46 protein-coding genes and 4 pseudogenes (2 of these 50 running past the window's edge) are annotated in these 57671 nt (G+C 43.8%); 34 read left to right on the forward strand and 16 right to left on the reverse strand.

All coding sequences use genetic code 11. From position 1 onward, the window contains the following. The 8 genes and pseudogenes from ACGE0T_RS07890 to ACGE0T_RS07925 form a co-directional block, all read left to right on the forward strand. Positions 1 to 979: the 3' portion of a fimbrillin family protein gene (locus tag ACGE0T_RS07890; RefSeq protein WP_459189985.1), read on the forward strand. Its footprint begins 740 nt before the window's first position; 979 of the gene's 1719 nt are visible here — the last part of the coding sequence; its start codon lies beyond the left edge, outside the window; its stop codon occupies positions 977 to 979. 30 nt (positions 980 to 1009) lie between these two features. Further along, a complete protein-coding gene (locus ACGE0T_RS07895) occupies positions 1010 to 2791 on the forward strand; it encodes a DUF4906 domain-containing protein (RefSeq protein ID WP_459189986.1) in 1782 nt (593 codons plus the stop codon). Positions 2792 to 2821: 30 nt separating this feature from the next. After that, positions 2822 to 3478: an Lcl domain-containing protein gene (locus ACGE0T_RS07900; protein WP_459189987.1), complete on the forward strand. Its 657-nt coding sequence runs from the start codon at positions 2822 to 2824 to the stop codon at positions 3476 to 3478. Between the two features lie 18 nt (positions 3479 to 3496). Next, positions 3497 to 3823 carry a hypothetical protein gene (locus ACGE0T_RS07905; protein WP_459189988.1) on the forward strand — a complete coding sequence of 109 codons (327 nt, stop codon included), beginning with the start codon at positions 3497 to 3499 and terminating at the stop codon, positions 3821 to 3823. Positions 3824 to 3849: 26 nt separating this feature from the next. Then, a pseudogene (locus tag ACGE0T_RS07910) lies at positions 3850 to 4406 on the forward strand (DUF3575 domain-containing protein). Between the two features lie 30 nt (positions 4407 to 4436). Then, the gene (locus tag ACGE0T_RS07915) at positions 4437 to 7052 is read left to right on the forward strand and encodes a tetratricopeptide repeat protein (protein ID WP_459189989.1); all 2616 of its coding nucleotides are present in this window, start codon (positions 4437 to 4439) and stop codon (positions 7050 to 7052) included. 109 nt (positions 7053 to 7161) lie between these two features. After that, the gene (locus ACGE0T_RS07920; RefSeq protein WP_459189990.1) at positions 7162 to 8547 is read left to right on the forward strand and encodes a DUF3863 domain-containing protein; all 1386 of its coding nucleotides are present in this window, start codon (positions 7162 to 7164) and stop codon (positions 8545 to 8547) included. 41 nt (positions 8548 to 8588) lie between these two features. After that, positions 8589 to 11705 carry a glycosyl hydrolase gene (locus tag ACGE0T_RS07925; RefSeq protein ID WP_459189991.1) on the forward strand — a complete coding sequence of 1039 codons (3117 nt, stop codon included), beginning with the start codon at positions 8589 to 8591 and terminating at the stop codon, positions 11703 to 11705. A gap of 45 nt (positions 11706 to 11750) precedes the next feature. On the opposite strand, the pseudogene ACGE0T_RS07930 reads toward ACGE0T_RS07925, so the two are convergent. The 4 genes and pseudogenes from ACGE0T_RS07930 to ACGE0T_RS07945 form a co-directional block, all read right to left on the reverse strand. Then, positions 11751 to 11951 (reverse strand): annotated as a pseudogene (locus ACGE0T_RS07930) (MmcQ/YjbR family DNA-binding protein); the annotation flags it as partial. Further along, entirely contained in the window at positions 11923 to 12687 is a 765-nt protein-coding gene (locus ACGE0T_RS07935) for a hypothetical protein (RefSeq protein WP_459190439.1), read from the reverse strand. The pseudogene ACGE0T_RS07930 and the gene ACGE0T_RS07935, both read right to left, overlap by 29 nt. A gap of 143 nt (positions 12688 to 12830) precedes the next feature. Then, positions 12831 to 13655 (reverse strand): arsenite methyltransferase, encoded by an 825-nt coding sequence (arsM, locus tag ACGE0T_RS07940; RefSeq protein WP_459189992.1) that lies wholly within the window; start codon positions 13653 to 13655, stop codon positions 12831 to 12833. A 132-nt stretch (positions 13656 to 13787) separates the two neighbouring features. After that, positions 13788 to 14114: an ArsR/SmtB family transcription factor gene (locus ACGE0T_RS07945; RefSeq protein ID WP_459189993.1), complete on the reverse strand. Its 327-nt coding sequence runs from the start codon at positions 14112 to 14114 to the stop codon at positions 13788 to 13790. Positions 14115 to 14550: 436 nt separating this feature from the next. Here ACGE0T_RS07945 and ACGE0T_RS07950 point away from each other — a divergent pair, with 436 nt between their 5' ends. From ACGE0T_RS07950 to ACGE0T_RS07960, 3 genes are all read left to right on the forward strand, one after another. Then, positions 14551 to 17460 carry a glycosyl hydrolase gene (locus tag ACGE0T_RS07950; RefSeq protein ID WP_459189994.1) on the forward strand — a complete coding sequence of 970 codons (2910 nt, stop codon included), beginning with the start codon at positions 14551 to 14553 and terminating at the stop codon, positions 17458 to 17460. Positions 17461 to 17681: 221 nt separating this feature from the next. Next, the gene (locus tag ACGE0T_RS07955) at positions 17682 to 19430 is read left to right on the forward strand and encodes a glycoside hydrolase family 2 protein (protein WP_459189995.1); all 1749 of its coding nucleotides are present in this window, start codon (positions 17682 to 17684) and stop codon (positions 19428 to 19430) included. A 90-nt stretch (positions 19431 to 19520) separates the two neighbouring features. Continuing rightward, complete coding sequence (locus tag ACGE0T_RS07960) at positions 19521 to 20417, forward strand: DMT family transporter (protein ID WP_459189996.1); 897 nt, start codon at positions 19521 to 19523, stop codon at positions 20415 to 20417. Positions 20418 to 20442: 25 nt separating this feature from the next. Here ACGE0T_RS07960 and ACGE0T_RS07965 read toward each other — a convergent pair whose 3' ends face one another. Further along, entirely contained in the window at positions 20443 to 21243 is an 801-nt protein-coding gene (locus ACGE0T_RS07965) for an EFR1 family ferrodoxin (RefSeq protein ID WP_459189997.1), read from the reverse strand. Between the two features lie 509 nt (positions 21244 to 21752). On the opposite strand from ACGE0T_RS07965, the gene ACGE0T_RS07970 reads away from it, so the two are divergent. The 13 genes from ACGE0T_RS07970 to ACGE0T_RS08030 all read left to right on the forward strand — a co-directional run bounded on the left by ACGE0T_RS07970 (position 21753) and on the right by ACGE0T_RS08030 (position 35566). Continuing rightward, on the forward strand, positions 21753 to 21893 hold the full coding sequence (locus ACGE0T_RS07970; protein WP_459189998.1) for a hypothetical protein: 141 nt from the start codon (positions 21753 to 21755) through the stop codon (positions 21891 to 21893). A gap of 32 nt (positions 21894 to 21925) precedes the next feature. Beyond that, positions 21926 to 23800 (forward strand): fimbrillin family protein, encoded by a 1875-nt coding sequence (locus ACGE0T_RS07975; RefSeq protein ID WP_459189999.1) that lies wholly within the window; start codon positions 21926 to 21928, stop codon positions 23798 to 23800. Positions 23801 to 24048: 248 nt separating this feature from the next. Then, on the forward strand, positions 24049 to 24501 hold the full coding sequence (locus ACGE0T_RS07980) for an HU family DNA-binding protein (protein WP_459190000.1): 453 nt from the start codon (positions 24049 to 24051) through the stop codon (positions 24499 to 24501). Between the two features lie 201 nt (positions 24502 to 24702). Beyond that, entirely contained in the window at positions 24703 to 25548 is an 846-nt protein-coding gene (locus ACGE0T_RS07985) for an ROK family protein (RefSeq protein ID WP_459190001.1), read from the forward strand. A gap of 236 nt (positions 25549 to 25784) precedes the next feature. Further along, complete coding sequence (locus ACGE0T_RS07990; RefSeq protein ID WP_459190002.1) at positions 25785 to 26240, forward strand: DUF4268 domain-containing protein; 456 nt, start codon at positions 25785 to 25787, stop codon at positions 26238 to 26240. A 15-nt stretch (positions 26241 to 26255) separates the two neighbouring features. Beyond that, positions 26256 to 28799: a M1 family metallopeptidase gene (locus ACGE0T_RS07995; protein WP_459190003.1), complete on the forward strand. Its 2544-nt coding sequence runs from the start codon at positions 26256 to 26258 to the stop codon at positions 28797 to 28799. A 3-nt stretch (positions 28800 to 28802) separates the two neighbouring features. Next, a complete protein-coding gene (locus ACGE0T_RS08000) occupies positions 28803 to 29120 on the forward strand; it encodes a DMT family transporter (protein WP_459190004.1) in 318 nt (105 codons plus the stop codon). A 271-nt stretch (positions 29121 to 29391) separates the two neighbouring features. Continuing rightward, the gene (hisG, locus tag ACGE0T_RS08005; RefSeq protein ID WP_459190005.1) at positions 29392 to 30243 is read left to right on the forward strand and encodes an ATP phosphoribosyltransferase; all 852 of its coding nucleotides are present in this window, start codon (positions 29392 to 29394) and stop codon (positions 30241 to 30243) included. A 115-nt stretch (positions 30244 to 30358) separates the two neighbouring features. After that, positions 30359 to 31648, forward strand: a complete 1290-nt coding sequence (gene hisD, locus ACGE0T_RS08010) for a histidinol dehydrogenase (RefSeq protein WP_459190006.1) — start codon at positions 30359 to 30361, stop codon at positions 31646 to 31648. Next, positions 31645 to 32676 (forward strand): histidinol-phosphate transaminase, encoded by a 1032-nt coding sequence (gene hisC / locus ACGE0T_RS08015; protein ID WP_459190007.1) that lies wholly within the window; start codon positions 31645 to 31647, stop codon positions 32674 to 32676. The genes hisD and hisC overlap by 4 nt, the downstream gene beginning before the upstream one ends. 3 nt (positions 32677 to 32679) lie before the next feature. Next, positions 32680 to 33807 (forward strand): bifunctional histidinol-phosphatase/imidazoleglycerol-phosphate dehydratase HisB, encoded by a 1128-nt coding sequence (hisB, locus tag ACGE0T_RS08020; protein WP_459190008.1) that lies wholly within the window; start codon positions 32680 to 32682, stop codon positions 33805 to 33807. Positions 33808 to 33901: 94 nt separating this feature from the next. Then, positions 33902 to 34291, forward strand: a complete 390-nt coding sequence (locus tag ACGE0T_RS08025; protein ID WP_459190009.1) for a lipocalin-like domain-containing protein — start codon at positions 33902 to 33904, stop codon at positions 34289 to 34291. Between the two features lie 171 nt (positions 34292 to 34462). Beyond that, positions 34463 to 35566, forward strand: a complete 1104-nt coding sequence (locus ACGE0T_RS08030) for a Fic family protein (RefSeq protein WP_459190440.1) — start codon at positions 34463 to 34465, stop codon at positions 35564 to 35566. Positions 35567 to 35720: 154 nt separating this feature from the next. Here the strand turns inward: ACGE0T_RS08030 and ybaK are convergent, their stop codons facing one another. After that, on the reverse strand, positions 35721 to 36200 hold the full coding sequence (gene ybaK / locus ACGE0T_RS08035) for a Cys-tRNA(Pro) deacylase (protein WP_459190010.1): 480 nt from the start codon (positions 36198 to 36200) through the stop codon (positions 35721 to 35723). A gap of 2 nt (positions 36201 to 36202) precedes the next feature. After that, complete coding sequence (locus ACGE0T_RS08040; protein ID WP_459190011.1) at positions 36203 to 38329, reverse strand: Tex family protein; 2127 nt, start codon at positions 38327 to 38329, stop codon at positions 36203 to 36205. 137 nt (positions 38330 to 38466) lie between these two features. Here ACGE0T_RS08040 and ACGE0T_RS08045 point away from each other — a divergent pair, with 137 nt between their 5' ends. After that, on the forward strand, positions 38467 to 39975 hold the full coding sequence (locus tag ACGE0T_RS08045; RefSeq protein WP_459190012.1) for a PAS domain-containing sensor histidine kinase: 1509 nt from the start codon (positions 38467 to 38469) through the stop codon (positions 39973 to 39975). Here ACGE0T_RS08045 and ACGE0T_RS08050 read toward each other — a convergent pair. Both ACGE0T_RS08050 and ACGE0T_RS08055 read right to left on the reverse strand, forming a co-directional pair. Further along, positions 39972 to 41348, reverse strand: a complete 1377-nt coding sequence (locus ACGE0T_RS08050) for an ATP-binding cassette domain-containing protein (RefSeq protein WP_459190013.1) — start codon at positions 41346 to 41348, stop codon at positions 39972 to 39974. The genes ACGE0T_RS08045 and ACGE0T_RS08050 overlap by 4 nt on opposite strands. A 7-nt stretch (positions 41349 to 41355) precedes the next feature. Then, positions 41356 to 42264, reverse strand: a complete 909-nt coding sequence (locus ACGE0T_RS08055; RefSeq protein WP_459190441.1) for an ABC transporter substrate-binding protein — start codon at positions 42262 to 42264, stop codon at positions 41356 to 41358. Positions 42265 to 42691: 427 nt separating this feature from the next. Here ACGE0T_RS08055 and ACGE0T_RS08060 point away from each other — a divergent pair, with 427 nt between their 5' ends. From ACGE0T_RS08060 to ACGE0T_RS08080, 5 genes are all read left to right on the forward strand, one after another. After that, positions 42692 to 43552 carry a peptidoglycan-binding domain-containing protein gene (locus tag ACGE0T_RS08060; protein WP_459190014.1) on the forward strand — a complete coding sequence of 287 codons (861 nt, stop codon included), beginning with the start codon at positions 42692 to 42694 and terminating at the stop codon, positions 43550 to 43552. Between the two features lie 9 nt (positions 43553 to 43561). After that, on the forward strand, positions 43562 to 43909 hold the full coding sequence (gene hxsD, locus ACGE0T_RS08065) for a His-Xaa-Ser system protein HxsD (RefSeq protein WP_459190015.1): 348 nt from the start codon (positions 43562 to 43564) through the stop codon (positions 43907 to 43909). Further along, positions 43906 to 45330 carry a His-Xaa-Ser system radical SAM maturase HxsB gene (gene hxsB / locus ACGE0T_RS08070; RefSeq protein WP_459190016.1) on the forward strand — a complete coding sequence of 475 codons (1425 nt, stop codon included), beginning with the start codon at positions 43906 to 43908 and terminating at the stop codon, positions 45328 to 45330. The genes hxsD and hxsB overlap by 4 nt, the downstream gene beginning before the upstream one ends. Further along, positions 45320 to 46174: a His-Xaa-Ser system radical SAM maturase HxsC gene (hxsC, locus tag ACGE0T_RS08075; protein ID WP_459190017.1), complete on the forward strand. Its 855-nt coding sequence runs from the start codon at positions 45320 to 45322 to the stop codon at positions 46172 to 46174. The genes hxsB and hxsC overlap by 11 nt, the downstream gene beginning before the upstream one ends. Before the next feature lie 280 nt (positions 46175 to 46454). Then, complete coding sequence (locus ACGE0T_RS08080) at positions 46455 to 47075, forward strand: DUF1062 domain-containing protein (RefSeq protein ID WP_459190018.1); 621 nt, start codon at positions 46455 to 46457, stop codon at positions 47073 to 47075. A gap of 190 nt (positions 47076 to 47265) precedes the next feature. On the opposite strand, the gene ACGE0T_RS08085 is transcribed toward ACGE0T_RS08080, so the two are convergent. The 5 genes from ACGE0T_RS08085 to ACGE0T_RS08105 all read right to left on the reverse strand — a co-directional run bounded on the left by ACGE0T_RS08085 (position 47266) and on the right by ACGE0T_RS08105 (position 52061). Next, positions 47266 to 48816, reverse strand: a complete 1551-nt coding sequence (locus ACGE0T_RS08085; protein ID WP_459190019.1) for a sodium:solute symporter family protein — start codon at positions 48814 to 48816, stop codon at positions 47266 to 47268. After that, on the reverse strand, positions 48813 to 48953 hold the full coding sequence (locus tag ACGE0T_RS08090; RefSeq protein ID WP_459190020.1) for a symporter small accessory protein: 141 nt from the start codon (positions 48951 to 48953) through the stop codon (positions 48813 to 48815). Before ACGE0T_RS08090 ends, ACGE0T_RS08085 begins: the two co-directional genes overlap by 4 nt. Positions 48954 to 48964: 11 nt before the next feature. Beyond that, positions 48965 to 49390, reverse strand: a complete 426-nt coding sequence (locus tag ACGE0T_RS08095; protein WP_459190021.1) for an acetolactate synthase — start codon at positions 49388 to 49390, stop codon at positions 48965 to 48967. Positions 49391 to 49424: 34 nt separating this feature from the next. After that, the gene (locus ACGE0T_RS08100; RefSeq protein WP_459190022.1) at positions 49425 to 50726 is read right to left on the reverse strand and encodes a phenylacetate--CoA ligase family protein; all 1302 of its coding nucleotides are present in this window, start codon (positions 50724 to 50726) and stop codon (positions 49425 to 49427) included. Between the two features lie 357 nt (positions 50727 to 51083). After that, positions 51084 to 52061, reverse strand: a complete 978-nt coding sequence (locus ACGE0T_RS08105; RefSeq protein WP_459190023.1) for a GntR family transcriptional regulator — start codon at positions 52059 to 52061, stop codon at positions 51084 to 51086. A gap of 294 nt (positions 52062 to 52355) precedes the next feature. On the opposite strand from ACGE0T_RS08105, the pseudogene ACGE0T_RS08110 reads away from it, so the two are divergent. Both ACGE0T_RS08110 and ACGE0T_RS08115 read left to right on the forward strand, forming a co-directional pair. Next, positions 52356 to 52490, forward strand: a pseudogene (locus ACGE0T_RS08110) (aldose epimerase family protein); the annotation flags it as partial. Positions 52491 to 52505: 15 nt separating this feature from the next. Then, entirely contained in the window at positions 52506 to 54593 is a 2088-nt protein-coding gene (locus ACGE0T_RS08115) for a glycoside hydrolase family 127 protein (protein WP_459190024.1), read from the forward strand. Between the two features lie 68 nt (positions 54594 to 54661). Here the strand turns inward: ACGE0T_RS08115 and ACGE0T_RS08120 are convergent. Then, positions 54662 to 54736, reverse strand: a pseudogene (locus ACGE0T_RS08120) (IS3 family transposase); the annotation flags it as partial. 45 nt (positions 54737 to 54781) lie between these two features. Then, the gene (locus ACGE0T_RS08125) at positions 54782 to 55321 is read right to left on the reverse strand and encodes a flavodoxin family protein (protein WP_459190025.1); all 540 of its coding nucleotides are present in this window, start codon (positions 55319 to 55321) and stop codon (positions 54782 to 54784) included. 169 nt (positions 55322 to 55490) lie between these two features. Between ACGE0T_RS08125 and ACGE0T_RS08130 the strand changes: the two genes are divergently transcribed. Next, entirely contained in the window at positions 55491 to 56387 is an 897-nt protein-coding gene (locus ACGE0T_RS08130; protein WP_459190026.1) for a cation diffusion facilitator family transporter, read from the forward strand. A gap of 2 nt (positions 56388 to 56389) precedes the next feature. Then, positions 56390 to 57671, forward strand: the 5' portion of a protein-coding gene (gene guaD / locus ACGE0T_RS08135; protein WP_459190027.1) for a guanine deaminase. The gene runs 32 nt beyond the window's last position; 1282 of the gene's 1314 nt are visible here — the first part of the coding sequence; the start codon lies at positions 56390 to 56392; its stop codon lies beyond the right edge, outside the window.

The raw sequence follows: 57671 nt of genomic DNA on the forward strand, positions 1-57671 counted from the left end.
CCCGATAGGAGTAACCATAGACCCTGCTGTGGCATTGTCCACTACGGAAGTTTACACCTGCGAGTTTCTGGTTCCTTCGTTCATGGATACCAAAGTCGGCAATGGCGAAATAACCCTCGTATTGAATATCAATGGAATTAATGAGATATTCAGCCTGGACAAAATTTATCTGAACCAAAGTGACGATCGTAAATCATTTGGTTTCAGGCAGGGATATAAAAACACGTATGACCTGGTCTTTAACAACTCTGCCCTGGGCCTGAATATACAGAACTGGAACGCAGAGGTGATTAACGGTGAGTTTGGAGGTGATATAACGCCTCCCGGAGACCAAGATTCTAAGTGGATGAATTTGAATAACGGTTCTTTGTATTGGCCGACGGCTACCTATCCGGGTGCTTCGTATGCAACTACATATCCTCCAAAATCCGGCTATTTAACTGCCGGTGAGCATCCGTATGAAGCCTACCTGACCACTGTGGCCTATGGTGGTAACGGAGCCTATGTGCGTGTTAATACACCGGACCCCGCAACACTGCCCAAGGACGGCCTGAAAATTACGGATGATATAAACGTGTACACGGAGGAAAAAGCTTATCCGGCGCTTCAGATGACCAAAAACGATGTCTCCATTGCGCCTGTCCCGTGGGAAGACGGAAACGGGCTGTTGCTTGCAAAAGAACTGTGCCGGAAATATAACGGGGGCGGTTTTCATAACTGGAGACTTCCGAGAGCCTCCGAGTTGCGGGCAGTATTAGTATTGGTATCGGCTAATGGGAATTCACTTTCCGATTTGGGCTTTAGTCTGGATGATAATCGAAATAAACCCTATTGGACCGGTACGGAAGTAAACGAAAACGAGGCGTGGGGGCTGTATATTGATAATAAAGGTGCGGTTAAAGAAAGTACGGTAGTATTGTCTCCGTATGACAAGAAAACAATCTCGTGTTCCGTGCGCTGCGTCCGTGATTCTAATTAATGATATGATTATAATATGCAAATGAACGATATGAGCAGGATAAAAAAAATAACGGCTTCGATATGTATCGCCTGCCTGACTTTGGGAGGATGTACGGAGGACCGCCTGTTGCCCGGTTCCGGGACGTCTTCAACCATAGAGCCGGTTACTGTGAAGTTAGCTTTCGGCATAGACGATTATAATACTTCGTCTGATGCGGAAACACGGGCGGAAGGAATGCCTCCTGTCCTCAGGATGTCCTCGCCGGAAATGGATGTGGAAGTGGTGGCGACACCTGCCGCCACAAGGACAGCTGTGTCGCCGGCTGCGTCCATCACCGAAGATAATGCCATTTATTCGTATATGGGCTTCCAGTTTGACGGAACGAAACCGGATGGCAAACTGGTAGAAAAGAAATTTTTTACTTCTCCGGATGGTTCCATCAGGACAGATGAGGTGGAGATCATGCCTACGCCGCCAGGGCAAAAAAACATGGTTGTGATTTTAACCAACGTCAATGAGAGTGAGTTTGAGGGTATAACGGTGGGCAATTCCACCTATGCGGATTTGCAGGACTTATGTATGACATTGGCGACGGGTGACGAAACTTTTCCCAGAAACAAGGTGATTCTGCCGAATAGCGGAGGAGAGAAAACAGGAATCGTCATGTGCGGCCAGATCGCCGCTGAAATCGTTACAGGCAAACTGTTATATGTCTCTTTGAAGCGTACCGTGGCAAGAGTGACATTCCATATAAAAACGACTTATCCGCATTTTGTAGAGGTAGAACATGACTGGGCGGTGACTTTGATGAATATCCCTACGCAGAACTACTATAATGTAATCGGAAGAAAACCCGTTTTCCCTTCAGAGAGTTCGTTTGACAAATCCGGCCTTTTCTGGACTAAACTGCTTGCTACGGCAAAGGCCGCAAATCCAGTGATTGATACGCCCCCTTTATATATCCCGGTCAATCTCCAGCAGACGGTGCCAACCTCTACACAGAGCACCCGTCGCGATAACGCGCCGACGGGCGGCACTTACCTCCAGATCATAGGGATGGAGAAGGTATCGGTCTCTGGCACTGAGGATTTGAATGTTATAAAAGATTTCTCTATCTATCAATTCTTTTTGGGAAAAAACTTCACGACCGATTACAGTGTGTACGCCAATTACGACCTGACCTACAACATTACCCTGAAAGGAAACAGTCCGGATGATACCAATGTCATCCGGTTGATACCGGGCTATTTCTCGGGAGAACTTACGGGATACAATGCCGGTGGCACTGCTTTACCGGCAGTAGATGATGCGAGTGCCGTTAAATGGAAATACCCGAACAGGATAGAGCTTCATTTTTCGGATGGGTACTATCCGATGGGAAGCTCATCCGGTACCACAACGCCGGGAGAGAAGGCTTTGAAATGGTATGCAGGGGCAGCAGCATTCGACAAATTGGGAGCCACTTCATTGACGGACGGACGTGAGAATACCGCACTGTTGCAAGCGACCGGTGTTCCTTGGGAAGACTATGCGGCTGCTTACACCTGCTATCGGGGAACGAATGGATACGAACAGGGAAAACCGGCAGAGGATATTCTGTGGTATCTCCCTTCTGTCAGCGAACTGATAGGAACTTGGATTTCTTCTTCGAGCACGCGGGAACAGTTGGCGGAGAGTTACTGGTCGTCTACCGCCGATCCGGGTGCCGATAAAGCCTTTGTGGTTACGAATGAAGGGAAAGTGTTCTCCGATGCTGTTGGCAACACACATGCTGTCAGAGCTTCGCAGGATCCTGATAAAGCCAATCATGCGGGCGAAGGCACTAAGTAAACGAAATGTAACCTAATAAGAAATATAAAGATGATGAGTTTCAAAATCTATCCTATTCTATGGAGCGTTTTATTCTGCTTCGGCTTTTCTTCGGGAGTATTCGGGCAGTATATTCAGAAAGAGACTGTCGGAGGAAAAACATATGCCGTTATTTATTCGGAGGGATTGGCCGGAGCCGCCCAATGGGGGAACGGGGTAAAGATGATGAGGAACGGCACTACCATCCGGCATCAGGTTTCCAAGGGAAACGGTGGAAATTTGAGCGTCAATGACAGAATACCGTTCCGCTTTATCGTGGCAACCGAAGATGTGGGGAACAACAATAAAAACTGGATGACAATGCAAGGGGTAGATGATGGCGGGCTGAATGATTCCCCGGATTTTGGCACCACTGCAAATACAGGGTGCCGTTGGTATGGCACTGAAGGTGCACCGGGTGCAGGGCGCAAATGGCGTGTTCCCACTCAACGCGAGTTGCAACTGATGTGGATGTTTCGTAAACCCATCGGCTTGATATACAAGAGCACACCGATGGAAGAACCCGGCAAGACGAAAAGATACTGGGCTTCCACCGAAAAGGGTGCGGACCAAGCCTGGTTTTTTGACTTTGCGCAGGGTATGCCTTACTGTGATACCCAGGCTAAAAGTACGGCGAACGGTATGGTGAGATGTGTGAGTGATTATTAACCCATAATAAAAATAAATATGGAAATTCCGAAATTAGCAATAGATAAAGAAAGCAAAAACCGGTATCATATCTACCTGTTTTATGTAGCAGGTAAATGGTGGGCTTTTGGATATTCCGCCTATTACGTGAACCTCATGTATCCGGAATTGGAAGCTACCGCTGCCTCTCCGGAGCATAAAGCGCGTATACCCTATGTACACGTGACCGACAACTTTTTGCTCAGGCTTTCTGCATTTTACAACACATTAGTCGGAGACGAGTACATACAGGTCGAAACGCTGCCTGCCGTTTATTGCCTCCGGGATAAGTATGACGAATGGCATGAGAAATTAACAGTAAACTAATATAAATATTCTATATTGAAATATCCATGAAACAATTCGTACGATATTGCTTATTATCCTTTTTCCTGCTGTTTGCGGGTGGCCTGTCGACTCCTTTGCGCGCCCAGTTTTACTCCGTGCAGTCCAATGCGCTGAAGCTCGCCACCACCACGTTCAACGTGGAGGGGAGCATGCTTCTGGATAAACACTGGACGCTGAATATGAGTGTTTCTTATAATCCGTGGAACTTCAGCGATACCAAAAAGATAAAACATTTCCTGATAGAACCCGGAGCCCGCTACTGGTTCTGGCAACCCTACGCCGGAGACTTCATCAGCATGTATGCCATGGGTGCACGCTTCAACGTGGCATGGGACAAGCTGCTCGATTTCCGTTACCAGGGATGGGGCTACGGCGCGGGAATGACCTACGGCCGTTCCTGGCTGCTGAGCAAGCGCTGGAACATGAAGTGGAGGGAGGGCTGGGGCTGCTGGTCGCCCCTTACACAAAATATCGTTGCGGGCATTGCGGTGATAAGGTGAAATCGGGCACTTATTTCCTTCCCATACCGAAACTGGCATTTAATCTTGTTTATTTGTTCTAAAAACCGGCCTTTCAGCCGGCGCGCGGGTGTATGAAAAATTCCAAAAGTTTCTATATTCTGTTTCTGATAATGGTCGTCACTGCATGTTCGCCGTTCGGCAAACTCTATAAGGAGCAGTCGAGGGTGACATTGGCTTTGCCTGCCGACCGCCGGACCGAGCCGGTGGAGGTGGCGAAACGCGATTCCGTCAATCAGCCTCCGGTCCTGAACTTTATCTTTGTCAGCGCCAAAGGCGACAGTGTCCCTGTGGGCATGTCCGTCGAATGGGACAGCATCCATAAAGAGAACCTGACCACGATGGCTCTGGATGAAGTGGTGGTGTCGGCCAGTTCCACGCGCAACACGGCTGAGCGGAACGGAATGATTAACGTGGAGTTTGTGGTGACGGTGCCCAAAGCACTGCAGCGGGAAGACTGGATGGTCAACGTCCGTCCCGTGCTGATGAGGGGGAACGTGCTCGACTCGCTGAAGGAACTCCGCTTTACAGGCCGGCGTTTCCGCGAATTGCAGGAATGGGATTACCGGCGTTACGACCGTTATCTAAAGAAAATCATTCCGGACTCCGCTAATTTTTACCGGACTTACGTAAACTACCGTTCTTTTGAACGCTATCTGGAACGCCAGAAATGGTATAAACGCAGGCTGGAAAAACTATGGGCCATACAGGACGTCAAAAAACGCTGTCCGGATCCGCTGTTACTGCGTTTCGAGATGTTCAACCGGCAGGTCGCCCGGAGAGACAGCCTGCTGAAAGAAGATATGCAGAAGAACTCCCGGCTGATGATAGAGCGGCAACAGTGGCGGTACGACCGTGCGCTGGCGCGTGTGAACGATACTTTGCAACCTCAGTGGCCCGGTTTGCGGGAGCGTTTCCGTTACTTCAACCGCAAATGGGATCTCCACACCAACTACCTGGCGGGAGAACTGGTAGCCCGTAAAACCTATTTTTATGACAGGGCATCGTGGAAGTCATTGGCTGGCTTTTCGGAAGAGGGCATATCCGCATACTATGGCCTGGGTGGCGGACAGGCAGGATTTTCCCGGAGCAAGTTGGCATTGTACACCTATCGCCGCGACTTGTCCGACTCGTTGCGGGTACCCGGTTGTAAAGCATCCAGGGAACTCGGACTCAGCCGGTTCGACTCAGCGGCAACGGTAAAGCATTATATCGGCCGTTACGAGCATTTTCGGTCGGTCTACCCGCAATACCACCTGATACGTGAACTGTATAACATACATCCTCCTGCCCGGCGGCATGCTGCCCGGCAGGCAAAGTACGGCGAATGGATAGCGCATATCAATTCGCTCGACTCCACCGGCCTGGTGCAAAAGTTTTATAACACGCAGAAGATAGCCCGCAACGAGGCGCGTAAAACGATGAAAGACGAGAAATACCATGACATCGTGCGTTTCCCGTTCAATCCGGAGGCGGAGCTCGACACGGTGATCTATGCCGCCGGCCAGGTGAAGTTTATCTATTCGCAGAAGGTGCCCGCAGATGAAAACTCGGCGCGTATGAAAGTGTATGTGGTGGGCAATGTGTTGAGTGGAAGGGGAGGCAAATATTCGCTCCCGAAGTCGGATACGCTGACTTATCTGGTGAGCTCTATGACCAAATTCATAGACAAGACTCCGCGCTATGTGCGAAAAATCATCACCCGGGACGCTGAGGCCAATACAAGCGTGAATTTTTACTTCCCGAGAAACGGCTTCAACCTGGACGAAACCATTGACGTGAACCGGCAGGGAGTAAAGAAAGTGAAAGACCTTACTCTGACGCTGATGACCGATCCTGTGTACAGGATAGACAGCCTGACGCTTTTCGCCTCCTCGTCGCCCGAAGGCAGTTGGCTCCTCAACGGAGAAATAGCGCGGAAGCGTGCAAAATCCATCCGTGACGTGCTGGCAAAGGAATTTACAGTATTGTATGATTCATTGTCTGTCGGTAGCGCCGTCGAGATGGACGAGGCGGGCAACCTTATTCACCGTGAAGTGAAAGATGAAATTCCGGATTTGCCGGACCTGATAAAGGTACGCACCGTCCCCGAGGACTGGGACAAGCTGCGCCGCCTGATTGTGAGTGACCCGGACTTCAAGGGCCATAAAGACGCCATACTGAGGATTATCGACCGTGAACAGGACCCCGACCGGCGCGAATGGCTGATAAAAAGCCAATATAAGCCGGAATATGCTTATATGTTAGACAAACTTTATCCGGTAATACGTGCGGTAGATTTCCGTTTCAGCCTCTCGCGCAGGGGAATGAAGCAGGATACAATCTATACGAACGAACCGGATACGGCGTATGTCCGGGCTGTGGAATATCTGGAGAAACGTAAATACGCACAGGCCTTGGAAATACTTCGACCGTATGATGATGTGAATACGGCCATCGCCTACATGTCTTTGGGTTATGACAAGGCTGCTTTGCGGATATTTGAGAAATCACCCCAGACAGCCGAAAACAAGTACATGCAAGCCATCCTTCAGGCACGCCTGGGGAATGAAGAAAAAGCGGTACGGCTCTTGCTCACTGCGGCAGAGATGGACGGGCAAATGAAATTCAGGGCGAACCTTGACCCGGAACTCTCGGAACTGGTAAAGAAATACGGGCTCTTTAAAGAAGAGGAAGATGACTGGAATTGAACGCGACGCACCTCTTTTTTGTCAAATACCGAAAATCATCTGCCATAATTGACAACAGTGTTGTATTTAGGTTTTATATTTTTGTACCTACGGACTTAAATATAAAACCATGAATAGAAAAAGTATTATTGGAATTTTATCAGCTCTACTTTTTACATCTACGAGCCTGTTTGCCGCAGACAGGACAGGGCAGGAAGGCGGTCGTGCCGATAAGTTGATGGGGAACCGGTTTCTTACGTTGAATACGATTATCCGGGTGAACCAGATTGAAGTGGCACGTGACAGGAATGAGGGAAGGGATGAACGGGCCTTGCATACGCCCGAAAAAGTGAGGCAGTTCAGGGAAGCCGTCGCAGCGGAATTTCCGGAAGGAAAAATCACCTGGGCTTTCAGTTGGCTGGCACTGCACGATCAGACGGAAAACTACAAAAAGATACGCGAACAGGTGGTGGCCTACCACCATCAATATGGGGATGATATCACCTTCATTCCGGGAGCTTATTTTGCAAATGCCTACAATACCCGGGAACAGGTAAATAAAGATTTGCATGACGGATTGGCAAAGGTAAGCGAGATTGTGGGCAACGGATTCCGTCCCAAAAGTGTTGTGGCAGGATTCCTTTCGGCTGAAAACCAACAATATCTGGCAGAAAAGGAAGGCATACATGTTTGCCAAGGCAATATATTCAGCCAGTTTTCTATCGACAATCAGGATGGTGACGGGGCGCCTTGCTATCCGTTCTATCCTTCCAAAGAGCATTTCTGCAAGCCGGCACAGGGCAAAAGCGATTTTATCGATTGTGTAAACCTCGATGGCTGGAGTGTCGATTTCCTTGCCGCACGGCGGGCAGGTTTTGATGGTGGCTTCAATAGCCGTATGGGAGTGGGACCGATAGAGACTATTTTTGCTTACGGGAAACTGACCGGATTGACCGAGATGATGCACACGACAGCTTTGCACTTTGACCGGGGCTTGGAACTGAACGGTTTTGCATGGGTGACCAACTGTTGGGAACAAAGCCTTCCGAACGACGGGCTGAAAGACTGGCTGAACGAGATAAAAAGGAACTGGCCGGATGTGAAAGTCGTTACACAAGGGGAATTTGGATTGTTGTGGCGCGAACATTACAAAGATAATTCTTTCAACTACCGTTTTGAAGAAAAAGGATCGGGTATCGGCGGCTCGGACAGTAACCTGAAAATGTATTGGTTTATGAACAAGGATTTCCGTCTGGCACTGACCAAGGACTGGCAGAAAAACTGGGGACGGGAAGAGGTGATAGACTTCACCAACTATACCCTGAAAGCAGAGGAACCGAAAGATATGACTCGCCGTTGGAGCCTGATGGGGGAAATGAACCAGAAGCAGACTCGTCCGCAGGATAAACCGAAACCTATTCAGGAACTTTCGCCTGAAGCGGTATCATTAATCAAAAGATATTATCCGTACCTGTTTGACAAAAACAGGGCGCATGGGGTGTATATCAGTTACTGATCGTATAAGTTGCAGGACGTTGATGTTAAAATAAATACCAGATGAAGAAAAATATAAGAATCGGCAGAAGCCTTCTCCTTCTTGCTTTGCTTTGCTGTTGCAAGGCGGGGTATCCGTCGGCAGACCAACAGAAGGAAATGCGGTTTGAAAAGCTGAAAAAGGAATTGAAAAATCCTGATAAGGAGTTCCGTTCCGCACCTTTGTGGGTATGGAATACCAAAGTGACGCATGCGGATATCGACCGGATGCTGAAAGAATTGAAAGAGCAGGGATTCGGAGGCGCTTTCGTGCATCCCCGGCCGGGAATGATTACGGATTATCTTTCCGACGACTGGTTCGAGTTGTACCAATACAGTGTGAAAACCGGAAAAGAACTGGGATTGGATATTTGGATTTATGATGAAAACTCTTATCCCAGCGGATTTGCCGGCGGGCATGTGCCGGCCCTGATGCCTGAATCGTATAACCAGGGACAGGGGCTTGCTTATGAGAAAGTGGAGATGTTGCCCGAAAATGTAGGGGATTTTTATTTCTGCCTGAAAAAAGAGCAGGATACTTTTGTGGATATTACTTCGGATTTGGCCGCTTACAAGAACCGGAAGGGTGAATATTATCTCTACAAAAAGACTTATTATGGCAAAGCGGACTGGCATGGCGGTTTCTCCTATGTCGATTTGCTGTACCCCGGCGTTACGCAGAAGTTTATCGATGTAACGATGAGCGGGTATGAGAAGCATTTCGGGAAAGCGCTCGGTACCGAAATCAAAGGTATCTTTACGGACGAGCCGAATGTGGCAAGCCCCGGCGGTGTAAGGTGGACTCCCGATTTGTTTGAGGTTTTCCAAAAACAATGGGGATACGATTTGAAAAGCGTATTGCCGTTGCTGGTGGAAGAAACCGGCAATTGGAAACAGGTTCGCCATAATTATATGGAGACGCTTACGCAGTTGTTTATCGACCGCTGGTCGAAACCGTGGTCTGCTTATTGCGACAAAAAGAATATGTATTGGACCGGGCATTACTGGGAACACGGCTGGCCTGATATGTCACATGGGGGAGATAATATGGCGATGTATGCCTGGCATCAAATGCCGGCAATCGATATGCTGTTCAACCAGTTTAATGATGCCCATCCTCAGGCTCAGTTCGGTAACGTGAGAGCCGTTAAGGAGCTGCGGAGTGTTGCCAATCAAATGGGATATACCCGTACCTTGAGTGAAACCTATGGCGGCGGAGGCTGGAATGTTACATTCGAGGACCTGAAGCGGCTGGGTGACTGGGAGTATGTGCTGGGCGTTAATTTCCTGAACCAGCATTTATCGCATATGACCATTGTAGGGGCACGTAAATACGATTATCCTCCGGTGTTCAATTCGATTTCTCCCTGGTGGTCCGATTATAAAACGCAGAACGATTATTTTGCCCGCCTGTCGATGCTGTTGAGCCAGGGCGAGCAGGAAAATGAAATTCTTGTGCTGGAACCGACTACCACCGCCTGGCTGTATTTTTCCTATATCAGAGGACATGCGAAAACGATGGAGGTCGGAATAAATTTCCAGGAGTTCGTTACCCGCTTGGAAAAAAGCCAGGTGGAATATGACCTGGGTTCGGAAAATATTATCAAAGACCGGGGAACGGTAAAGAACGGTTTGTTCGTCGTAGGTAAAAGAGGGTATAAACAGGTGGTCGTTCCGCCTATGATGGAGAACCTGAATGCCGTAACCTTTGCCTTGCTGCGGAAGTTTGTTGCTTCGGGAGGCGAGCTGGTTCTTTTCTCAAAACCTGTATTGGTGGAAGGGAAGGAAAGTATGGAACTGAAGAACTGGCTGGACGAAAATGCCGGGCGTATCCGGACGTATGCGGAAAGCGATTTGAACCGGGTCATCCAAGAGAGGTTGCAAAATGACAAGATACGTTTTGCCGGGATTACAGGAAATGACCTGTATCATCAACGCAGGACGTATAAGGATGGTGAACTGGTATTTCAGGTAAACTCATCTTTGACTGAGACGGCCAAGGGCAAACTGTCGGTTGCCGGAAAGGGGTTGATAGAAGTGGATGGCATGTCCGGAGAGTTATTCGAATATCCTAACAGGCAGGAGGGAGGCATGGCAGAGGCTACATTCGAGTTACCGCCTGCCGGAAGCCTTATCTTATTCTGCCCCCAATCGAATACGGGAAAATATGCTACCCGGCCGGCTCTTGCCAATGGAAAAGTAATGGCTTCGGCGGGACCGGTGGAAGTGAAGCGGATGAAAGAGAATGTGCTTACACTCGATTTCTGCGATTTGATAATAGACGGGAAAGCGGAACGGAATTTGTATACTCCAGAGGCATGCAGGCGTTTGTTTAAGCATTTCGGCATGAATGACCCTTGGGAGTCTGCTATCCAATATCGCCAGACAATCGTGGAAAAGGATACGTTTAAAACAGGGGATATACAGGTGCAATATCATTTTATTGTTGCAGGGACGCCTGATAAAAGCCGGATGAAGCTGGTAGCCGAACAACCGGATATCTGGAAGGTCCGGATAAACGGGAACCCGGTATCATCCCTCGAAGGAGAATCCTGGCTCGACAGCCGTTTCGGGGTATATCCTGTCGGCGATTTTATCAAACCGGGTGTGAATGTGGTTGAATTGAGTGTTTCTCCGATGCGTATTTATGCTGAGGTTGCCCCGGCCTATCTGTTGGGTGATTTCGACTTGGAACCGGCATCATATGGTTGGGTGGTCCGGGAACCGGCCGGTCATTTGAAACCGGGAAGCTGGAAGGAACAGGGACTGCCTTATTATTCATGGGATGTGTCTTATGCCAAAGACTATCCGGTAAAAGATACTTCGTTGCGCTATGCTCTCCGCCTGAATAAATGGGAAGGGACATTGGCTGAAGTTTATGTGAATACGGAGAAGGTGGGAGTCATTGCCTATAAACCTTATCATTTTGACCTGACTCCTTATCTGAAACAGGGGAATAACCGGATTGAAGTCCGGGTAATCGGCAGTTTGAAGAACCTGCTGGGACCTCATTATAACACGGAAAAAGGCATTTCCGGCCCCTGGCACTGGAACGGGGTATCCAAACAGGCGCCTGGCTGTGACTATGAGTTACATGATTACGGGCTGATGGATGATTTCTCCGTAGTTTCCTCGGAATAATGGCATAATCCTGTATTCAAACGGATTTGCCATACTATAGATTAGTTAACGGGAAGTGTTGCTTTCATTTGATTGCAGCATTTCCCTTTCTTTTTTGGTCAGGCTTTTGACTACTATCTCGTAGGAATTTCTTACAAGTTCGCGTATTTTCCCGTCGGGTACGTCTTGGTTGAAATAGACGCTGATCCAATATTTTTTATTCATATGTCAACCGGGTTTAATACCAGTGTAGTTGGCTTGCAGCTCTTCCTGTATTGCGTGGTGGGGTTTTATCTACCCACCATTTTTGTTCTTCTATTGCACGGGCTTTCTGTATCTCGTCCGTTGCCAGAGAGTCATTGTAATAGGCATTATATAGATTCTCCCAACCCTTCTTACGATATTGCGGCGATACCAACCACTCGCCCGCATCATTGAACTCGCAGAAGTTTTTGGGGGTATCGGGTATGACTTCATCTGCCCACGAACAAACTTTTGTCGTTCCATTTGCAGATTTCCATTTGCCCGTATATTCGGACATGTTCAGTTTCAGTTCCGGTATTTCATTCCATCCTTTATCTGCCTGCTTCCCGATTATCCGATATGCTTGCTTAAAAGAACCGGAAAACACGCCGCTATATCGTTTATCTCCATGCTCTGTAAACCAATAATGTCCATATATGAAACCATCAATTTCCGTACACTCACTTTTTATTTGAGGATTGGAAGAAATACTATCGATAGAAATTTTTCCTTCAAACGGACAGATAATAGATAATCGGGTACGGCTGATACCTTTAATCTTATAATCTTTGTCACTCGTTTTCCGTGCTTCATAAAAATGAATATCTATCCGGCTACAATCCTTACCCAATATACCAATCATGCTTAAACTGTCAAACAAGCATGCAAGGTCTTGTTTTAAAATCATAGATTCTTGGTCTTGTGCATGAGCGAATAATACACTCCATAATATGCTAATGATTATTACAACCTGTTTCATGTTTTCCTTTAGTTCCGTATCACGAATCGATTTTACTAATGAGGCAATAACCACACCCTGATTTATGAGTGTGGTTATTGATTTATACTGTCTCTTCGCTTTCAAATATACGAAAAGTGTAGTTTGTTATATCTTTTAAGCTGTTATTCTTTCTGTCCTGTCACAGTAATCGAGTAGATTCCGACGTTTCCCGATTTATATTTCCGGATTGTATCTTTATCCAAATGCTCATATAACACGTCATCAGGAATAAGAATTGTCTTTGTTCTTTCGATGCGGATATTTATAAAATCAGCTTTTTCTATTTCCTTCAGGTACTCTTCTTTTTGGATGGCGCTTGCGATGCATCCGGCATACATGGCAGCGTTATCTGTAAATTCTTTTGGGAAAACGCCATTGAGAACGACATCCGATATGCAGAAATGTCCTCCTGGTTTTAAAACACGGTAAATCTCTTTGAAAATAAGATTTTTTTGAGGGAGCAGATTGAGGACACAGTTACTTACTACTACATCTGCCGTATTATCAGGTAATGGCATATTTTCAATGTCCCCTTCCAGAAATTCAACATTTGTATATCCTCGTTTAATCGCATTATTACGGGCTTTTGAAATCATCTGGGGTGAAAAATCAATACCAATGATCCTTCCGTTTTCTCCGGCTTCCGCACGGGCGATGAAACAATCGTTTCCTGCTCCTGAACCTAAATCGATAACGGTATCGCCTTTATTGATATTTGCATATTGGGTAGGTAATCCACAACCTACCCCTAAATCTGCATCAGGTTCGTATCCTTTTAGATTTTTATAATCTTCACTCATTATAGTAAAGACCTTTTTCGAAGGGCTTGCCGGTTTTTTGCCGCAACAGCAACCTTTTAGTTCGTCCGAATTTAATGCAAGCTCACTATAACGTTGCTTTACTAACTCTTTCAACTCCTGGTTTTTCTTCATTTCTATTTTTTCCATACTGTCTTTTATTTTAATTAATACATTGTTTGCTTTCTTGTTCTTGGGGGTCTGTTTTCTCTTTTATATACGAATTGATATAATAATCGTAATTCGTAAAACTACGAACGTTTGTTTTAAAAAAAGGTGCTGTTATTCACAGCACGATGTATCGGTATGTTGTATGTTGTTCCAGAAAGTTGCAAATAACTTCCGGGCGAGTTCCCAATTTTCCCTGTTAATGCAATATCGGACTTTAGGTGTTTCTATTTCTCCCTGAATCAGACCTGCGTCCTTTAATTCCTTTAAATGTTGCGAAACGGTTGCTTTGGCAATAGGTAGCTCTTCGTGAATATCGCCGAAGAAACAACTTTCCTGTTTTGCCAGGAAGGTTAGAATAGCCATTCGTGCCGGATGTCCCATCGCTTTAGCAAAACGGGCTATTTGTTCTTGCTCTGTTGTATATTGCTTTGTACTCATTTTAAATTCTTTCTTTATTTGTTGTTCGCAAAACAACGAATAATATTTTGATTGGCAAAATGAAAGGTATTCTTTAACGGTTTTATACTATTCTGAGTTTGTTTTCTCTTTTTTATACCGGGTAGAGTATAATTGTGCTCTCGGTAGTGTTACAAGTAATGAGAGTGTTCTTCTGGCTTAGCTGCGTTATTTACGATTTCCAATAAAAGAGTGGGGAAGGCATATCCGGCAAGTACTACGGATATGAATGCTCATCAGACAGGTATCGAATAAAACAGAGTCGAAAATACTTTTTAGACAGCTTCTTTTTATCAAATACCGGAAATTATCTGCCATAATTGATAACTGTGTTGAATTTATACATTATATTTTTGTATCTACAGACTGAAATATAAAACCATGAATGGAAAAAATAATTCTATAAAAAACAAATACAATGGTAAAGAACCTATTAAAACAATTATTTTTCTTTGTCTTTCTTCTGGGCTGCGTTTCCGCATGTAATACAAAGCCCGATGTTTTAAGAGAATCTTTTATCTCTCCACCCGACGAAGCGAAGCCAATCACCTATTGGTGGTGGCTTTTTAACAGGGTGGATAAAGAAGGAATTACCCGGGATTTGGAGGAATTTAAGGCAAAAGGCATCCATGGGGTCAATCTGATGTGTAATGGTGGGTATGCCGGCGTTGCCCCGCTTCCCGGCGTGAAATTTCAAAGTCCTGAATGGTGGGAACTTTTTCGGCATGCAGTAAAGGAAGCCAAGAGGTTAAATCTTGAATTTGGATATAACTTATCTGCCGGTGGATGGACGATGCAGGGACCGTGGGTTACTCCTGATTATGCCATGAAAAAGGTGGTCCAGACTGAACTGAAATTAACAGGCCCTAAAAAGGTAAATGAAAAACTGAAACAGCCGGAAATTGTCGACAATTACTATCATGATATTTGTGTACAGGCAATCAGGGTGGAAGCTGGCAGTAAAAAAACAGATTTGCAAAATGTAATCGATGTAACAGGCTTCATGAAACCGGATGGTTCGTTCGATTGGCAGGTACCTGAAGGGGAATGGGTAATCCTGCGGACAGGCTACACGCTGACTGGGCATTTATGGAGTAGATGGTTTGCCTATCCCGGACCTCCTCAGGCAGATACCTATGAAGGTGGCGACGGATACGAAATCGATTATTTGAGCAAGGCTGCGTTAGATGACCATTTCAATCATTTAGGAAAACCACTTATCGAAGAAGCGCAAAAGGCAGGAGGTAAGATCGATTATTTCTGGTCGGACAGCTGGGAATGTGGAAAATTAACCTGGACACAGGATTTTCCTGACCAGTTCCAAAGATTCCGGGGGTATGATTTAATGAAATATCTTCCCGTACTTGCCGGTTATACGGTTGTCGATTCTATTGTCTCGGCCCGTTTTCTTACGGATTTCGATCGCACGATCCAGGATTGCATTGCCGAAAACTTTTACGGCCATTTTGCCGAACTTTGCCATCAAAACGGTATGGCTATGGGGAGCGAAGCCGGTGGTCCTAATGATATACCTCCGATTGATGCGTTAAAAAACTTTGGCCGGTGCGATTTTACCGCCGGGGAGTTTTGGGTAAACGGCCATTATCGTTCAGCAGATGGCTATAATCAAGACAGATGGTTACGGATGAACCTGAAACAGACTGCCACAGCAGCCCATGTGTATGGCAAACGCATAGCGATGGCCGAAGCATTCACGCAACAGGAAGCCCATTATACCCATTGGTCTTTAGGTCCTGCCGAAATGAAACCTTATGCCAATGACGCTTTCTGTGAAGGTATTAATAAGTTGATGTTGCATCAGTCTACCTGCCAGCCTCCTTCAGACGGTAAACCGGGATATGAGTTTTGTGCCGGACAGCATTTCACACCGAACATCACCTGGTGGGAGCAGTCTGCAGAGTTTTTCTCATATCTTTCCCGTTGCCAGTATCTGTTACAGGAAGGCAACTTTGTAGGTGATGTTTGTTTTTATCTGGGAGAACGTCCACCGACGCTGGCACCTCCCAAATACTTGGTTCCCGGTCTTGGTGCAGGTTACGATTGCGATTATGTCAATGCGGAAGTGCTGTTAACAAGAATGTCTGCCGGGAACGGCAAGGTTATACTTCCTGATGGAACGAGTTACCGGTTGTTGGTATTGCAAAACTGTACTTCGCCTTCTGAGGATATATCCCGCTTGGTGGGTGGCTTTCAGCGTTTAGATGTTTCTCCGGTTCCATCCACAGAGATGTCAGTAGCGGTGATTCAGAAAATCCGTGAACTGGTTCGCAATGGCGTTACGCTTGTCGGAGCACCGCCCAAAACATCCGGTGATGTGACCAATGCCGGGGAATCGGATCGTCAGGTACAGGAAATTGTAGCAGAAATATGGGGCGACCTGGACGGTAAGACCCGCACGGAACGTAATTTTGGGAAAGGGCGTGTTATCTGGGGCAAGACACCGCGCGAAATTCTTTTAGCAGATGGCATTCAGCCGGATTTCAAGTTTAACGGCCAGGATACGGATCCTGAGAAGTTCGACTATATTCACCGTACAACCCCTGATGCGGAAATCTATTTTGTGATAAATCGCAGGAATCAGACGGAACGGGCTGATTTCACATTCCGTATTACCGGTAAGCAGCCTGAAATATGGAATCCGGTTAACGGTGAAATGTGGGATGCAAAAGCTTTCCGCCAGGCTGATGGCTGCACTACATTGCCGTTGGAACTGGACCGGTTCGGATCTTATTTCATTGTATTCCGTAAATCAATAACACAAACAACCGCAGGAAAAGCGGAAGAGAACTTCTCCAGGCCCATTACAGTACAATCTCTTTCAGGTCCCTGGAATGTGGCATTTGATTCGGCTTGGGGCGGTCCTGCTCATACTGAATTTTCCGAATTAGTAAGCTGGACGCAACATCCTGACGATGGAGTGAAGTTCTATTCAGGTAAAGCAACCTATTCTAAAACCTTCGATCTGACGGATGAATCCATAGATAAAAACCACCCTCTGTTTTTGGATCTGGGAGATGTCCGCAATGTAGCTGAAGTACGCCTCAACGGGAAGGATATCGGTACTCTCTGGTGCTACCCATGGCGTGTGGAGATTACGGATGCCATAAAGGCAAAAGGAAACAAGTTGGAAATAGACGTTGTTAATTTATGGACGAACCGGGTAATCGGTGATCTTAACCTACCGGAGGAAAAACGTCTTACGAGAACCCATGATAGATTCCGTTTTGACATGACCACGGGTATGACGCCTCTACTTGACTCCGGATTATTAGGACCGGTACAATTAGTATCCATTAGCTGTCCATAAATATTCTATCGTTTGAACGCTATCAATACGGACCTTTAGCTCACCGTAAGAAATCAAAATGGGTGAGCTAAAGGTTCTTAAATCAAAATAAGCAAATGAAATCTACCAGACAATTTATTTTATGCATTGCAGCAAGCCTTTTTTGTTGTAGTCTTTTGACAAGGGCGCAAGATAAGAAAAATTTCACCCTGCCTACTCTATGGACGGAAAAAGCTTTCCAGATGGAAATACCACTCCCTGAATATCCCCGTCCGCAGATGGAACGTTCTGAATGGCTCAACCTTAACGGAAAATGGGATTACATGGGAGGCAAAGACAAAGCTAATCCGTTAATAGTGCCGGCACCTCCGAAATTTCCGGCAACACCCGAGAAAATATTGGTACCATTCGTTCCCGAGGCTGAACTTTCAGGTATAGCTCGAAACGGTGAGACCTGCCTGTGGTACCGGCGTTCCGTAACCGTGCCCGACAAGTGGAAAGGCAAACGTATCCTACTGCACTTTGGTGCCGTAGACCGTATTGCCACTGTATTCATCAACGACAAGAAAGTGGGTAGCCACACAGGCGGGTACGGCAGTTTCTCATTCGATATAACCGACTATCTCGAATCCGGTGTCAATACGCTTGTCGTGGGCGCCTACGATCCGAACGACGGACTGGCTCCATCGGGTAAGAACGGCCCGCGGGGCGATTACACTTTTTCTTCGGGTATCTGGCAGACTGTATGGATGGAACCAGTGGAAAAAGAATATATATCGGGTATAAAACTTATTCCGGATTTGAAAAATAACCGTCTGGAAGTGGTTGCTACATCGTCTGTCGGCGGATTGAAAGTAACCGCGACTACTATGGCGGCTGGTTCACAGGTTGCTAAAACGGAAGGTGTTGCGGGTGAAAAATTCTATATCCCGGTTAAAAATCCGCGTGTCTGGTGTCCCGAAGACCCTTTCCTTTATGACCTGAAACTGGAATTGCGCAACAAGCGCGGGCAGATAGTGGATGTGGTCGACAGCTACTTTGGAATGCGTTCCGTGGGACTGGGTAAAGTGGGAGGAGTAACACGCACATTGTTAAATGGACAATTTGTATTTCATCTCGGCCTGCTCGACCAAGGTTACTGGCCGGATGGCATCTTCACCGCTCCTACGGAAGAAGCGTTGCTCTACGACATCGAGCTGGCACAGAGGACAGGCTTCAATGTGATCCGTAAGCATATCAAGGTAGAGCCGCAACGTTGGTACTACCATTGCGACCGTCTCGGAGTGATCGTATGGCAGGATATGCCCAACATCTGGGAACCTGATCTTCCTGATTCCGTCGCTCTCAGGGCACAATTCCGTGCAGAACTTAAAGAGATGATCGACCAGCATGTCAGTTCGCCCTCGATTGTGACGTGGGTGCCGTTTAATGAAAACTGGGGCGCTTTTGAAGTAACTGATATTACAGACTGGATCGGGAAGTATGACCCGTCGCGGCTCGTGAATGGCAACTCAGGATATAATTATGCTCCCGGATACCGCAAAGCCTATGGAGACCCCGGTAACGGTGACTTTGTAGATCTGCACAATTATGGTCCCATCAATGAACAGCATACACCTGCCCCTGAAGACCGACGCGCTGCTTCTATCGGCGAATTTGGCGGCAAGGGGCTTTTCGTACGTGGTCATATGTGGCCTGTAAGAAATAATGCTTACGAAATACTGGTCAATAAAGACATACTCTCTGATACCTATGTTCAGCTGATTAATGAAGTGGAGCAAATGATGGTCTACCGTGGTGTGAGTGCGGCTATTTATACGCAGACCACCGATGTGGAACATGAAATAAACGGTTTGGTAACCTATGACCGCCGAGTGGAAAAGATGGACTTCAATAAGGTTAAAGCAATAAACGAAGCAATGCTGGAAACAGCCCGTAAGTTGAATGAACAGGGCAACACGCTTTCCGAATCCCGGACATATCCGCAATAGGCGAATTAACAGAGCACTTTTGAATGAAGGATAATAAAATGATTGAAAAATAGCGTACTTTTGATGCTCTTTTTAATGGAATTTTTTAAGATGAGAGAAGCATTTATAAAACTGCATGTGTCTATTCTTCTTGCAGGGGCAACGGGGATATTCGGGAAGTTGATAACTCTGAATGAGGCATTGCTCGTATGGTACCGTATGTTGTTTGCAACTGTGCTGTTTTTCTGTTTACTGTATGTAAGGAAGAGATTGCAGCGGGTTCCGCTCCGGGAGATGCTGAAGATTGCCGGGGTGGGGTTCCTGTTGGGGCTTCATTGGATATTCTTTTATGGAAGTATTAAGGCCTCGAATGTTTCTGTCGGAGTGGTTTGCTTTTCGTTGGTAGGTTTTTTTACTGCATTTCTGGAACCGCTGATTAACCGGAGGAGAATCTCACTGGTAGAGGTCTTGTTCAGTTTGCTTACTTTATCCGGAATTGTCTTGATTTTCCATTTTGATACGCGATACCGTCTGGGGATAGGATTAGGGGTGATTTCTTCTGCATTGGCTGCATTATTTACGATTTCCAATAAAAGAGTGGGGAAGGCGCATTCGGCAAGTACGATGTTATTATACGAAATGGGAGGCGGCTTTATCGGACTATCGTGTATCTTGCCTTTTTATTTATACTTCTTTCCTGTACAGGGGATGCTTCCCGGAATATCCGATTTTATTTACCTGTTGTTGCTGGCTTCTGCCTGTACTATCGGATTGTACCTGCTACAGATACAGGTGTTGCAGAAAGTTTCCGCTTTTACGGTGAATCTAAGTTATAACCTGGAACCTGTTTACAGCATTATATTAGCGATGTTGCTGTTTAATGAAGCAAAAGACCTGGATATTTCTTTTTATGCCGGCCTGGGGATTATTATATTGTCGGTGGTGTTACAGACAGTGAGTGTTATCTACCAGTCAAGGCATAGGAATAAGTTGTTGTCACAAGATTAGGTAATCTGATTAAGACTTTAGTTCTTTATTCTATTATTTTGATTTCAGCGAAAAAGCATTCCGGCGCTTTGGGCTTGGAATATTTCTTTATAAATTTCTTTCCTGCAAACCGGTAAAGCCATCCTCCATAATTCCGTGCTTTCTGTGGACATATCAGGGTACAACGTCCGCAGGAAATACATTTCTTTTTGTTTGGCTTTTGCGGATTTTCTGCAGAAATAGCCTGGGTAGGGCATAGCCGGGCGCATTTTCCGCATTTGTTGCATTGATCATTTGTTTTAGGGTGGATAGGAATCCGTTTAATGGCTTTATAAGGATAGTTTCCTTTTACTTTAATACCTGAAAGAATTTCCGTATTTGTCAAATCTTCCAGCAGTTCTTTAACCGTCTCTCCGAATTTGGAGATATAGGCACAATCCCATTCGTCCGGGCGATTGGTGGCTATTTGAGGGAAAATGGAATGACGTGCAACAAAAGCAGCTGCTGCAAGGATGCTAAAACCCTGCTTTTCTGTTATATCCCTCAATTCAATCAAGGCATCATCATAATCCCGGTTTCCGTATACACAAATGATGATAGCAGGTGTACCATTGCCTTTTATTTTAGTAAATGCCTGAGCAGCCTGTGGCGGAATACGCCCCGAATAAACTGGCATGCCTACAATAAGTAACTCGTCTTTACCTAAAACGATCTCTTTATCAGGTGCGGATTGTGTAATATCGTAGTCGACAACCGGTTTTCCGAACTCGTGTGCTATTTGTTTTACTATGCCTTGAGTTGTATAAGTTGCACTGAAATAAACTGCTGCAATCGTTGAAACTTTCATATATAAAAAGCTTGTTTTGTTATTCTTTGTTTTTGACTTATATGATATAGATAGAAGCAAAAATAACAAACTTAATTATATAAGGAATACTATTTCTGTATTTTAAGAATGTGTATGAATGTTAATTGTGACTTAGTTCTCATCGGACTGAGAGATTGTCTACACTTCTTTTTGCTGCAAAAGTAACCTTATTTTGATTGGACAGAATAGACCTTTAGTTTTATTATGATAATGTATTTCAATGAGATAGAGGATAATCGATGATGTGTATATCCTTTCTAATATTGAATTTCATTTCTTCCCGTGTGAAGTTCATGCTTCTGTTTTTATATCTTTTTATAAATTGAATGAAACAAAGATTAACATACTCTATGGTGTCTATAAGAAGATGATTTACAAAGTGTTCCGGAATTGATAAAATTGATTCTCTTAGATTGATTATCAATATATGTATAGCAGTCCGATGAGAACTAAGTCAGAATTGTACAATATAAATAAATTATCGTATTATGGAAAAGATTGAAAAAGACCAATTGAGAAACGTAAAGACGGTTTATGAAAAACCAATGATTGAAGTTATAGAAATGGAAATCGAAGGCGCTATCCTGGATGGCAGTACGCCTGATTTTGGTGATGGCGGAACCTGGTAAATTAACAATGAAGAACAATAATAGAAAAAAACATGAAGAAGACATTGTTAGTATCCTTATCGGCAACCTTATTGCTTGCCGGTTGTCAGAAAGACGATATTCAGAATAAGAGACAAGACGGCGAAAAAGTACATGTAATGGCTAACCTTTCCCAAGGGACACTCACTAAAGTGGATGTGGAACCCTCGGACAAAGGCGCGGATGTATATTGGATAAACGGTGACCAGGTTAGTGTATTCGGAAATACTACATATGCAGGTTCTCTCTCTGCCAAACTTGGCGAGAGAGCTAAAAAAGCCTCTTTCATCGGAGATATTACTGAGAATACAGCGAACAACTATTTTGTGGTTTACCCCTGGAATGGCAACCATGAAAGTGCACAGGAGACAGCAGTTCCGCTTCCATCTTTAATGGAACAAACGGCAACGGCCGGTAATCAGAAACATTTGTCCGAATATACCTGTATGGTAAGTAAGGAAGCCGGTCATCTGAATGCCAATAATGAAATGGAATTTATAATGGAGCACCTTTGCTCTTTGTTGCAGTTTGAACTTACCTTAACGGATGCTGCCGATAATATCCTGTTGGAAAGCATTGAAGTTTATGGAGCAAGTCTTGTGAATAAGATGGATCTGAACGTGACATCCAAGAAACTGACAGCAGCCAGCGATGCGAGCAACAAGTTGAATTTGAAATATCCGGATGACCAGCCTGTATTGAGCAATAGCGCCACTGTAACAGCTTGTATGGCCGCATTTCCTGTTTCGGACGATTTGAGAGTAAGAGTTTTCGTAAATGATAATGGTGCAGAAAAATACTTGACTTTCAATGCCTCTTCGGTTACTTTTGAATCCGGCAAACGTTATACTAAAACATTAGCATTGGATATGTCGCAGGCAAAAGACGCGTCCATCATGGAACCTGAAAACATAGACAGGACAGCAAAAACCGCAATCATTAATACCCGTGCAGAATTGGCTTGGGTGGCTGCTGTAACAAATGTTGGCAATGTAGAATACGATGGCTACAAATATTATAGTTTTTCCGGTTGGACATTGACTCAGGGAAAAGATATTGATTTGGAAGGTAGCGAAACAAAGCAATGGGTTCCGATAGGTCTTACATACAGTTCTTCTTTTAAAGGGACATATGATGGCTCTTTATATGAGATAGAGAATATTTACATAGATAGCGATTCTGAATATCAAGGGCTTTTTGGTTATGTTGCTTCTCAAAATACAATTATTAAGAATGTAATCTTAGTATCTGGTACAATTTCAGGTACAAGAGGATTAGGTCTTATTGGTCGTGCCGATTATTGTACAATTATTGCATGTAAAAATGGTGCAAATATAATAGGTAAAACTTCTGGATATTGTGGTGGAATTGTAGGCAGTTCGCAACTTATAAAGTTTATAGCATGTGAGAATACTGGTGAAATAAGCGGAGCTGGAGAACAATTGGGAGGGATTGCTGGTACAAGTTCATCAGGAACATTTATTGCTTGCGTTAATCATGGAAATGTAAATACTTCCAGCTTTTATAATGGTGGTATTTGTGGATATTGGACGAATGGTTATAGTTTCTCATGTATAAATGAAGGAACGGTTGTAGTGAAAAGTTCTTGTGGCGGTGTTTTTGGATATATGAATAGTTATCAAGAAGCAAAGGAACTTTATTTTATTAATAATCCGACTCTAAAAGTTACAAGCTCAGATGGGAGAGGAAATGGTTGGAATCAAATAGGCCCGACAACTATTCCTGAATTAAATAGCGAAGCCACCATTAATTCCCTCAATGCCGCTATCGCAGAATGGAATACAAACAATCCGGATTATGCAAGTCCTTATCACTATGCAGCCGGAGGTGATGATAATACGATACCAAAACTTGTTCCGATAGAATAAGTTTATCCCATACCAAAACCTGATTTCATTTAAACACAGTAAAGTACCCCTTGGCTATTTTTAGTCAAGGGGCTTTTTTTGTTGGGGAGAAGCCTGCATGAATAGCCTAAATATTAGTTTGTTCCTATATACAGTAACATACGCCTATGGTAATCCCTGTTTAACGATTTGCTTTTGAAGCGTTGGATACTTTTGTCATGTTTTCGAAAACAAACAGAATAAGTATTCATCCATTAAAAATTAAAATTATGTCAATCAAGTATCGTTTAGTTAAGAAGCCGAATTTAGGAAAAGACAAAGAACAGGCGCCTGAGAAATTGTATGCACAACCGGTATATTCGGATTTGGTTCCTTTTGAAGATATCCTGCTGGAAATAATCGAAGCAGGTATTCCGAGCAACCAGGTAAAAGGGGTGGCCGACCGTATGAATCTGTTAATCAGCAGGCACCTTGCCGCCGGACGACGTGTCCAGTTCGGCGAGTTTGGAACCTTCCGCTACGGGATTGGTTCGGGAGGCTCTTTAACGGCAAAAGAGTTTGATTCGGATAAAGTAAAAGTCACCCGTATCGTCTTTACCCCCGGTTCTGCTCTCCGTTCGGCCAAGAAGAATGTAAAATTTGAGAAGTTTGTAGCTCCCGGTTCTGCGGATGAAGGAGGTAATTCCGGTGAGAGTGATGGTGAAAAGCCTGATGAATTATAGAAAAACAGGATTGTATTTGATTTTATAAAGTTTAGGACAGGATAGCGAAGCAATTGGCTATCCTGTTTTTTTGTTTTATAATAAACGGTAATCCGGAAGATTATCTTTAATGGAAATATCGATTATTTATCTTATCCGGAGTATATTTGTAAAATCGAGTGTTCGAAAATGCAGTTGTGAAAAAATAAACAATCGAAAGACATGGAAAATACAACTTCTTTTATAGGTGTGGATTTAGGTGGTACCAATATGCGTGCCGGACGTATCAGCGATAATCGTTTAATTGAGCAGGCAAGCCGTCCGACTCCCAAAGACGCAAAAAAATGTGAGGATACACTGGAAATTCTATTAGAAGCAATCCGGGCTGTCTGGAATGGGGATGTAAAAGGAATCGGCATTGGCGTACCCAGTGTGGTAGACCGTAAAAAAGGTATCGTATATGATGTGGTAAATATCCCTCACTGGAAAGAAGTACACCTGAAAGAGTTATTGGAAAGTCAATTTAATGTACCGGTGTATGTGGATAATGATGCAAACTGTTTTGCCCTTGGCGAACGGTTCTTTGGCGAAGGACGCAATTATGAAAACTTTGTAGGGCTTACTATCGGAACCGGGTTAGGAGGCGGTATTATCCAACAGGGCAAATTACTCTCGGATGCAAACTGTGGCTCAGGCGAATTTGGCATGTTGCCTTATAAAGATGAAATACTTGAATATTTTTGCAGCGGTTCCTATTTTATGAATGTCTGGGGGATAGATGGTAAGGAAATGTACGACCGTGCAATGCGGAAAGATGACTTGGCGTTGGATGCCTATCGCCAGTTTGGAGAACATGTAGCCGCTGCAATCAAAATGGTGGTACTGACAATAGACCCGGAAATGATTGTATTTGGAGGTTCTGTGGCGGCTGCCCATACATTGTTTGAAGACAGTATGTATGAAAACCTGAAAGATTTTGCGTATCCTAATTCCATCAAAAATCTGCAAATCCGTTTTTCAACAGTAGAAAATTCAGGGATATTAGGTGCAGCTTCCCTCTGTTATTGATATAGAAGGTTACTTTAGGGGGCTGAATTGAAAAGTATATATTAGGGAACACAGACTACGCAGGCAGAGCGCAGATTTACGCAGACCATATTTTTTTAAGGGACGACTAAATAAAGTTCAATAGTAATTGAAAAGTAAAACTCCTGCGAAGTGATTTCGCCGGAGTTTTTTTGTTATCCCTGTACCATAACCATCAAAACTCCTATCTTTGCAAACAAAAAGATAATAACAGAATAATGTATAGCAAAGACGAACTGAAAAACCTGAAAATAGAATTTTGGGAAGGTTTCGCCGCATATTGTGAAGTCCAACCTTATTTGCGAGGACGTAAAAAAGTGTGGACCTTATATAATACAAAAGTAAGAGGAGTAGAATTGAAATTTGATGCCACCCGGGAAGGTGCATTTGTCATTCTCGAAGTAAACCACCGTTCGGAGGAAGAGCGTCTGGAAATGTTCGAACGCCTGACTTGGTATAAGGAAACATTGGAGAATGACTTTCCTGAAGGTTTGATTTGGGATATCTGCTTTGTTCGGGAGACAGGCAAACAAGTCGCCCGCATTTACACGGAAAAACGGGGAATCGATTTCCACCGCCGCGAGCATTGGGGCGATTTTTTTGCTTTTATGGCATCCCAGATGTACCTGTTGGAACGGAATTTCATGTCTATAGCCGAATATTTAAGAGAATAAAAGATGAAAAAACAAATGAAACATACTATTCGCTGTACCCTCGGAGCAGCCGCCATCGGCTTGCTTACGGCATGCAGCTCGCCTCAATCGGAAACAGCCTTGCTACAGGCTGGCGTTAGCCGCGAACTGGCACAATACAGGAAAGACAACTTCGGGCAGGTACGCTACCGCCTGTTTTTCTCCATACCGGAACAACGCGGGGAAGCCGTCACCGGAACGGCAGAGATTTCACTTGCTATCAAAGAAAAACAGCCCGTTATCATCGATTTCCGCGGAGAGCCGGGACAGGTATCTTCCGTCCTTTTGAATGAAAAGGAAGTGCCTTATACGTTTAAAGATGAACATATCGTAATAGATGCCGGAGAAGTGTCTCCGGGCGAGAACCGTGTTTCAATCGCTTTTACAGCAACCGACCAGTCGCTGAACCGCAGGGATGAGTTTTTGTATACCTTGTTGGTTCCCGACCGTGCCCGCACGCTTTTCCCCTGTTTTGACCAGCCGGATATGAAATCGCTGTTCAACCTTACCCTCGAAGTCCCTCAGAAATGGCAGGCTGTAGCAAACGGGGCCATACAGGAAACCGATTCCGTTTCCGTTCCCGGACGTAAACGAATCTCTTTCCGCGAGACTGAACCGCTCAGCACTTACCTGTTCTCTTTCGTAGCAGGTGAACTGGCCCGTGAGACATATAATCGTGAGGGTAGGGAAATCTCCCTGTACCACCGGGAAACCGACCCGAAGAAAGTAGCACAATGCCCGGAAATTGCAGGTGAAGTATTCGATGCCCTCAGTTGGCTGGAAGAATATACGGGAATACCTTATCCTTTCGCCAAATATGATTTTATCATCCTGCCGGGATTCCAATATGGCGGAATGGAACATACCGGAGCCACTTTATATAACGACCGGCGTATGTTCCTGAATGAGAATCCGACCTTGAACGAGCGGTTGGGACGCAGCGCCCTGATAGCGCACGAAACCGCCCACATGTGGTTTGGCGATTATGTTACGATGGAATGGTTCGACGATGTCTGGACCAAAGAAGTCTTTGCCAACTATTACGCATCACAGGTTGTGGAGCCGCTTTATCCGGAAGTCGACCACCGTTTGAATTTTATGCTCGATTACCTGCCGCCTTCCTATTCCGAAGACCGTACGGCCGGAGCCAACCCTATCAAACAGGACTTGGATAACCTGCGGAATGCCGGTCTGGCATACGGGAATATCATCTATGACAAATCTCCGGTTGTAATGGCTATGTTAATCCGTATGATGGGAGAGGATGCGTATCGTAAAGGCATACAGGAATATTTGAAAACCTATGCGTATGGCAATGCCACCTGGGAAGGCCTGATTGGTATTCTGGATACCTATACGGACCACGATTTGCAGGCATGGAGCCATGTCTGGGTACATGAGAAAGGAATGCCGGATATACGGGCGGAGATAAAAGGGGATAGCCTTATCGTATCCCAAAAAGACAGTTGGGGACGTGGACTGCTCTGGCCGCAGGATATCACGTATCAGCTTTATCTGGATAGCCGTGTAGATACGATTACGGTCTCTTTTGACGGAAAGACCGGTGTGGTCACCCGAAAACTGGACTTGCCCGCCGGAGAAAAATATACGCTTATCCCGAATACCGACGGAACAGCCTACGGTTTCTTCCGTTTGACCCCGCAGGAAGCGGAAGATTTGTTGCTGCCCTTGCAGAATACGCCGGATGATGTATTTTGCGGTTCTTTACTGATTACGCTTTACGAGAATTTACTGAACCGGACCATCCCGTCGGACTGGTATATGGATGCCATGCTTGAATACCTGTCGGAGATGAGAAACCCGTTGCTTTTCTCTTCCATATTAGGATATATCGGCAATTGCCAGCGTTTGTATCCGGTCGATGCCGGAAAGCCGGAAGAAGCCTTATGGAAAATCGTACAGGAAAAAGGCTCTCCCGGAATAAGCCTGCAAGCCTTCCGTATGTACCGTTCCCTGGCTGAGACACCCGAAGCAATCGGCCGCCTGTATAAAATATGGAAAGAACAAAAAGCCCCCGGCGAATGTTCTTTGAGCGAAAGCGACTATATCGGATTGTCGTATAAATTGGCGATGTACCTGCCGGAACAAGCGGATGAAATTGTTTCCGTGCAACAATCCCGCATTACAAACCCGGACCGCAAGAAGGAATATGCATTCATATCCCCGTCCGTTTCACCCCGGAAAGAGGTGCGCGACAGTGTGTTTAATGCCTTGCTGGTCGCAGAGAACCGGCGGATCGAACCGTGGGCGTCTGCTGCTTTGGCAAATGTGAACAGCAAAGTGTGGCAGAAAGAAGCCGTTTCTTATATCCGTCCCGGTCTGGAAGCATTGCAGGAGGTTCAGCGTACCGGAGATATATTCTTCCCAACAGCATGGGTAAGAGCTTTATTATCCGGTCATACTTCGGCGGAGGCGCGGAAAGAGGTGGATACATTCTTTGCCAATCATCCGGATTATCCGGTTATGTTATCAAATAAAATACGGCAACAAGCCGACCATTTATATAGACTAAAAGAATAATTTATGGGATGGATTTATTTGTTGTTGGGCGGCCTGTTTGAAATAGGCTGGCCCATCGGGATGAAAATGGCCGATACGACCGGTCATCGTTTGCTTTACCTGACAATCGCCGTCGTATCGATGGGATTGAGTGGCTATTTCCTGTATCTGGCGCAGAAAACGATACCGATTGGTACGGCATATGTGGTATGGACAGGCATAGGGGCAGTAGGAACATTGCTGATTGGAATTTTCTTTTTCCATGACTCGGCTGGCTTGTATCGTATACTCTCCGCATTGTTGATAGTAACGGGAATTATCGGCCTTAAATTAGCATCTTAAGAAAAAAATAGCGGTTTTTTGTAATCTTTTGATAGAAATACTTGCTAATTCAATTATTATTGTAACTTTGCGGCGTAATAATAAAACAAATGAGAAGAATAACACTACATCACCATCATCATTGCAACGGGCGTTAGTTCGGTGGGCTGTTGGGTATGTAGGATACACAAGGATATATAATGAAGGCTTACCGTTCGCGGTGAGCCTTTTTTTATTTCCAAACGGTCAACTCTCAATTACCAATTGTCAACATTTAAAAAAAAATAATAGCATGTTACGAATTGCAGTACAATCAAAAGGTCGTCTTTATGATGAAACAATGCTTCTTCTCGAAGAAGCCGGTATAAAACTAAACAGGGGAAAACGTATTTTGCTCCTTTCAGCAAAAGGATTTCCCGTTGAAGTATTATTCCTGCGTGATGACGATATCCCTCAGTCTGTAGCCAATGGCGTAGCTGATATAGGTATCGTAGGAGAAAACGAATATGTGGAAAAAGGGCAGGAAGCCAAATTGGTAAAACGTCTGGGTTTCAGTAAATGCCGCCTGTCCCTTGCCATTCCTAAAGATGAAGACTATCAGGGTGTACAATGGTTCGAAGGAAAGACAATCGCAACCTCTTATCCCGAAATCCTGAAATCCTACCTTAAAGAAAAGGGAGTGAAAGCAGACCTGCACGTAATCAGCGGTTCGGTAGAGATAGCACCGGGTATCGGCCTTGCCGACGCCATCTTCGATATTGTAAGCTCTGGCAGCACACTGGTGAGCAACCAGTTGAAAGAGGTGGAAGTCATCATGCAGAGTGAAGCCTTGCTGATTGCCAACAACAATCTGTCCGAAGAAAAACAATCGATTCTGGACGAACTGTTGTTCCGTTTCGAATCCATCCAGGAAGCAGAAGGAAAGAAATACGTCCTGCTGAATGCCCCGAAGGACAAAGTAAAAGAAATAACAGAAGTCCTCCCCGGTATGAAAAGCCCCACAATCACCCCGCTTGCCGACGAGAACTGGGTTTCCGTCCAATCCGTAATTGCAGAAAAACACTTCTGGGAAATCATCGGCAAACTGAAATCCTTAGGAGCCGAAGGCATCCTGGTTATCCCGATTGAAAAAATGATACTCTAAATAATTGACAGTTGACAAGTGACAGTTGACAGTTATTCCGGCTTTCAGCCGGGCTGTTAACCGGGCGCGAAGCCAAACTGTCAACTGTCACTTGTCAACTGTCAACTGAATAAATATGGAAGTAATAAAATATCCGTTAAGAGAAGAATGGGCTGCGTTGGCTGAACGTCCGGCATTGGATGTCAGCACCCTGTTCGATACTGTCCGCACCGTGCTCAATGAAGTACGTATGGAAGGGGATGCAGCCGTTATGCGTTATGAAGAAAAGTTCGATAAGATAAATCCGGCAACCTTCGGTTCGCTTCAAGTATCGGAAGAAGAGATTATAGCTGCACGCGCCCTGGTCAGTGAAGACCTGAAAGAGGCGATCCGTAACGCAAAAAATAATATAGAGACATTCCATGCCTCCCAGCGTTTTACCGGAAAGAAGGTGGAAACAACCGCAGGCGTTACCTGCTGGCAGAAAGCGGTAGCTATCGAAAAGGTAGGCCTGTATATTCCGGGGGGAACAGCCCCTTTGTTCTCGACCGTATTGATGCTGGCTGTACCTGCACGTATTGCCGGTTGCAAGGAAATCGTATTGTGCACGCCACCCGATAAAAACGGAAATGTGCATCCTGCCATCCTGTTTGCCGCTGAAACCGCAGGGGTAAATAAAATCTTTAAGATAGGAGGGATACAAGCCATTGCTGCAATGGCTTACGGAACGCAATCCGTACCGAAAGTATATAAAATATTCGGTCCCGGAAACCAGTACGTTACAGCCGCCAAGCAATTGGTCAGCCTGAAAGACGTGGCAATCGATATGCCGGCAGGCCCTTCCGAAGTGGAAGTGATAGCCGACGAATCCGCCAATCCTGAATTTATAGCAGCCGATTTCTTGTCGCAGGCCGAGCATGGAGCCGACAGCCAGGCAATGCTGGTTACAGCCTCCGAAGGCATTGTAGGCAAAGTAATCCTTGCTATCCAGGAACAGGTAGCCCGCCTGCCCCGTCAGGAGATTACGGAAAAAGCATTGAAACACAGCCGTATCATTGTCCTGAAAGACCGTCAGGAAGTGATAGACTTCACCAACCTGTACGCTCCTGAACACCTGATTATCCAGACAACGGACTACACGGCGATAGCCGGACAGGTGGAAAATGCAGGCAGCGTCTTTATGGGGCCGTATACCCCGGAAAGTGCCGGCGATTATGCTTCCGGTACGAACCACACCCTGCCGACCAACGGCTATGCAAAAGCCTATAGCGGTGTGAATCTGGATAGTTTCATTAAGAAAATCACCTTTCAGGAAATCACTGCCGACGGTATCCGGCAGTTAGGCGATACCATCCGCATTATGGCGGCAAACGAGCAATTGGAAGCACACCGGAATGCAGTAACAATCAGATTGAAGACATTATGAAAGACTTAAAAGAATTAGTAAGGCCGAATGTTTGGAATATGAAGCCTTATTCGTCGGCAAGAGACGAATACCACGGTTCCGCCTCCGTTTTCCTGGATGCAAACGAGAACCCCTATAATACCCCTTACAACCGCTATCCCGACCCGATGCAGTGGAAGCTGAAAGAGCGCATTGCCGAACTGAAAGGAGTGGCTGTTAAATCCATCTTCCTCGGGAACGGAAGTGATGAGCCGATAGACCTCGTTATCCGTGCTTTTTGTGAGCCGGCAGCAGACCGTATCGTCAGCATCGCCCCTTCCTACGGTATGTACGAAGTCGCTGCGGAAGTGAATAATGTGGAGTTCTGCAAAGTGGAACTGGATAAATCCTTTAACCTGGATACAGACCGCCTTTTACAGGCTGTGGACGAACGGACAAAAGTAATTTACCTCTGTTCGCCGAACAACCCGACCGGCAATAGCCTGGAGCGTGAAAAACTGTACCGTATCCTGAATACATTCCAAGGAATTGTCGTGATTGACGAAGCCTATATCGATTTCTCGGCCGAACCGTCGTTCCTTTCCGAACTGGACAGGTTCCCTAATCTGATTGTGCTTCAGACCTTGTCGAAAGCATGGGGTGCCGCCGGTATCCGTATGGGGATGGCATTTGCATCCCCCGAAATTATCTTTATCCTGAATAAGATAAAATACCCTTACAATGTGAATATGCTGACGCAGGCACAGGCGCTCGACATTCTGAACCATGCAGACCGGATGAAAGAGCAGTTGGATGCCATCCTTTCCGAACGTGCGCGCCTGCAATCCGTATTGTCGGGATTGGCTTGCGTGAAGAAGATGTATCCTACCGACGCCAATTTTATTCTGGTAGATGTGGGGGATGCCAACGGCATTTACGACCTGCTGGTAAATAAAGGGGTGATTGTGCGTAACCGTACCAATGTGACGCTCTGCAACGGATGCCTTCGTATCACCGTCGGTACGCCGGAAGAGAACCAAGCGTTATTGGCTGTTTTAGAAACGATATAAGGTATGAAAAGAGCGTTATTTATAGATCGCGACGGTACATTGGTTATCGAGCCGCCTGTCGATTACCAACTGGATAGCCTGGAAAAACTGGAATTTTATCCGAAGGTATTCCGTAACCTGTATTTTATCCGCAAACAGTTGGATTTCGAGTTTGTTATGGTAACCAACCAGGATGGCCTGGGTACCTCTTCCTTTCCGGAAGAAACCTTCTGGCCGGCCCATAATAAGATGTTGAAAGCATTGGAAGGCGAAGGGATTGTATTCGACGATATCCTGATAGACCGTTCTTTCCCGGAAGATAATTCCCCGAACCGCAAACCCCGTACGGGTATGTTAGGGAAATACCTTTCCGGAACTTACGACCTGGCGGGAAGCTATGTAATCGGCGACCGCCTGACCGATATGCAACTGGCTGCCAATTTGGGAGCGAAAGCTATCTGGCTGCGTCCGATGGATGACGAAGCCCGCCAGCTTTTAGCCGAAAATCCGGCACTTTCCCCCGTACTGGTTACGGAGGATTGGGACAAAGTAACCGAATTTCTTTTTGCGGGCGAACGCCGTGCCGTAGTGCAACGGACTACCAAAGAGACGGATATCTATGTGGAAGTAAACCTGGATGGGCATGGCACAACTGAAATCTCGACCGGATTGGGCTTTTTCGACCATATGCTCGACCAGATAGGCAAGCATTCGGGCATAGACCTTACAATCCGTGTAAAAGGCGATTTGGAAGTGGACGAACACCATACGATTGAAGATACGGCGATTGCCCTTGGCGAAGCCTTGCTGAAAGCGCTGGGAGACAAACTCGGCATAGAACGCTACGGGTATGCCTTGCCGATGGACGACTGCCTCTGTAGTGTGGCCCTCGATTTCGGAGGACGTCCCTGGCTGGTATGGGATGCCGAGTTCCATCGGGAAAAAGTAGGGGATATGCCAACCGAGATGTTCCTGCATTTCTTCAAGAGCCTGAGCGATGCCGCCCGTATGAACCTGAATATTAAAGCGGAAGGCACGAACGAGCACCATAAGATAGAAGGTATTTTTAAGGCTCTTGCCCGTTCTATCAAAATGGCAATACGACGGGATATTTATAAATACGAATTGCCCAGTACAAAGGGGATGCTATAACCGGAGAACAGGCGCCGGAGGAAGATTAGAAGGCTTTAATTTGCGACATTCAAAATAAATTCTTTCCTTTGACGCCTGTTTAAGAATAAAGAATATGATTAGAAATTTGATTATAGCAGTGTGTGCACTCCTGTTTGTTTCCTCCTGTAGCAAGGATGAGCGTGATAAATTATACGGTAAATGGCAGATGCAGGAGATTAATACGAACGGTACGGTAGAAAAGGTAGATACGATCTATTATAATTTCCAGCATGGATTGTTCCAGTACCAGATATATAATGAGAATACAGGTGCAAGCCGTGTTTCCGATGGTTTTAACGATGTTATAGGAGAGAACAAGATCGAGTTGGAAATACTGGATAAAAACCTGTTGCCGTATACAGACTGGACTTCTACCAAGCGGGTTTTCACGATTGACGAAGTAACTTCAAAAAGACTTATCCTGACTTCGGGAGACAAGACGTATACTTTCCGCAATTTCTGATAATTAAATAGATTAGATACAACTCCCCGGATAATGGCTATGCTTCAGCAAACCGTTATCCGGGGAGTTTTTGTTTTGTATCTAATGTACTTTCTAAGGGGATGAATTCAACGAATATAATTGTGTTGAACAAGAAAAAAATATATATTTACCGCATAAAATACGGAGAAAATAAATATGATTTATATCTGGCAACAAAAAGGCTGGCCTGATTTTACTTGGGATAATGCAATGTTATCCTATAAGCTGGGTAGAGTTCGGAGTTTGCAAGGTAAACTTGTGGGTAAAATGAGTGTGCTTGGCTTTGATTTGAAAAACAATGCCATGCTTAATGCATTAACGGCTGATATTACAAAATCATCTGAAATAGAAGGGGAAATATTAAATGTAGATCAAGTACGTTCTTCTATCGCTCGTCATTTAGGTATAGAGATAGAAGGATTACCTGAAGCAGATCGATATGTGGACGGAGTGGTACAGGTGATGTTGGATGCTACACAAAACTATAAGCAACCATTAACGGATGAACGTCTTTTTAATTGGCACGCTGCTCTATTTCCTACAGGACGAAGCGGAGCCTATAAAATAATGGTTGCCGATTGGCGGCAGGGAGCAGAACCGATGCAGGTTATATCGGGAGCAATGGGAAAAGAAAAAATACATTATCAGGCACCTGATTCGGATAATATACCTTATCAAATGGATTTGTTTTTAGCTTGGGTAAATAACAATCAAAAGATAGACCCAGTGTTAAAGGCAGCTATAGCTCACTTATGGTTTGTTACTATTCATCCGTTTGATGATGGAAATGGACGAATATCCAGAACGATAACCGATTTGTTTTTGGCTCGTGCGGACGAAATGCCGCATCGCTTTTATAGTATGTCTGCAGAGATACGTAAACAGCGTAAAGGTTACTATGATATATTGGAAAAAACCCAAAAAGGTAGTTTAGATATAACTGCTTGGCTTGAATGGTTTCTGGATTGTCTGGAAGCTGCATTGCTTGATACGGAGCAATCTGTTAGTAGGGTTTTGCAAAAAGCAGCTTTTTGGGATAAGTATCGGTCCGTTTCAATGAATGAACGGCAAATCAGGATGGTAAATATGCTTTGGGATGGCTTCGACGGAAAGCTGACTTCTTCTAAATGGGGAAAGATTACTAAATGTTCTCCTGATACGGCGTTACGTGATATACAGGATTTAATAACTAAAAATGTATTGCGTAAAACGGATGAAGGGGGACGAAGTACCAACTATGAATTAGTTTTATAAATGTTTTGCGGAGAATACAGGCGCTAATCTCCGCAAAATATGCAATGAATATAGATTTGTTTCCTTTGCTTCTTTTTCAAATTAGTAGCGGTAGTAAATTAAATTAGTAGCGGTACTAATTCAAATTACTATCGCTACTAACATTTTTTAACACTTACTCGCCGGTCAGTTCTGCAACGGTCGCACGTGTTTCCCGTATCAAGTCGGCAGGCGCAATTTGTATTTGCAGCCCCCGTTGCCCGGCGCTGACGTAGATTTTGTCGAATGTTTCGGCTGTAGGATGGATATATGTCGGGAAATGCTTTTTCATCCCGATAGGAGAGCAGCCGCCCCGGATGTAACCGGTCAGAGGCAGCAGTTCTTTTACCGGAATCATTTCACAGCTTTTGTTTCCCGAAACTTTTGCCGCCTTTTTCAGGTTTACCTCTTCCGCTCCGGGAATGACACAGACAAAATATCCGCTTTTGTCGCCATGCAAAATCAATGTTTTGAAAACCTGTGCCACATCTTCGCCTAGCTGTTCGGCAACATGTGTGGCGCTCAGGTCGTTTTCATCTACTTCGTAGGGTACCAGTTGGTAAGCAACTTTTGCTTTATCCAACAGGCGTGCCACATTCGTCTTGCTAATCTTCATTTTTATATTCCTTTCATTGTGAGTTGTACCCGCTTGCGGGCAAGGTCCACACTCAGAACTTTTACTTTTACATGCTGGTGGATAGATACGATTTCCGTAGGGTCGCTGACAAAGCGGTCGGCAAGCTCGGAAATATGAACCAGCCCGTTTTCTTTAATGCCCACATCGACAAAACAACCGAAATTGGTAATGTTCGTCACTATACCCGGCAGGACTTGTCCTTCTTTCAAATCCCCGATGGTTTTCACTGTCGGGTCGAAAGAAAATACCTGGATCGCCTGGCGCGGGTCCCGTCCCGGTTTGTCCAGTTCTTCCATAATGTCCAGTAAGGTAGGCATTCCCGTTGTATCGGTAATGTATTTCTTCAAATCCAGTTTCTTCTTTAGCTCCTTGTTTGCTATCAAATCGGAAACCGTACAATTCAAATCTTTCGCCATCTTTTCGACAATTGGGTAGCTTTCGGGATGGACGGCGGAGTTGTCCAGCGGATTCTTGCCGGCCTGTATGCGAAGGAAGCCTGCACTCTGTTCGAAGGCCTTTTCGCCCATACGGGGTACTTTCAGTAATTCCCGGCGCGACTGGAAAGGGCCGTGTTCGGTACGGTAATCCACGATATTCTGAGCCAGGGCAGGGCCTAAGCCGGAGATATAGGTCAGCAGGTTCTTGCTTGCCGTATTAACATTTACCCCGACCAGGTTCACGCAGCTTTCCACCGTCTGGTCGAGGCTCTTTTTCAGTGCGGACTGGTCTACATCGTGTTGGTATTGCCCTACGCCAATGCTTTTGGGGTCAATCTTCACCAGTTCGGCAAGCGGGTCCATCAGGCGGCGTCCGATGCTTACCGCACCTCTTACCGTGACGTCGTATTCCGGAAATTCATCCCTTGCAATCTTGGAGGCGGAATAGATGGATGCGCCGTTTTCGCTGACTACGAAAACCTGCACTTTCCGGTCGTAACGTATATTCGTAATAAATTCTTCCGTTTCGCGGCTCGCCGTACCGTTGCCGATAGCAATCGCTTCGATGGCATAGGTGGATACCAGTTGCGATACTTTGGCAGCGGATTTGCTTTTCTCGTTCTGCGGCGGATGCGGATAGACGGTTTCATTATGTAGCAAAGCCCCTTGTGCATCCAGGCAAACCAGTTTACAACCTGTGCGGTAGCCCGGGTCTACCCCCAATACCCGTTTTTGCCCCAAAGGGGGAGCCATCAGGAGTTGGCGGAGGTTGCCGGCAAAGACACGGATGGCTTCTTCATCCGCTTTCGTTTTGCTCAGGTTGGAAAATTCTGTTTCGATGGAAGGCTTCAACAGGCGTTTGAAGGAGTCGTCTACAGCATCGGAAACCTGTTCGGAGGCTTCGTTCCGGTTGCGGACAAAACGGCGTTTCAATCGGTCCATACAGGTGTCCGCATCCGGCGAAATGCTGACGCGTAGTATACCTTCCGCCTCCCCGCGGCGAAGAGCCAGCAGGCGGTGGGACGAGATGCGTTTCAGCGGTTCGCTGAAGTCGAAATAATCCCTGTATTTGGCGCCTTCTTCTTCCTTGCCTTTGATGATTTTAGCTGTAATAATGGCGGTATGCGAGAAAGAATTACGGACGATATTACGAGCTTCCTCATTTTCGTTTACCCATTCGGCAATGATGTCGCGGGCGCCCTGCAACGCTTCTTCCATGCTCTTTACTTCCCCTTGGATAAAGGCTTTAGCACGTGCCATCAGGTTCGGCTCGTTCTGCATCATTACCACCTTGGCAAGCGGTTCGAGCCCTTTCTTCCGGGCAATTTCCGCCTTGGTAACCCGTTTGGGCTTATAGGGGAGATAGAGGTCTTCTATTTCCGTGCTGTCCCATGATGCTTCGATACGTTTTTTCAGTTCAGGGGATAGTTTTCCCTGTTCTTCTATGGAGGAAAGGATCGTTTCCTTACGCTTTTTCAGTTCGGTAAATTTGTCCAGTTGGTCTTTAATGTTTCCTATCTGGACTTCGTCCAGGCCACCTGTTACTTCTTTTCTATAACGGCTAATAAAAGGGATGGTCGCCCCTTCGTTCAGCAGGCCGATCGTTTTTTCCACTTGTCCCGCAGGAATATTTAATACTTGTGAAACCAGTGTATGGAATGATGTTGCCATATCTATATTTTTCAATTTGAGGTACAAAGATAATCGTTTGGCTTTTTATTTAGTTTTCCAGGTCGGTTTCTTTGGATTAAAATATTTGTTTCTTTCATTTATTTTAAAGACTTTTGTGGCGATAACATATAAATATCATGGCAAATAAACACTCTGCAGAACAATCTTTGGAACGAGATTACAAAGATTTGTCCGGGCTTTTGGAAAATATAGTAGAATCTATCCCTTTGTATCTTTTTGTGAAGGATAGCGGAAATGATTTCCGGTATGTCTATTCAAGTCCGATGATGAAGCTCCTTTATGGAAGACACCATGAAGAAATAGTAGGGAAAACTGATTTCGACCTGTTTCTGGACCCGGTTGTTGCACAAGCATTCCGGGATATGGATGAAAAGGTGGTCAAGTCCGGGGAAATGCAACGTTTTGTCGAGCAAATGGTCGATCCGAAAGGTATAATCCGCTATATGGATACGATGAAAATCCTGGTTCCCCGTGAAGGAAAAAGTCCTTATTTGTTGGGTATCTCGTGGGATATTACCCAGCAAAGGCTCTATGAGGAAGAGCAACGGGAGAACAATAAACGTTTAGCCATGTCGTGCCAGGCGGGAAAAATCTACCCGTGGATATGGGATGTGGTAGACGAAACAGCCGAGCTTTCTTATGTGAAAGACGGGGGATTGGTCAATACGTTCATTACACACGAAAGTTTTACGGAAAAGATACATCCGAATCATCAACAAATGTACAGGGATATTACCAGCGCATTTGCCCGGGGAGAGGTGGAAACGATACGTTTGAGTTTTCTTTGCCATTATTTTTCCGATGAATATGTCTGGCTGGAAAAAATAGGGGAAGTCCTTGAATACGGTCCCGACGGCAAGCCGGCGAAAGCGATCGGTATTTTGCGTGATATTACGGCGGATAAACGCCATGAGGAAGATATCCGTGCCAAACGCCTTGCCGAAGAGAGCGACCGGATGAAATCGTCTTTTATTGCGAATATGAGCCATGAAATCCGTACGCCGCTAAATGCCATTGTCGGTTTCTCCACTCTTTTGGCACAGGCCGAAACGGAAGATGAGAAACAGGAATACCTGAATATTATCCAGTCGAGCAATGAGTTTTTGCTGCAATTGATAGGGGATATCCTCGATATATCCAAGATAGAATCCGGCAAGCTGGAATTTCTGTATACGGCATTCCGCTTGAATGATGTTTTCCAGACCCAGCAACAAGCTTTCGCTCTTCGTGTAGACAGTGGTGTAAACGTTATATTCGAGAACGATGGAAATAATTATACCATTGTTTCTGAAAAGACCCGGTTCACGCAGGTATTGGTGAACTTTCTTTCCAATGCAATAAAATTTACTTCGAGCGGTTCTATCCGTTTTGGCTATAAAGTCATGGATAATGGCATTTATGTTTATGTCTCGGATTCGGGGTGCGGCATAGAGAAGGATAAACAAGCCGCCATATTCGACCGGTTTGTCAAGTTGAATAACTTTAAGCAGGGAACGGGGCTGGGACTTTCCATCTGCAAGACCATTATAACGATGTTGCGCGGGGAGATAGGCGTGGATTCGGAGCCGGGCAAAGGTTCTACATTCTGGTTTCGTATCCCTTGTAATCCGATGAAAACGGTTTAATCTGTTTTCAGGCGGACTGTTTCGTCTGCCAGCAGTTGAAGTTCTTCCGGATTATGGGACGTAAATAAAACAGTCTGCCCGCTTTCGGATTGCCGTTGGCGGATACGCCCGATAATCCGGCGGCAAAGGGCTTCGTCGATACCTTTGAAGGGCTCGTCCATCAATAATAGGGAGGAGGGATAGATTAAGGCACGTGCCATCGCCACCCGTTGCTGTTGTCCGAAGCTGAGCTCTCCGGGAAAACGTTCCCCATACGTCTCCATTTCCATTTTTTCCAGTATGCCGGTTGCCAGTGCAAGCGCTTTCTCTTTGCCGGTAACTGCCGCCAGTGGCAAAGCGATATTTTCGGCTACCGTTAAATGGTTCAGCAACTCCGGTTCCTGGAATACGGTGGCAATACCGCCGCAGTTATTCATTTCAATCTTTCCCTGGAGGGGATGCAGGATATGGCCTATCAGTTGCAGCAAAGTAGTTTTGCCTGTACCGGAAGGAGCCGTAATGCCGTATATATGTCCTTGCTTGAATTGATAATTGAAATGGGAGAGGATCGGTTTGTCCCCGTATTGGAAGGAGAGGTCTTTTATGCGGATATCGCCGACAGGCATAGGCGGGGGCATCTCTTTTTCTTTGGAGGTATAAGAGATGCCTACGGGCATTTGTCCGAGGCGGGCAATCCCTTTGTCGAACAGGAAGCTGACGAGGATAGCGACGATGGTCCATGCCATCAGTTCGGGGACGGCAATAAAGGTCTGTGCCCGTTTCATTTCTCCCCCGATACCGAGGTTGCATTGCGCTAATACTTCTCCCATAATGATGGCGCGCCAACCGAATCCTGCTGCCGAAGCAAGTCCGCTGTACAGGAACGGTTTCAATTGGGGGTAAATGATTTGTGTAATCCGGTTCCATCGGCCGATTTGGAAAGTACGGGCCATTATCATGTATTCTTTCCGTTGGTTGCGGATACCCTTGGTCAGGTTTTCCGTCAGTAGCGGGAACATGGTCAGGAAAGCGATGATAAGGGGGATATTTTCCGGATTAAGGAAAATCAAGGCCAATAAGATAAAGGAGATAACCGGGATGGAACGCATGATTGCCAGCATCGGGCGGAAAAGTTCATATAGCCATTCTTTCCTGCTGAACAAATAAGCCATGCAGATAGCCGCTGCCAGTGATATCAGCATACCGCCGATTCCACGCGCGACGGTTGCTGCAACCGACTGGTAGAACGTTGCGGAGGTAAATAATCCGGCAAGTGTTCCCACTAATTTCGGGATAGACGGAACCAGTTCCGGCAAATCCACCGTCAGGGCGAATAATTGCCAGAGCAGTAGTAGTATCCCGATGGATAGTAATGTGAGCAGGCTTTTTTTCATTGTTTGCTTAGTTATAAAAACGTCCGTCCGGAAGTTTTCCGTTCAGGGCTTTAGGTTCATAACTCTCTATCAGTTGCAGGAAAGCGGCAATGTTGCCTTTTGCTTCCGACGCTGATTGGTAATGGATACGACAACGTTCGATGCCTTCGGGGGTAAGCATGCCCGGTTTGAATATGCCTTGTTTTTCCAATATGCGGATGGCTTCTTCCGGGTGTTCCGTGGCAAAGCGGCAGGAAACTTGCAACAGGCTGTCTATTGTACTGCTTTTGTCAGCCAACGCAGGGGAACAGACAATGGCTGTCTGCGGGAATCCCGGTGAAGCGCCTCCCCGGTTATTTAAATCGGCTAATATCCGTAATGTACTGTCTTTTCTGAGCGCCATGCTGAGGAACGGTTCTCCTAAAACGGCTGTTTCTATTTTTCCGGCAAGCAAACCTTGCAGGATTTCGGGGGCAGAAGAAAATGTGTAGTTTAGCTTATAATCCAACCGGTTTTGTTGCAGGTAATACCGGGTAAGTATATCCGGTGTCGTTCCTGCGCCGAACAGGTATAATTCCGGTTTCGGGGCTTTATTTCCCTCATAAGTTTGCCGTCCTGTCATATAAAGCGTACCCCATACCGGACATCCCAGCAGGTGGAAGGATATGCCTCTGTTGTAAAGGTTGGCTGCACTAATCATGGGAAGGGCTGCAATATCCGTTTCCCCTTTTACAAGCAAAGCCTGTATCTTGTCCGGCGCATCTATTACCTGTATATCGAGCGGTTTTCCGTTTATCACCGGAGGATTTTCCATCCATCCGGCAAATGCAATGGCCGATGGCCCGCGAAGGATGGAAACGCGTATCTGTTCCCCTTCTTTATGGGAACTGCTGCAACTGCACAAAATTAGTAAGAATAAGAATATAAGCCGGATAATCATTTGAGAATAAGTTTAGGACAAAGATATGAATTTAGTTGAAAAATGATTGATATTCCTATTATCACTTTTTATAATCTCGATGCTGAAGGCTGAATGTATACTCTAAGCTATCGTATATGTTTACAATTCTTTTACGGAAAAATTGTAAACATAACCTGTATTTTGATAAAACAAATCGGTTGTCGGGTTGGAAAGACACTCGAAAGTATCAGAGTTGTAAAATATCTACATTGCTTCTACCATATTAATATGCCATTTTTCTATCAAAAATCTTAATCGTGCATAACTTTTATTTGTTTGTCGTTCAGTTGCATTAGTTTTCTATTATTTTCTTACCCAAAATTCATTTATCTATAAATTTAAAATTTTCAACTATATTATATATATTTGTACAATTAAGTATCGGCTAATTATTATTACATGTATGAAAACGAAATTCGAGAAATTTTTGAAGGGCATTTTTTTGACTTCATTAGCTTCATTAGCTTCTTCTAATGAAGCTAATGCTATATCCTATGATCTTTCCAAAATAAGCAATGATAACAATAATATAGAGCAGGGGAAAAAAAATGACCTTTCTCAGAAATATATACTTAAAATCCATAATGATAATTCATATTTGATTGCAGGTCATAGAAGCCACCGTTCACACTCTTCACACAGATCTCATTCTTCGCATAGATCAAGTAGTTATGGAAGCTATAGCGGTTCTTCTACTTCTATAAGTTCTAGCACTTCAACATCTAAAACTAATGCAAGCACTTATACAAAAACTACTTACTCATTGGGAGAAAGAAGTATTATTAGTGGGGTTTCTGGTAAAGATGTTGCTGAGTTAGCTAATAAATTACTTAAAATAAGGTATATAACAGAATCGGATATAGAAAAAAACTATTTAGGAGATGTCATATATTCTATCAAATTGGAGAATGCTATTAGAAAGTTTCAACAATACCATTACCAGACAGTGGATGGTATTGTAGGACAAAGAACAATTGAAGCAATAAATAAACGTATAGAGCAAATGAATAATGAAATAGCAAATGTCAATTCCTCTAAATACAATTTGGGTGATCGAGTTCTTAAAAAACAAATGCAAGGACATGATGTGACACAACTTAAAAATATCTTGATAGATAAAGGGTACTTGCCTGGAAATCTACTTAAAGGTGATTCTATCTTTGATGAAGAGACGGAAAATGCTGTAATTAAATTTCAAAAGTCAATAGGGATAGATGCAGATGGTATTGTAGAAACTCAAACTGTTTATTTCTTGAAAAAATAAATTTCAATTATGATTAATGCGGAATTAAAATCAGAGAATATATTTTGTTTTACAATCGACACATCGATCTTTAGTGAAAGTGTAATAACAAAAGCATTGTATTGGTATGTAGAATCTTTTATTATTTATTGGAATAAAAAGAGTGATAGTGTATATGAAGTGACTTTAGAACTTAAACCTAATACAAATGGCTCTTATACATTTGAATATGTGACCTGTAAATTCAATCAAGACTTAATAGATTATAAAAACAGGGATTTAATTATACATGAAACTAAAGATATTCGTAATATCTTATATATAAAAGCTTTTGCTAATAATGATGATTTTGAAGATTTTAATATACTCCTAAAATGATAAATCACTATTATTTATTGCCATTTCGATTTGAAAGAATTGGAAAACAAGAACTACTGGTAAATGAGTTGGGGGATTTTATTTTTGTCCCAATGGGTACAGTAGAGAGAATTATTAATCGATTACTTAAAAGTCAAGAAGATATATACAAGGACTTAATTTCTAACTTTTTTATTTCAGAGAGTCCTATACCTGAATTAATCGATAATATAGCAACGAGGCTTAGGACTAAAAAATCCTTTCTCGATTCATTTACATCATTACACATTTTTGTTCTAACCTTAAGATGTAATCAAAATTGTATTTATTGTCAAGCTTCTAGTAAAGAAAGTAACGAAGCCATTTATGATATGAAAGAAGGTTATCTTTTTAAAGCCATAGAATTAATGTTTCAGAGTCCATCTCGTTATATCACAATGGAATTTCAAGGAGGGGAACCGTCTTTACCATTCCAATTATTACAAAAGGCCGTAAAAAGAACAACAGAACTAAACCAAACGTATAAAAAGCAGATAACATATGTTTTATGTACAAACTCTATAAATCTAACAGAAGAAATATTATGCCTATGTAAAGAGTATGATATACTTATTTCAACATCTTTAGATGGTCCAGCTTTTATTCATAATCATAACAGAGGAAAAATAGATAGTTATAAGCGTGTAATAGAAGGTATAAGTAAAGCTAGAGATTATTTAGGAACAGATAGAGTCTCGGCACTAATGACTACATCGGAATTGTCGTTAAATTATCCTAAAGAAATTATTGACAATTATTTATCAAATGGTTTTAATAATATATTTCTTCGTCCTTTGAACCCTTATGGCCTAGCCCTTGATAACACAAATTGGGATTTGTATTTTGACAATTTTATAACTTTCTATAAATTGGCATTAAACTATATTATTGATATTAATATCCGAGGAGACTTTTTTGTAGAAGAGTTTACAGCTATACTATTACGTAAGATACTTACTCCTTTTACTACTGGATTTGTTGATTTACAATCTCCTGCGGGAATAATAAATAGTGTAGTCGTTTACAATTATGATGGTTATGTATATGCGTCTGACGAATCAAGGATGTTAGCAGAATATCATGATTACACATTTAGACTAGGACACATTACTGATAAGTATGAAAATTTATTCTATGGTGAAAAAGCTCAGCAGATTGCCTTAATTTGGGGAACCGAGTTTATTGCAGGATGTTCTGATTGTGCATTTCAGTCTTATTGTGGTGCTGATCCTGTACGAAATCACTCAACTCAAAATGATATGTATGGTTTTCGTCCTACTTCCTCTTTTTGTAAAAAGCATAAAGCTATTATCACCTATCTATTTTATTTAATTCAGAATGAATATGATAGAGTTATGCCAATTTTCAAACAATGGATTAATAAAAATGAAAATGGATTTTGATATAAATTCCAACGATAACTCGCTATTTGTTACCTCTCAATGTAACAATAGATGCTTAATGTGTGCACAGCCACCATTGAATAGAGATGATATAGATTTCTTTTTTGAGAGAAATGTCAAATTGATAGATAAAGCCCCTGATGGGTTAACAAATATTGGGATTACAGGTGGAGAACCTACTTTACTACATGAAAAATTAGTACATTTGATCAAATATATAGAACTTCGTTATCCTGATAGTTTAATACATATACTGACTAATGGGAGGGCATTTTCTAATATCCAATACACAAGGATGTTTATCGAATCTTCTAATCTTTTATTCGGCATTCCGTTGCATTCAGACTTTTCGGTAGAGCATGATGCAATAACTCAAATAAAAGGTTCGTATGTGGAAACAATGAAAGGGTTATATAACCTTGCAAATATTGGAGCAGATATAGAGCTACGAATTGTTATTAATAAAATGAATTATCAGAGACTTCCACAACTGTCTGAATTTATCTGGAAAAACTTACCATTTGTTGCATATATATCTTTTATGGGACTAGAGGATACGGGTTATTCTATTAAAAATCATAATAGAATTTGGATTGATCCAGTTGATTATCAAATGGAACTTGAAAAAGCTATCATAAATTTAGCAGAGTGGAAACTGAGTGTCTCTATTTTTAACATACCTCTTTGCCTATTAAAGCCCTCATTATACAAATTTGCAAAGAAATCAATCTCTGATTGGAAAGTAACTTATACTGAAACATGCTTAACTTGTTCTAAAAAAAATGAGTGTTGCGGTTTATTTTCAACATCTAAGATACAAAGCCCTAATCTCAAATCTATATAGTTTTTTAAGAATTATCTTTGTCCGGAAATTCTAAATATTCACGTTTTGGGAGCCATTCTTAAATTTATACTGGTTTAATATTAGCCTCATTAACCACAGGCTAATGATTCTTTCGTTCGGGTAGTCCTGCTTGAACCGGTTTCTTATTTCAATTTTTTATTCACAGTATTGCCTTTTTTAGGACGTAGGCATTTGCTATTGTTGTTTGTGGCGACTTTATCGTTTGTCATAAGTTGTAATGCTGTGAATCCGAATAAAACCTTTAAACACAGTATATATAATGAGAACTGAATATATATGGGAGATAAAAGTAAAAAATACTCCTGCCTTAAAAAGAAAATGTAATCACTGTAGTAGCAATAGATTCTATTGTAGCAACAAATTCAGGATGAATGCACAAAAAAGGAACATTGATGTATGGCTGATTTATAGATGTGCGGAATGTGACAGTACATACAACTTGACGATTTTATCTCGTACGAAACCCGAGCTGATTAAAAAAGAGTTGTTCTTGAAGTTTTCGGAAAATGATGAAGACCTTTCCCGGGAGTATGCTTTTTCTTCTGAAATAGGACGGAAAAACAACGTTGAACTGGATTATGATAGCGTAGAGTATGAGATACAGCATGACGGTATTTCGATTAATGACATCCTGAATGCAGAAGATGCGTTTGTAGCATTCAAAATTCAAACCCGTTTTGAGTTTGGGCTGAAGTTATCATCGGTTGTTAGGCTTTGTTTAGGGCTGTCAGCAAACCTGTTAAACCAAATGATCGAATCAGAAGCTATTTTTACACCAGAAGGTTATCCTCTAAAGAAACGTAAAGTCAAAAACGGGGATATTGTGCTGGTAAATAAAGAGAAGTTGCAAAGTTTCTATGCAAAGAGGACGGGGGAGTAAGGTATATAAAAAATTAAAGGCTGTCTCACGACAACCCCTAACCAACTTTGTTAACCTTAAATCTAATACTATTATGAAAAAACCACAGTACAAATGTAGAGGTTAAATATCATATTGTCAATAGATTTGCCGTTAAAAAGTCTATTCTTACAAATAAGAATAGTTAAACTGGTATATTTTTATGCCTGAATCAATCTTTTTTCCATGTCATCAGGCTGATAACGTAAATACTTAAAGCCGACAAAGGCAGGGCAAACAGGATCGGGTCGATGGCATACCAGGGGTATACATCGATCAGTACCGTTTTCCCAAACAGGGCATTACATAATCCGACTGCTCCGGCTTCCGCTTTGTGCAGGAACAGCATGGCAAACAAACTTGCCAGTGCACCTACCCACAGGCTTGCCAATGCTCCCTGTTTGGTTGTTTTCTTCCAAAAAAGCGAACAAAAATAACTGGGCAGGAAAGTTGCCGCGCAAATTCCCATAAATAATGCCGTACCGCGCGCAATAATGCCGGCACTTAGTGTATAACATATGATATAACTTATCAGAATGGAACATAAAACGCCGATACGTACACCCATTGTTGAATTCGGATTCTTATTGCGTCCCAGTTTCGGGAACATGTCGGCTCCGAAAGAAGCTCCCATCGTATGGAATTGTGCACTCAGGGTAGACATACTTGCCGAGAGGATACATAACATGAATACGGCTCCGAACCATTCCGGCATGGCACGATTGATAAACAGCGGGATGATTTTGTCCATATCCTTGATCGCTTCGGAGGCTACGACACCTTCCGTTTTCAGGAAGAACAGGTTGGATAATGCGCCTACGTGGTAAATGGCACCTACCGTTACAATCAGGAAAACGCATCCGATTAATACACCACGGTTCAATTGCTTGGTACTTTCCACCATCATGAAACGTACCACTAACTGTGGCTGTGCCAAACAACCGATACCTACACCCAATATCAGGGAGCTGACCAATGTGTACCATTGCGGAGAACCGGTAACCGGCATTGCCGTCCATCCCTGGTGACCCAGCTCTTTGAAACGTTCCGGTACGAGAGGGGCTATTTCCGTAAGTTTCCGGTTTGCTTCGATAAAGCCCATGTCCATTATCCGGAAGAACCAGAAGAGCAGGAACAACATGCAGGCAAACATGATAACCGCCTGTAATGCATCCGTATAAAGCACCCCTTTGATACCTCCCGTAATAACATAGGCGGCAACAATCATTGTAAAGATAAGCAGTGCAAAATGATAGTCTACATTAAACATCTGCTCGATAAATACCGCACCGCCTTTCATTACGACTGCCGCATAAAGTGGCATGCCGATAAAAATAACGGTTGCGATGAATATTTGTATCGGGCGTGATTTGTAATGCAACCCTAATAACTGGGGAAAGGTACGTGCATTGTATTTTTCCCCTATTTTCCGGGTTCTGCGCCCGAATAGGATAAATGCAACGACTACCCCCATAAACATGTTCAACAGGCAGAGCCATTGTATGCCCATGCCGAAGGTGGCGGCTACTCCGCCGAATCCGACAATTGCCGAAGCGGAGATAAAGGTTGCCCCATAGGACAGTGCCATAATGATGGGGTTGACTTTTCTTCCCCCCAGCAGGTAGTCGCTGGCATTTTTGGTCTGTTTGTAACCGAGATATCCCAGCCATGCCAGGACAAACATGTAGATAATTACGATAACTCCTAATGTAAGTGTGCTCATTCTTCGGGCTTTTTCAAGTTTGTACTGTCTTCGTCGTCTTTATTCCAATGGGTGATACCGAACCATATGGAATATAGCAGGCAAATGAAGGCTAACAAATAAGCAAGCCAGATTCCGGGATCTTCTATTCCGAACATTTGTATGTGTGTTATAATTTAATTAAATCGCTTTCGCAAATATATTCCAGGTTCTGGCGGCGGATTACCTCCCGCGCTGCTTCCCGGTTGTTGGTACGGAGAATAAGGACTGCTTTTCCGTTTACGGAGAAACAATACATATATTCAATGCTGATGCCGGCTTTTGTGAAGTAAGACAGGGTCTCTGCAAAGCTACCGGCACAAGAATTGGTCGAGATAGCAAGCACATCCGTCAGGTTTGCACTTACGTTATTACTTTTCAGTATTTTATATGCTTTTTGCGGGTCGCTAACAATGATACGCAGGATACCGTATTCCGAAGTGTCTGCAATTGTAGCTGCTACTATACGTATGTTTGCATCTGCAAGCAAAGCCAAAATCTCGCTAAGTTTTCCATATTTGTTTTCCAGGAAAATAGAAATCTGATTTACTGTCATAGCTGCTTATTTTATAGGTTTAATAATTTATTATTTATGAGAGCTTACGCAAGTCTTTTACACGGACTGCTTTTCCGTCCTGAGTGGGCAGGGAACCTTTGGCAACCAGTTTCAGGCGCGGGGTGAGCAGCAACTCATCTTTCAGTTGGCGGGTGATATCTTTTGCCAGGCGTTGAAGGACAGAGTAATCATCTGTAAACAAATCGCTCAGTTCCACTTCGATAAGCATTTCATCGCTGTTTCCGATTGTTTCGAGGGTAATCAGGTAGTTGCTACCCAGTTCCTTGAACTGCATCAGTATCTTTTCAATCTGGATAGGGAAGAGGTTAACCCCTTTCAGGATAATCATATCGTCGCTACGTCCTTTGAAACGAGCCAGGCGCTTATGGGTACGTCCGCAGGGGCATTCGCCCGGCAAGATACATGTCAGGTCGCGGGTACGATAACGGATAAGTGGCATTGCTTCGCGGTTGATTGTGGTAAGAACCAGTTCGCCCACTTCTCCTTCCTTGACAGGCAGGAGTGTTTTCGGGTCTATGATTTCCACAATTACATTGTCTTCCCAGATATGAAGCCCGTTTTGTTCAGTGCATTCAAAAGCCACACCCGGTCCGTTCATTTCCGACATTCCGAAGCAGTTGTATGCTTTTACACCCAAAAGTTGCTCGATGCGACGGCGTTGTTCTTCCGAATGCGGTTCGGCACCGATGCAGACAGTATGCAGTTTAGTGTCTTTTCGCGGGTCCATACCCATTTCGTACATCACTTCAGCCAGACGTGTTGCATAGCTGGGAATAATATGCAGGCAGGTGGTACCGAAATCTGTGATAAACTTAATCTGCCGTTTGGTATTTCCTGCTGCTGCGGGGACAGTCAGCGCTCCTAATTTCTCCGCTCCGTATTGGAAGCCGAGCCCGCCGGTAAACATTCCATAACCGGAGGTATTCTGGAAAACATCTGTGTCGCGTATCCCTACCATATACATACAGCGAGCCACTTGGTTCGCCCACTGGTCGAGGTCTTTTGCGGAGTGTAATACTACGGTCGGATTGCCGGTGGTTCCGCTGGAAGAATGGATGCGTACGCAATCTTTGATAGGTATGGCTGCCATTCCGAACGGGTAATTATTACGAAGGTCGTCTTTTGTTGTAAAAGGAAGTTTCTGTAAATCTTCCAAAGATTGGATACTGTCGGGAGTAATCCCTTTTTCTTTGAAAACCTTATTGTAGAAAGGAGAATTTTCTGCGTGTTTAATCGTTTGTTTCAACCGCTCCAACTGGAATTTCTCCAGGTCTGCACGGCTCATGGTTTCAATGTCTTTTTGCCAGTACATCATGTTTTTTTGTATTATAGTGTGTTCGTTTCATGAAATTAGTTTGCAAATGTATCTTTTATTTTGGAGGAATTGTATGTTTTTGCTAAAAAAATGTAACAGGAAGTATCAATTAGAGAGGTCTTGTGGATGGGATATGAATAAAAAAACAGGCGTTTACTTTTTCGGAATAGTTTTTAATTTTGGCAATATCATTTAATTAATTGAGTGTTCAAGATGACATATATACTTCTTTTTGAAGTATATATGTCTTTAATGTTGAAGTATCTCTGGCTGCATCTGCAAAACAGAAGGTAAGAACCTCCTCTTCTGTAAATTCAGAATTGGAGATGTAGCTGAACTGCTATGTGTGAATGGATTTTATAACGATTTTCTGACATTCAATCTCCAGGGATTCTCTATCGTTTCGATCGTTTTCTTTTTAATTAACGTAGCCATTGTTTGTCCCATCAGTTTAAAATCAGTGGATAAAGTTGTGATACCACCTGCCAGTATCTCTTTAAGCGGAGTGTCGTTGTAGGAGATGATGCCAAAATCCTGGCCAGGTGTAAAGTCCTGTCTCTCGGCTTGTTTTAGCAGATCTACCAAATCCCGGTCGTTTACGATCATATAAATCTCTCCTTGTTTGATCTCCCTGTCTTTTACCGAAGAGATATAATCGTGTGTATATCTGTAGTCTTTGCAGAAAGTGCATAAACCGTTATATCGTTCGACAGGTTCTTTCTCCTCTTTCTGAACCATGATGATATGCTGGTATTTTCGGATGTATGGTAATCCGAATACCAGAGCCTCGTATGTGTCTTTTTCAAAATTCTGGAATACGGACGAGTATTTGCCGATCAGTTCGGGGTGGAAGTGATCCAGCAGGTATACATCACCGGACAGACTTTGTAATAGAGGGTCTATACCTGTAAATTTACCGGACATTATAATATAAGTGGTATACTTGTTATTAGCTTCGTTGATCAGTGTCTCAAACACTTTCCGGTTGTAATTATGGAAATAAATATCCACAGTTGCGGTTTTGCCAATCGACTCCATAAATGAATTATAGATATCTTCCTTAAATTCATTGAACTCGTTAAACAACAGGAAGATATTCAGGGAATGTGAGATGCGGGTACTGGTTACATAATAGCCGACACCAGGGTTTGAATCGATGATACCTTTCGATTTTAGCTCGCTTAACCCGGCGAATACCGTATCTCTTGATAAGTTGTAATTCTTTCTGAATTCATTGATCGAGGGGATCCAGTCGCCTTTTTTATAGGTATTATTATTTATACCATCTATTACGTGATTTACTACCAGTTTGTATTTTGATTCGTTTACTTTCATTCTTATTGTTTTAGATGCGCAAAGATACCTCTAAAGAATCAAGCTGGTACGATCTGGTCTATGTTATTAAACATGATTAAAAAAATAAAACCAGTTCGTACCAGTTGTGTGAATTATGCATATATTTGTTGTCGAGATCTAGTACCATAACAAAACATATCATATTTTGAAAACTAATAGATTAAAAAAGTGCATTCGTATATATTTGTTTTTTGCTGTGGCGATGTTGTTCAGCTTCTTTTTCGCATTGAAACTACCGGAGACTAAGAACAAGTCGCTGGAGCAGATCCTAATAACCATCGCGCTTCACAGGCTTTGGAAACGCAACATTTCCCTGATAGTCCCAACCAGCCGTCATTCCCATCGACTGTACTGATGCCGGGCGAACAATACAAACATATCTGCGTATATAAATTTGATGTTAAATAATTAATAAACAAACGTATGAAAATACATACACTACTTCTTCCGGCACTGGCTTTGCTCGGTACCGGATGTTCACCGGAAAACAAGGTGGATAATGAAAACCGGAATATAGAATTCCAGAAAGTGAATGAAGTAAAAGTACAGGATGCCTTCTGGCGTCCAAAGTTTGAGCAATGGCGGCAGGTAACAGCCAATGATGTCCTCGACAAATTCGAAGGTAAACATATCCATGATGCCAAGGAATGTAAACTACACGATACTTTTCGCAATTTCGATCTGGTAGCCCAGGGGAAAAGAGACATCAACGAACATGCAGGTGCTCCCTGGTTCGACGGCCTGGTGTACGAAACGATACGCGGTATATCCGACTTTATTTCCTCTAATCCCGATACCGGAATGGAGAAACGCCTGGATGGTTATATCGACCGTATTGCAAGTGCACAAGCGTCGGAAACAGATGGTTATATCAATACCTATACCCAGTTGATGGAATCAGATCATCGCTGGGGAGAAAACGGCGGTATGCTGCGCTGGCAGCATGATGTTTATAATGCCGGTATGTTGGTTGAGGCCGGTATACATTATTATAATGCAACCGGGAAAACAAAGTTACTGGAAGTTGCCACCCGTTTTGCAAATATGATGTACGACACTATGGGACCGGAACCAAAGAAAAATGTAGTACCTGCCCATTCCGGCCCGGAAGAACCACTGGTTAAATTGTATTGGCTATATAAAAGCAATCCGGAGCTGAAAACTAAGATCAATGTCCCTGTCAAAGAAGACAATTACTATGAATTAGCTAAATTCTGGATTGAAAACAGAGGCCATCATTGTGGTTATCCTTTATGGGGGACCTGGGGTAATCCGGTTGCCGAACAGTGGATCAGAGATGCAAAATATAATAACCCGAAATATGGTACGCACCTTCGTCCTACCTGGGGGGATTATGCGCAAGACTCCATTCCTGTTTTCCAACAGCAAACGATCGAAGGCCATGCTGTCCGTGCAACTCTACTGGCAACGGGTATTGCCACAGCCGCCCTCGAAAATCAATCTCCTGAGTATATCAATACTGTTCAGCGGCTTTGGGATAATATGGTTGGCCGCCGTATGTTCGTGACCGGTGGAGTAGGTGCTGTTCATTTCGATGAAAAGTTCGGTGAAGATTACTTCCTTCCAACCGACGCTTACCTGGAAACCTGTGCAGCCGTAGGTGCCGGCTTCTTCAGCCAGCGTATGAACGAGCTGACGGGAGATGCTAAATATATGGATGAACTGGAACGTGTTGTATATAATAATGTGTTGACAGGTATTTCACTTTCGGGGGTAAACTATACTTATCAAAATCCGTTGAATGCAGAAAAGCATGGGCGTTGGGAGTGGCATGACTGTCCTTGCTGTCCGCCGATGTTCCTGAAGATCGTATCGGCCTTACCTGGTTTCATTTATTCCCATAAGGGGGATGAAATCTATATCAATCTCTTTATCGGTAGCGAAACCCGGATAAAAGCCGGAAAGACAAATGTCCAGCTAAAGCTGGAAACCAATTATCCGTGGGACGGTGCAATCGCCCTATCTGTCAATCCGGAAAAAGAATCGCCCTTTACATTGAATGTCCGTATTCCGGGATGGGCGAGGGGAATAGAAAACCCGTATGGTTTGTATTCATCTGACCTGAAGCAGTCTGTAGAGTTGAAAGTGAACGGAGAGCCTGTTGCCATTAACCCTCAGAATGGTTATGCCGCCATTAACCGTAAATGGGCGAAAGGGGATAAGGTCGAATTGTCTTTGCCGATGCAACCTCGCGTTATCAAGGCAAATGAGGCAGTAAAGAACCTGAAAGGTATGGTTGCCATTGCTGCTGGCCCGATTGTATATTGTCTGGAAGGTTGCGATAATAATGGTTTGTCAGATCTTAAACTGGAAACAAATCTTCCGATGTCGATGGATTACAATCCGGGCCTTCTTAACGGAGTAAATGTAATAAAAGGAAAGGCGTTGAATGCGAAAGCACAGGAAGTCGCTGTATCGGCTATTCCTTATTATGCTGTAGGAAACCGCACGGAAGGAAATCCGTATAAGGTTTGGATACCGGTTAAATAGGAATATATTATTGGGTTTCCGGCCGATTGAAAAATGGGGTGACTCCAAAAAGTTGTACAGGTTAAACATTAATTGGTAATGGAAAGAGCTCGGTATTGTACCGGACTTTTTCCATTTAACCAGGACTTTATTCTTTTATTGTTCTAATAATCAATGCATTCCTCTAACGCTTTCCTGCTTGATATTATTTACACATTTTTTCCGGTTTCATAGGCTTCTTGCATTGCCGGAGTATCTTTGATTTCCCCGACTTTCCATGCACCGATGCCATAGATCGTTGTTTTCTCAACAGGATTTTCCAGACAATCCAGAAAACCCCGGAAACCGTCGATGGTGCGCTCCATCATTTGTTTATTATTTTCAGCAGCAGCAATGATAAAATAGAATTCCTTGTTTTTGATTTCCAGATAACGGGCGCAACAGCGGTCAATCATTGTTTTCATTTGTCCGCTCATTGTATAAAAATAAACAGGGGTAGCCATTACAATCACATCTGCGGCAATCATTTTATCTATAATTCCGGCAGCATCGTCTTTTTGGGGACAGGGTTTGCCATACATGCTGCATACGCTACATCCTGTACAATAATTGATTGTCTTGTCTTTCAGAAAGATTTTTTCCACCTGATTGCCAGTTTCGCGTGCGCCTCTTAGAAATTCATCACACAATAAGTCTGAATTGCCACCTCTGCGGGGGCTGGAGGATAATATTAAAACGTTCTTGCTCATACCTTTATTCTTTTTATTATAGTAAGCTCCTTTTTTTGATAAGGCAAAAATATCCTGATTTCTCCGAACCGTTTGTATACAAATTACAGATAATATTATCCGGATTACTTTTTTTTCGATTATTGCAAAATAAACATGTAAATTTGGGGCTATATATAAAGCCTTTTTAATGGAGACAAGAAAGAATAAAATCATACGTGTTACCATACTCGGGTCGATTGCGAACTTTGTGCTGCTGGTTTTTAAGTTTATAGCAGGTGTGGTAGGACATAGTAGTGCTATGATAGCCGATGCTGTGCATTCGTTATCGGATTTTGTGACGGATATTATTGTGCTGATATTCATAAATATTTCATCCAAACCGAAAGATGAAAGCCACGATTATGGGCATGGAAAATATGAAACGTTGGCAACATCCATTATCGGGATTGTTCTGCTTTGTGTGGGTGTCGGGCTTTTCTGGGAGGGAACGAATAAAATTATCGGCTTCTATTTTAGGGGTGAAGAATTGGAAGCACCTCGGATGATTGCTCTGATTGCCGCTTTTGTATCTATCCTTATAAAGGAGTTGCTTTACAGGATAACCGTCCATGTAGGAAGAAAGGAGAACAGCCAGACAACGATTGCAAATGCATGGCATCACCGTTCGGATGCTTTATCGTCTGTCGGTACGGCTTTGGGAATTGGCGGTGCTATCTTGTTAGGTGATAATTGGCGGGTACTGGACCCTATTGCTGCTGTTATTGTGAGTATCCTGATTATAAAAGTATCGTTCCAGTTAATTCTTCCGGCTATTAACGACTTGCTGGAAAAATCCTTACCAAAAGAAGTAGAAGACGATATTCTTACCATCATCAGTGAAACTCCGGAAGTGAAGAATCCTCATAATTTATGTACCCGCCGTATCGGAAATGATATTGCCATTGAGGTGCATATCCGTGTGGATGGAAAAATGACAGTGAGGCATGCACATGAAATGACCCGGGAGATTGAGAATAAATTACGTACTAAATTCGGTACAGGTACCCATATAAATTTACATGTTGAACCGGTAAAAGATGAATAAATATGAGAACTCAAATACAATTATTCCGTGGTGATGTATTTTATTTTCTGCTATCACCTAAAGCGGAGTGGAAAAACTATCGCTATATTCCGGATGGCGCTCTGGTAGTACATCAGAAACGTATAGTAGATGCCGGACCATTTGATGAAATGAAGAAACGTTATGGCGAATCTGCCGAGATGATCGATTATACGGGCCGGTTAATTATGCCGGGATTGATAGATGCGCATATCCATTATCCCCAGTCGGAAGTGCTTGGCATGTATGGCTGCCGGTTATTGGACTGGCTGGAGGGATATACTTTTCCGGCAGAACAGGAATTTGTTTTTCCGGAACAGGCGGAAAAGACAGCCCGCTTTTTTGTGAGCGAGTTGTTCAGGAATGGGACGACAGCCTGTATGGCCTATTCTACGGTTCATGCCTGTTCAGCATCTACATTATTTAGTGTCGCTTCCGAGTGGGATATGTGTTTGCTGACAGGAAAAGTCTTGATGGACAGAAATGCTCCGGACGGATTGACTGATACGGCAGAGACAGGGATAGATGATAGCCGGCAATTGATTGAAGCATGGCATGAAAAAGGTCGTAACCGGTATGTGATAACCCCTCGTTTTGCTATAACTTCTTCGTTTGAACAATTATTGAAAGCCGGTGCTTTGCATAAGGAATACCCGGATACATATATCCAGACGCACCTGTCGGAAAATAAAGAAGAAATTGCCAGCACACTCGATTTATTTCCGGATTGTTCCGATTATTTGGAAGTTTATGAACGTGCCGGATTGGTGACGGACCATACGGTGTTCGGTCATTGTATTCATCTTTCTCCTTCAGAATTGGAACGTCTGGTACAGGCAGGTTCTATTATAGCCCATTGTCCAACATCAAACCTGTTTCTGGGTAGTGGTTTGTTTGATATGCATCAGGCGGACCGGACTAATGTACACAACGTATTGGCTACTGATGTGGGGGGCGGTACCTCTTTCTCTATGTGGCGTACGATGGGAGAGGCGTATAAAGTCCAACAGTTGAACGGTTATTCCGTATCTGCATTGGAGCTATTATATAAATGTACGTTGGGAACTGCGATTGCACTACAGATAGACCATGAAACAGGAACTTTTGAGAAGGACAGATTCGCTGATTTTATTGTATTGGATGATGCTGCGACTCCAGCACAGCAATTAAGGAAAGAATATTTGATGAGAAATGACAAATGGACGCTCGAAAACAAACTTTTCGGACTGCAAATAACTGGCGACGACCGTAATATTGCTGCTACCT

It is taken from the genome of Parabacteroides sp. APC149_11_2_Y6 (assembly GCF_054506995.1).

What these genes read in the sequence shown, in the direction of transcription:
- hisC (WP_459190007.1), top strand. Translation starts at nt 31,645, where the DNA reads ATGAAAGACTTAAAAGAATTAGTAAGGCCGAATGTTTGGAATATGAAG.
- ACGE0T_RS07895 (WP_459189986.1), top strand. Translation starts at nt 1,010, where the DNA reads ATGAGCAGGATAAAAAAAATAACGGCTTCGATATGTATCGCCTGCCTG.
- ACGE0T_RS07950 (WP_459189994.1), top strand. Translation starts at nt 14,551, where the DNA reads ATGGTAAAGAACCTATTAAAACAATTATTTTTCTTTGTCTTTCTTCTG.
- hisG (WP_459190005.1), top strand. Translation starts at nt 29,392, where the DNA reads ATGTTACGAATTGCAGTACAATCAAAAGGTCGTCTTTATGATGAAACA.
- ACGE0T_RS08040 (WP_459190011.1), bottom strand. Translation starts at nt 38,329, where the DNA reads ATGGCAACATCATTCCATACACTGGTTTCACAAGTATTAAATATTCCT.
- ACGE0T_RS07970 (WP_459189998.1), top strand. Translation starts at nt 21,753, where the DNA reads ATGGAAAAGATTGAAAAAGACCAATTGAGAAACGTAAAGACGGTTTAT.
- ACGE0T_RS08105 (WP_459190023.1), bottom strand. Translation starts at nt 52,061, where the DNA reads ATGAAAGTAAACGAATCAAAATACAAACTGGTAGTAAATCACGTAATA.
- hisB (WP_459190008.1), top strand. Translation starts at nt 32,680, where the DNA reads ATGAAAAGAGCGTTATTTATAGATCGCGACGGTACATTGGTTATCGAG.
- ACGE0T_RS07925 (WP_459189991.1), top strand. Translation starts at nt 8,589, where the DNA reads ATGAAGAAAAATATAAGAATCGGCAGAAGCCTTCTCCTTCTTGCTTTG.
- ACGE0T_RS07935 (WP_459190439.1), bottom strand. Translation starts at nt 12,687, where the DNA reads ATGAAACAGGTTGTAATAATCATTAGCATATTATGGAGTGTATTATTC.
- ACGE0T_RS07965 (WP_459189997.1), bottom strand. Translation starts at nt 21,243, where the DNA reads ATGAAAGTTTCAACGATTGCAGCAGTTTATTTCAGTGCAACTTATACA.
- ACGE0T_RS07960 (WP_459189996.1), top strand. Translation starts at nt 19,521, where the DNA reads ATGAGAGAAGCATTTATAAAACTGCATGTGTCTATTCTTCTTGCAGGG.
- ACGE0T_RS07915 (WP_459189989.1), top strand. Translation starts at nt 4,437, where the DNA reads ATGAAAAATTCCAAAAGTTTCTATATTCTGTTTCTGATAATGGTCGTC.
- ybaK (WP_459190010.1), bottom strand. Translation starts at nt 36,200, where the DNA reads ATGAAGATTAGCAAGACGAATGTGGCACGCCTGTTGGATAAAGCAAAA.
- hxsD (WP_459190015.1), top strand. Translation starts at nt 43,562, where the DNA reads ATGATTAATGCGGAATTAAAATCAGAGAATATATTTTGTTTTACAATC.
- ACGE0T_RS08100 (WP_459190022.1), bottom strand. Translation starts at nt 50,726, where the DNA reads ATGATGTACTGGCAAAAAGACATTGAAACCATGAGCCGTGCAGACCTG.
- ACGE0T_RS08050 (WP_459190013.1), bottom strand. Translation starts at nt 41,348, where the DNA reads ATGAAAAAAAGCCTGCTCACATTACTATCCATCGGGATACTACTACTG.
- ACGE0T_RS07905 (WP_459189988.1), top strand. Translation starts at nt 3,497, where the DNA reads ATGGAAATTCCGAAATTAGCAATAGATAAAGAAAGCAAAAACCGGTAT.
- ACGE0T_RS08025 (WP_459190009.1), top strand. Translation starts at nt 33,902, where the DNA reads ATGATTAGAAATTTGATTATAGCAGTGTGTGCACTCCTGTTTGTTTCC.
- ACGE0T_RS08125 (WP_459190025.1), bottom strand. Translation starts at nt 55,321, where the DNA reads ATGAGCAAGAACGTTTTAATATTATCCTCCAGCCCCCGCAGAGGTGGC.
- ACGE0T_RS08085 (WP_459190019.1), bottom strand. Translation starts at nt 48,816, where the DNA reads ATGAGCACACTTACATTAGGAGTTATCGTAATTATCTACATGTTTGTC.
- ACGE0T_RS07990 (WP_459190002.1), top strand. Translation starts at nt 25,785, where the DNA reads ATGTATAGCAAAGACGAACTGAAAAACCTGAAAATAGAATTTTGGGAA.
- ACGE0T_RS07900 (WP_459189987.1), top strand. Translation starts at nt 2,822, where the DNA reads ATGATGAGTTTCAAAATCTATCCTATTCTATGGAGCGTTTTATTCTGC.
- ACGE0T_RS07920 (WP_459189990.1), top strand. Translation starts at nt 7,162, where the DNA reads ATGAATAGAAAAAGTATTATTGGAATTTTATCAGCTCTACTTTTTACA.
- ACGE0T_RS07980 (WP_459190000.1), top strand. Translation starts at nt 24,049, where the DNA reads ATGTCAATCAAGTATCGTTTAGTTAAGAAGCCGAATTTAGGAAAAGAC.
- hxsC (WP_459190017.1), top strand. Translation starts at nt 45,320, where the DNA reads ATGGATTTTGATATAAATTCCAACGATAACTCGCTATTTGTTACCTCT.
- ACGE0T_RS08060 (WP_459190014.1), top strand. Translation starts at nt 42,692, where the DNA reads ATGAAAACGAAATTCGAGAAATTTTTGAAGGGCATTTTTTTGACTTCA.
- ACGE0T_RS08090 (WP_459190020.1), bottom strand. Translation starts at nt 48,953, where the DNA reads ATGTTCGGAATAGAAGATCCCGGAATCTGGCTTGCTTATTTGTTAGCC.
- ACGE0T_RS08000 (WP_459190004.1), top strand. Translation starts at nt 28,803, where the DNA reads ATGGGATGGATTTATTTGTTGTTGGGCGGCCTGTTTGAAATAGGCTGG.
- ACGE0T_RS08115 (WP_459190024.1), top strand. Translation starts at nt 52,506, where the DNA reads ATGAAAATACATACACTACTTCTTCCGGCACTGGCTTTGCTCGGTACC.
- ACGE0T_RS08095 (WP_459190021.1), bottom strand. Translation starts at nt 49,390, where the DNA reads ATGACAGTAAATCAGATTTCTATTTTCCTGGAAAACAAATATGGAAAA.
- ACGE0T_RS07995 (WP_459190003.1), top strand. Translation starts at nt 26,256, where the DNA reads ATGAAACATACTATTCGCTGTACCCTCGGAGCAGCCGCCATCGGCTTG.
- hisD (WP_459190006.1), top strand. Translation starts at nt 30,359, where the DNA reads ATGGAAGTAATAAAATATCCGTTAAGAGAAGAATGGGCTGCGTTGGCT.
- ACGE0T_RS07945 (WP_459189993.1), bottom strand. Translation starts at nt 14,114, where the DNA reads ATGAGTACAAAGCAATATACAACAGAGCAAGAACAAATAGCCCGTTTT.
- hxsB (WP_459190016.1), top strand. Translation starts at nt 43,906, where the DNA reads ATGATAAATCACTATTATTTATTGCCATTTCGATTTGAAAGAATTGGA.
- ACGE0T_RS07985 (WP_459190001.1), top strand. Translation starts at nt 24,703, where the DNA reads ATGGAAAATACAACTTCTTTTATAGGTGTGGATTTAGGTGGTACCAAT.
- ACGE0T_RS07975 (WP_459189999.1), top strand. Translation starts at nt 21,926, where the DNA reads ATGAAGAAGACATTGTTAGTATCCTTATCGGCAACCTTATTGCTTGCC.
- ACGE0T_RS08080 (WP_459190018.1), top strand. Translation starts at nt 46,455, where the DNA reads ATGAGAACTGAATATATATGGGAGATAAAAGTAAAAAATACTCCTGCC.
- arsM (WP_459189992.1), bottom strand. Translation starts at nt 13,655, where the DNA reads ATGGAAAAAATAGAAATGAAGAAAAACCAGGAGTTGAAAGAGTTAGTA.
- ACGE0T_RS08130 (WP_459190026.1), top strand. Translation starts at nt 55,491, where the DNA reads ATGGAGACAAGAAAGAATAAAATCATACGTGTTACCATACTCGGGTCG.
- ACGE0T_RS07955 (WP_459189995.1), top strand. Translation starts at nt 17,682, where the DNA reads ATGGAAATACCACTCCCTGAATATCCCCGTCCGCAGATGGAACGTTCT.
- ACGE0T_RS08045 (WP_459190012.1), top strand. Translation starts at nt 38,467, where the DNA reads ATGGCAAATAAACACTCTGCAGAACAATCTTTGGAACGAGATTACAAA.